At 59.1% G+C, this 57,671-nt stretch carries 46 protein-coding genes and 1 pseudogene (2 of these 47 cut by a window edge); 32 read left to right on the forward strand and 15 right to left on the reverse strand.

Features of this window, described 5'->3' with window-relative positions; genetic code table 11:
* Positions 1–1,032: the 5' portion of a type 2 isopentenyl-diphosphate Delta-isomerase gene (locus IPM39_21375; protein ID MBK8988587.1), read on the reverse strand. 60 nt of this gene lie to the left of the window's left edge; only the first 1,032 of its 1,092 coding nucleotides appear in the window; its start codon is at positions 1,030–1,032; its stop codon lies off the left edge, out of view.
* A 160-nt stretch (positions 1,033–1,192) separates the two neighbouring features.
* Here IPM39_21375 and IPM39_21380 point away from each other — a divergent pair, with 160 nt between their 5' ends.
* The 8 genes from IPM39_21380 to IPM39_21415 all read left to right on the forward strand — a co-directional run bounded on the left by IPM39_21380 (position 1,193) and on the right by IPM39_21415 (position 13,208).
* Positions 1,193–2,134: an SDR family oxidoreductase gene (locus IPM39_21380; GenBank protein ID MBK8988588.1), complete on the forward strand. Its 942-nt coding sequence runs from the start codon at positions 1,193–1,195 to the stop codon at positions 2,132–2,134.
* A 9-nt stretch (positions 2,135–2,143) separates the two neighbouring features.
* The gene (locus IPM39_21385; GenBank protein MBK8988589.1) at positions 2,144–3,703 is read left to right on the forward strand and encodes an O-antigen ligase family protein; all 1,560 of its coding nucleotides are present in this window, start codon (positions 2,144–2,146) and stop codon (positions 3,701–3,703) included.
* A 7-nt stretch (positions 3,704–3,710) separates the two neighbouring features.
* Entirely contained in the window at positions 3,711–4,175 is a 465-nt protein-coding gene (locus IPM39_21390) for a GtrA family protein (protein ID MBK8988590.1), read from the forward strand.
* Positions 4,175–5,350 (forward strand): glycosyltransferase family 4 protein, encoded by a 1,176-nt coding sequence (locus IPM39_21395; GenBank protein MBK8988591.1) that lies wholly within the window; start codon positions 4,175–4,177, stop codon positions 5,348–5,350. The genes IPM39_21390 and IPM39_21395 overlap by 1 nt, the downstream gene beginning before the upstream one ends.
* A 126-nt stretch (positions 5,351–5,476) precedes the next feature.
* A complete protein-coding gene (locus IPM39_21400) occupies positions 5,477–6,028 on the forward strand; it encodes a hypothetical protein (protein ID MBK8988592.1) in 552 nt (183 codons plus the stop codon).
* A 204-nt stretch (positions 6,029–6,232) separates the two neighbouring features.
* Entirely contained in the window at positions 6,233–10,438 is a 4,206-nt protein-coding gene (locus IPM39_21405) for an AAA family ATPase (protein ID MBK8988593.1), read from the forward strand.
* A gap of 34 nt (positions 10,439–10,472) precedes the next feature.
* Positions 10,473–11,777, forward strand: coding sequence for an AAA family ATPase (locus IPM39_21410; GenBank protein MBK8988594.1), 1,305 nt, complete (start codon positions 10,473–10,475; stop codon positions 11,775–11,777).
* Positions 11,778–11,891: 114 nt separating this feature from the next.
* Positions 11,892–13,208 carry a glycosyltransferase family 39 protein gene (locus IPM39_21415; protein ID MBK8988595.1) on the forward strand — a complete coding sequence of 439 codons (1,317 nt, stop codon included), beginning with the start codon at positions 11,892–11,894 and terminating at the stop codon, positions 13,206–13,208.
* 155 nt (positions 13,209–13,363) lie between these two features.
* On the opposite strand, the gene IPM39_21420 is transcribed toward IPM39_21415, so the two are convergent.
* Together IPM39_21420 and IPM39_21425 are read right to left on the reverse strand one after the other, a co-directional pair.
* Positions 13,364–14,230 (reverse strand): polyphosphate kinase 2 family protein, encoded by an 867-nt coding sequence (locus IPM39_21420; protein ID MBK8988596.1) that lies wholly within the window; start codon positions 14,228–14,230, stop codon positions 13,364–13,366.
* A 210-nt stretch (positions 14,231–14,440) separates the two neighbouring features.
* Entirely contained in the window at positions 14,441–15,214 is a 774-nt protein-coding gene (locus IPM39_21425; protein MBK8988597.1) for a hypothetical protein, read from the reverse strand.
* Between the two features lie 258 nt (positions 15,215–15,472).
* Here IPM39_21425 and IPM39_21430 point away from each other — a divergent pair, with 258 nt between their 5' ends.
* Positions 15,473–16,102 carry an MBL fold metallo-hydrolase gene (locus tag IPM39_21430; protein ID MBK8988598.1) on the forward strand — a complete coding sequence of 210 codons (630 nt, stop codon included), beginning with the start codon at positions 15,473–15,475 and terminating at the stop codon, positions 16,100–16,102.
* A 10-nt stretch (positions 16,103–16,112) separates the two neighbouring features.
* A complete protein-coding gene (locus IPM39_21435; protein ID MBK8988599.1) occupies positions 16,113–16,415 on the forward strand; it encodes a hypothetical protein in 303 nt (100 codons plus the stop codon).
* A 152-nt stretch (positions 16,416–16,567) separates the two neighbouring features.
* Here the strand turns inward: IPM39_21435 and IPM39_21440 are convergent, their stop codons facing one another.
* Positions 16,568–16,915 carry an FmdB family transcriptional regulator gene (locus tag IPM39_21440; GenBank protein ID MBK8988600.1) on the reverse strand — a complete coding sequence of 116 codons (348 nt, stop codon included), beginning with the start codon at positions 16,913–16,915 and terminating at the stop codon, positions 16,568–16,570.
* A 189-nt stretch (positions 16,916–17,104) separates the two neighbouring features.
* Between IPM39_21440 and IPM39_21445 the strand changes: the two genes are divergently transcribed.
* Complete coding sequence (locus tag IPM39_21445; protein ID MBK8988601.1) at positions 17,105–17,662, forward strand: PH domain-containing protein; 558 nt, start codon at positions 17,105–17,107, stop codon at positions 17,660–17,662.
* Between the two features lie 50 nt (positions 17,663–17,712).
* On the opposite strand, the gene IPM39_21450 is transcribed toward IPM39_21445, so the two are convergent.
* Positions 17,713–18,420, reverse strand: a complete 708-nt coding sequence (locus tag IPM39_21450; protein ID MBK8988602.1) for a 1-acyl-sn-glycerol-3-phosphate acyltransferase — start codon at positions 18,418–18,420, stop codon at positions 17,713–17,715.
* 164 nt (positions 18,421–18,584) lie between these two features.
* Here IPM39_21450 and IPM39_21455 point away from each other — a divergent pair, with 164 nt between their 5' ends.
* From IPM39_21455 to miaB, 12 genes are all read left to right on the forward strand, one after another.
* Positions 18,585–20,930, forward strand: coding sequence for a GAF domain-containing sensor histidine kinase (locus tag IPM39_21455; protein ID MBK8988603.1), 2,346 nt, complete (start codon positions 18,585–18,587; stop codon positions 20,928–20,930).
* A 47-nt stretch (positions 20,931–20,977) separates the two neighbouring features.
* On the forward strand, positions 20,978–21,898 hold the full coding sequence (locus IPM39_21460) for a hypothetical protein (GenBank protein ID MBK8988604.1): 921 nt from the start codon (positions 20,978–20,980) through the stop codon (positions 21,896–21,898).
* A 67-nt stretch (positions 21,899–21,965) separates the two neighbouring features.
* Entirely contained in the window at positions 21,966–23,537 is a 1,572-nt protein-coding gene (locus IPM39_21465) for a baseplate J/gp47 family protein (GenBank protein MBK8988605.1), read from the forward strand.
* A 55-nt stretch (positions 23,538–23,592) separates the two neighbouring features.
* Positions 23,593–24,072 carry a Holliday junction resolvase RuvX gene (gene ruvX, locus IPM39_21470; protein MBK8988606.1) on the forward strand — a complete coding sequence of 160 codons (480 nt, stop codon included), beginning with the start codon at positions 23,593–23,595 and terminating at the stop codon, positions 24,070–24,072.
* Entirely contained in the window at positions 24,044–25,294 is a 1,251-nt protein-coding gene (gene mltG / locus IPM39_21475) for an endolytic transglycosylase MltG (protein MBK8988607.1), read from the forward strand. Before ruvX ends, mltG begins: the two co-directional genes overlap by 29 nt.
* Positions 25,275–25,895: an ABC transporter substrate-binding protein gene (locus IPM39_21480; protein ID MBK8988608.1), complete on the forward strand. Its 621-nt coding sequence runs from the start codon at positions 25,275–25,277 to the stop codon at positions 25,893–25,895. Before mltG ends, IPM39_21480 begins: the two co-directional genes overlap by 20 nt.
* 107 nt (positions 25,896–26,002) lie before the next feature.
* A complete protein-coding gene (locus tag IPM39_21485) occupies positions 26,003–26,908 on the forward strand; it encodes a hypothetical protein (GenBank protein MBK8988609.1) in 906 nt (301 codons plus the stop codon).
* Positions 26,877–29,564 carry a tetratricopeptide repeat protein gene (locus IPM39_21490; protein ID MBK8988610.1) on the forward strand — a complete coding sequence of 896 codons (2,688 nt, stop codon included), beginning with the start codon at positions 26,877–26,879 and terminating at the stop codon, positions 29,562–29,564. Before IPM39_21485 ends, IPM39_21490 begins: the two co-directional genes overlap by 32 nt.
* 30 nt (positions 29,565–29,594) lie before the next feature.
* A complete protein-coding gene (locus IPM39_21495) occupies positions 29,595–30,545 on the forward strand; it encodes a hypothetical protein (GenBank protein MBK8988611.1) in 951 nt (316 codons plus the stop codon).
* A gap of 9 nt (positions 30,546–30,554) precedes the next feature.
* Entirely contained in the window at positions 30,555–33,152 is a 2,598-nt protein-coding gene (locus IPM39_21500; protein MBK8988612.1) for a hypothetical protein, read from the forward strand.
* Complete coding sequence (locus IPM39_21505) at positions 33,149–33,970, forward strand: methyltransferase domain-containing protein (GenBank protein MBK8988613.1); 822 nt, start codon at positions 33,149–33,151, stop codon at positions 33,968–33,970. The genes IPM39_21500 and IPM39_21505 overlap by 4 nt, the downstream gene beginning before the upstream one ends.
* A 167-nt stretch (positions 33,971–34,137) precedes the next feature.
* The gene (miaB, locus tag IPM39_21510; protein ID MBK8988614.1) at positions 34,138–35,532 is read left to right on the forward strand and encodes a tRNA (N6-isopentenyl adenosine(37)-C2)-methylthiotransferase MiaB; all 1,395 of its coding nucleotides are present in this window, start codon (positions 34,138–34,140) and stop codon (positions 35,530–35,532) included.
* Positions 35,533–35,555: 23 nt separating this feature from the next.
* Here miaB and IPM39_21515 read toward each other — a convergent pair whose 3' ends face one another.
* The 9 genes from IPM39_21515 to IPM39_21555 form a co-directional block, all read right to left on the reverse strand.
* A complete protein-coding gene (locus IPM39_21515; GenBank protein ID MBK8988615.1) occupies positions 35,556–36,686 on the reverse strand; it encodes a glycosyltransferase family 4 protein in 1,131 nt (376 codons plus the stop codon).
* A gap of 9 nt (positions 36,687–36,695) precedes the next feature.
* The gene (locus tag IPM39_21520) at positions 36,696–37,442 is read right to left on the reverse strand and encodes a class I SAM-dependent methyltransferase (GenBank protein MBK8988616.1); all 747 of its coding nucleotides are present in this window, start codon (positions 37,440–37,442) and stop codon (positions 36,696–36,698) included.
* On the reverse strand, positions 37,439–38,590 hold the full coding sequence (locus IPM39_21525; protein ID MBK8988617.1) for a glycosyltransferase family 4 protein: 1,152 nt from the start codon (positions 38,588–38,590) through the stop codon (positions 37,439–37,441). The genes IPM39_21520 and IPM39_21525 overlap by 4 nt, the downstream gene beginning before the upstream one ends.
* Positions 38,587–39,423 (reverse strand): glycosyltransferase, encoded by an 837-nt coding sequence (locus tag IPM39_21530; GenBank protein MBK8988618.1) that lies wholly within the window; start codon positions 39,421–39,423, stop codon positions 38,587–38,589. The genes IPM39_21525 and IPM39_21530 overlap by 4 nt, the downstream gene beginning before the upstream one ends.
* Positions 39,424–39,453: 30 nt before the next feature.
* Positions 39,454–40,338, reverse strand: a complete 885-nt coding sequence (locus tag IPM39_21535) for an alpha-1,2-fucosyltransferase (GenBank protein MBK8988619.1) — start codon at positions 40,336–40,338, stop codon at positions 39,454–39,456.
* A 3-nt stretch (positions 40,339–40,341) separates the two neighbouring features.
* Positions 40,342–41,115: a methyltransferase domain-containing protein gene (locus tag IPM39_21540; GenBank protein ID MBK8988620.1), complete on the reverse strand. Its 774-nt coding sequence runs from the start codon at positions 41,113–41,115 to the stop codon at positions 40,342–40,344.
* A gap of 76 nt (positions 41,116–41,191) precedes the next feature.
* The gene (locus tag IPM39_21545; GenBank protein ID MBK8988621.1) at positions 41,192–42,010 is read right to left on the reverse strand and encodes an FkbM family methyltransferase; all 819 of its coding nucleotides are present in this window, start codon (positions 42,008–42,010) and stop codon (positions 41,192–41,194) included.
* Positions 42,011–42,015: 5 nt separating this feature from the next.
* Positions 42,016–42,567, reverse strand: a complete 552-nt coding sequence (locus IPM39_21550; protein MBK8988622.1) for a DUF268 domain-containing protein — start codon at positions 42,565–42,567, stop codon at positions 42,016–42,018.
* Between the two features lie 224 nt (positions 42,568–42,791).
* The gene (locus IPM39_21555; protein MBK8988623.1) at positions 42,792–44,162 is read right to left on the reverse strand and encodes a lipopolysaccharide biosynthesis protein; all 1,371 of its coding nucleotides are present in this window, start codon (positions 44,160–44,162) and stop codon (positions 42,792–42,794) included.
* 108 nt (positions 44,163–44,270) lie between these two features.
* On the opposite strand from IPM39_21555, the gene IPM39_21560 reads away from it, so the two are divergent.
* The 4 genes from IPM39_21560 (at position 44,271) to IPM39_21575 (ending at position 52,144) form a co-directional block, all read left to right on the forward strand.
* Positions 44,271–45,368, forward strand: a complete 1,098-nt coding sequence (locus IPM39_21560) for a glycosyltransferase (protein MBK8988624.1) — start codon at positions 44,271–44,273, stop codon at positions 45,366–45,368.
* 120 nt (positions 45,369–45,488) lie between these two features.
* Positions 45,489–49,967: a peptidylprolyl isomerase gene (locus tag IPM39_21565; protein ID MBK8988625.1), complete on the forward strand. Its 4,479-nt coding sequence runs from the start codon at positions 45,489–45,491 to the stop codon at positions 49,965–49,967.
* A gap of 1 nt (position 49,968) precedes the next feature.
* A complete protein-coding gene (locus tag IPM39_21570; GenBank protein ID MBK8988626.1) occupies positions 49,969–50,970 on the forward strand; it encodes an undecaprenyl/decaprenyl-phosphate alpha-N-acetylglucosaminyl 1-phosphate transferase in 1,002 nt (333 codons plus the stop codon).
* Positions 50,924–52,144, forward strand: coding sequence for a M20/M25/M40 family metallo-hydrolase (locus IPM39_21575; protein ID MBK8988627.1), 1,221 nt, complete (start codon positions 50,924–50,926; stop codon positions 52,142–52,144). The genes IPM39_21570 and IPM39_21575 overlap by 47 nt, the downstream gene beginning before the upstream one ends.
* On the opposite strand, the gene IPM39_21580 is transcribed toward IPM39_21575, so the two are convergent.
* Positions 52,141–53,895 carry a hypothetical protein gene (locus IPM39_21580; GenBank protein MBK8988628.1) on the reverse strand — a complete coding sequence of 585 codons (1,755 nt, stop codon included), beginning with the start codon at positions 53,893–53,895 and terminating at the stop codon, positions 52,141–52,143. The two genes, IPM39_21575 and IPM39_21580, sit on opposite strands and share 4 nt — an antisense overlap.
* A 290-nt stretch (positions 53,896–54,185) precedes the next feature.
* Here IPM39_21580 and IPM39_21585 point away from each other — a divergent pair, with 290 nt between their 5' ends.
* From IPM39_21585 to IPM39_21605, 5 genes and pseudogenes are all read left to right on the forward strand, one after another.
* On the forward strand, positions 54,186–55,385 hold the full coding sequence (locus IPM39_21585) for an aminomethyl transferase family protein (protein MBK8988629.1): 1,200 nt from the start codon (positions 54,186–54,188) through the stop codon (positions 55,383–55,385).
* Positions 55,386–55,429: 44 nt separating this feature from the next.
* Entirely contained in the window at positions 55,430–55,582 is a 153-nt protein-coding gene (locus IPM39_21590; protein ID MBK8988630.1) for a nucleotidyltransferase substrate binding protein, read from the forward strand.
* Positions 55,579–55,914: pseudogene (locus tag IPM39_21595) on the forward strand (nucleotidyltransferase domain-containing protein). Before IPM39_21590 ends, IPM39_21595 begins: the two are co-directional and overlap by 4 nt.
* Positions 55,898–57,475: an NAD(P)/FAD-dependent oxidoreductase gene (locus tag IPM39_21600; protein MBK8988631.1), complete on the forward strand. Its 1,578-nt coding sequence runs from the start codon at positions 55,898–55,900 to the stop codon at positions 57,473–57,475. Before IPM39_21595 ends, IPM39_21600 begins: the two are co-directional and overlap by 17 nt.
* Before the next feature lie 101 nt (positions 57,476–57,576).
* On the forward strand, positions 57,577–57,671 hold the 5' portion of the coding sequence (locus tag IPM39_21605; protein ID MBK8988632.1) for a hypothetical protein. It continues 991 nt past the right edge of the window; the window shows 95 of its 1,086 coding nt (coding positions 1–95); it begins with the start codon at positions 57,577–57,579; its stop codon lies beyond the right edge, outside the window.

A 57,671-nucleotide genomic window follows, 5' to 3' on the forward strand; every position in this document is an offset into this window, starting at 1 on the left:
AAACATAGCGATTCGCAGCTCGTCGGTGATGGTGGCAGCCAGTTCGACAACGCCGTCCACGCCGTCCTTGCTGGCGGCGCGCAGGAAATCGCCAGCAAAGCCGACCAGGTTGGCTCCTAGAGCGATGCACTTGGCAGCGTCTATTCCATTGCGGATGCCGCCGCTGGCGAAGATTGGCAGGGCGGGGGCAGCGGCGCGGCAGTATTGGATGGAAACGGCCGTTGGAATTCCCCAATCAATAAACGCCCCAGCCACCCGCGCATGGCGCGCCGTCGGGGCGCGGTACATCTCTACCTGGCTCCAGGAGGTACCACCGGCGCCGGCCACGTCAATCGCGGCCACGCCGGCCGCCGCCAGTTGGCGCGCCGTCCCTTCAGCAAAACCCCAGCCCACCTCTTTGGCAATGACCGGCACGGGCAGGGCGCGACAAATCGCTTCAACTTTTGCCAGCAGCCCGGCGAAGTTGCCATCACCTTCCGGCTGCACCGCTTCCTGTAAGGCATTAAAGTGCAAAATCAGGGCATCGGCTTCAATCATGTCTACGGCGCGGCGGCATTGGTCCAGGCCGTAGCCATAATTTAACTGCACCGCGCCCAGATTGGCGAACAGCAGCACATCCGGCGCTACGTCGCGCACCCGATAGGTATCGGCCAGGGTGGGGTCTTCGATACCGGCGCGCTGTGAACCGAGGCCCATAGCAATGCCAACCGACTGCGCGGCGGCGGCCAGGGTGCGGTTGATCTGCCGCGCTTCGGCTGTGCCGCCGGTCATGGAAGAAATGAGCAGCGGCATAGACAGGCGTTTGCCAAAAATTTGGGTGGTGGTGTCCACCTCATCGAGGTTAAGTTCCGGCAGGGCTTGATGGAGAAAGAAGTAACTTTCCAGGCCGGTGGTCAGTTTGTTAAACTGGACGTTTTCCTCTAAGTTGATGCGGATGTGGTCGGCTTTGCGGCTTTCGTGACTTTCGTCAGGTGGGTTGTCAGATGTGAGCGGTTTACTGTGTGATTGCTGTATGTTGCTGGTCTTGTGCATAGAAGACTCCATTCTGTGAACTGAGGCAAAGTATACAACGTGGGGCAACTTGTGGCGAGTTTGCCGATTCCTGTACGATTTGCAGCCGTTATTCGCCACCCTGATAGCGCTGCGTTAAAATAGCTTGTCTGACGTTTAACGTCTAACCAAAGGAGGTTTTATGCGTGTATTAATTACGGGTGCGGCCGGTTTCTTAGGCTCACATTTGTGCGATCGTTTCATTAAAGAGGGGCATACCGTTGTCGGTATGGACAACCTGATTACGGGCAACATGGATAATATTGCCCATTTGTTTGGCAATGATCGCTTCTCGTTTATCAAGCATGACGTGAGCAATCATATTTATGTGCCTGGCGCTTTGGACGCGGTGCTGCACTTTGCTTCGCCCGCCAGCCCCAATGATTACCTGGCGCATCCCATCCCAACGTTGAAAGTGGGTTCGTTGGGGACGCACAACACGTTGGGGCTGGCCAAGGTGAAGGATGCCCGTTATTTGCTGGCTTCTACGTCAGAAGTATATGGCGACCCGCAGGTCAATCCGCAGCCGGAAACATATTGGGGCAACGTGAATCCCATCGGGCCGCGCGGCGTGTATGACGAGGCAAAACGCTTTGCCGAGGCGATGGTATTGGCCTACCAGCGGTATCATGGCCTGGAGACGCGCATTGTGCGCATTTTTAACACTTATGGCCCGCGGATGCGTTTGAATGACGGCCGTGTTGTGCCCAATTTCATCTACCAGGCGCTCAGCAACAAACCGCTGACGGTGTATGGCGATGGCAGCCAGACCCGCTCCTTCCAGTATTACACCGATCTGGTCGAAGGCATTTACCGCCTGCTGTTTTCGGCCGAATCGCTGCCGGTGAACATTGGCAATCCCACCGAAATGTCTATTCTGCAATTTGCCAAAGCGGTGCTGGAGGTTTCGGGCAGTCAGTCGGACATTTTGTTTGTCAGCCCCAAGGATGACCGCTTTACCGATGACCCGAAACTGCGCCAGCCGGACATCAGCAAGGCGCGGCGCGTGTTGGGCTGGGAGCCAAAGGTCGAACTGCGCGAAGGACTGCACGAGACGGTCGCCTATTTCCGGCCTCGTGTCTGAGATGATGTGATGGTAACGGCCGTTGGTTGCACCAAGACCAACGGCCGTTTTTCTTTCCCCATGAATGGCTTTTCCCCTCTGCCTTGGACAAGTGAACGGCGCTCATTGGTGTGGTACGCTGCCCTGGCGACGGCCGTTGGCTTGCTGTTGGCGCGGCTGCCGCTGCTGTGGGGCGCGGCGCTGGTGGGCGGCACGGCCGTTTTCCTGCTCACCCTCATCCAGCCCTTATTTGGGCTGGGGCTGGTCTTGCTGTTGGGGCCTTTTGGCGCGTTAGAGAGCGTACTCTTTGGCTGGGGGTTGGACAGCGGCCAGGCGCTGCTGCTGTTCACGCTGGCCGCCTGGCTGGCACGCGGTCTCTCGCGCCGCCGCGTTGTCATCCCCCATACCTTCCTTAATGTCCCGTTGGGGCTTTTTGTGCTGGTGATGGCCCTGACGCTGCTGGACGCGCCTTTGTTGACGGTGGGGCTGCGCGAGCTGGCAAAATGGGTGCAAATTGGCCTGTTGGTGCTGCTGGTGGTGGACCTGACGCAGGAGATGAGGGGGGGAGAGTACGGCCGTTACGCGCCCTGGCTGTTGGCCGGTATGCTGCTGTTATCCGGTGTGGCGCAGGCCATGATCGGTATTTGGCAGTTTGGGCTGCGCGGCGACGGGCCGGATCATTTTTTGGTGTTGGGGCGCTTTTTCCGGGCCGCCGGCACATTCGAGCAGCCCAACCCATATGGCGGTTTCATGAATTTGTCTGTGCTGTTGGCGACCGGCATCTTGTTGGCTCTGCTGACACGCGCCTGGGCGCATTGGCGGTGTCCCACCGACGGCGTGCGGCTCACGGCATACGCGATACGCATCTTCATCATCGGCGTCATAACGGCGCTCACCGGTTTGGCGGTATTGGTCTCCTGGAGTCGTGGCGCGTGGTTGGGATTGGCGGCGGGAACAGCCGTGCTGCTCTTCTGCTGGCCGCGGCAGCGACGTTGGGGCGTGGCCTTGCTGCTGGTGGGCGGCCTGCTCTTGTGGGCCGGGCTGCAATGGAACCTGATCCCGGCGGGCATTACCGACCGGCTCGTGGGCTTTGGCCAGGATTTGCAGCTTGGCGATGCGCGCGGCATAGACATCAACGACGCCAATTACGCCGTGCTAGAACGGCTGGCGCATTGGCAGGCGGCCCTGGACATGGCCCGCCAACAGGTGTGGTGGGGGGTTGGCTTTGGCAATTACGAACCGGCCTACGCCGACTACGCCCTCATTAATTGGCCCGACGCTTTGGGCCATGCCCATAATTATTATCTCAACCTGCTGGCCGAAACCGGGGTGATCGGGTTGTTGGCCTATCTCGCCTTATGGGCTGTTATTGTCTGGCAGACGTGGCGGCTTTTGCCGCAGCTGGCTGGCGTGGAGCGCGGGCTGGCTCTGGGCTTGTTGGCCGCCTGGACGGCGCTGGCGGTGCATCATCTGGTGGACAAGCTGTATGTGAACAATGTGTATGTTCATCTGGGCGTGATGCTGGGGTTGTTGGTTGTGCTGCGTGAAGCGGCAGAAAGTGAATCACAAAAATCAGTTGGTGAGGCATAGCACGTTCATGATCGCTCTGTTTGCCCGTATTGTCGCTAATTTTGGCATCAAACCCAAAGAGGCCGAGCGCTTCTTTAAGTTTTTGGTGGTGGGAACCATTGGCTTTGTCGTGGATTTTGGCACGCTGACGCTGCTTAAAGAGACGACAGGTCTGGCAACGGTGGTTGCCAATACAATTTCGTTTACGTTGGCGGTTATCAGCAATTTTACCCTGAACCGGTATTGGACTTACCCAGATTCGCGCACTAAGAGTATTATGTCGCAGATGGGCCAATTTATTACGGTCAGTGTTATTGGTCTGGCGATTAACAATGTCATTTTGGTATTGTTGGAACATGCCTTTGACCTGGTGTTGGCGCAGATGGCTGTGCCGCTGCCCGGTTATGTTCCGGGAAAAGTAATTGCCACCATCGTTGTGTTGTTTTGGAATTTCTTTGCCAACCGTTTTTGGACTTATGGTGACGTGGAGTAATGCGCATTGGCATTGACGTGACCTCGGCGTTGACGCAGGGTGGCGGGATTGGGCGTTATACGCGGGAATTGGTCCGGGCGCTGGTGGCGCTGGACGGCCGTTCCACCTATCACCTCTTCGCCGCCAGACAAACCGGACCAACGGCCGTGCCCCACCCCCTACCCACCGGCCCCCACATTCGCCGCCACACCGCGCCGCTGACTGAGCCGTGGCTCTACCGCCTCTGGTATCGCCTGCGGATTCCCGCGCCGGTGCAGTGGGTGACAGGCCCGTTGGATTTGTTCCACTCGCCCGATTTTGTCTTGCCGCCGGTCAGTGGCGGCATTCCCACCTTACTCACCGTTCACGATCTGTCGTTTGTTCATTACCCGGAAGTGTATCCGGCGGTGTTGGTCAACTACCTGAACCGGGTTGTGCCCTGGTCTATTGGCCGGGCGAGCCATATTTTGGCCGATTCGGCGGCGACAAAGGCGGATTTAATAGCTGTCTGGCAGGTCCCAGAGGCCAAAATTACGGTGTTGTACAGCGGCGTTCATGAGCAGTTTCAGCCGGTGACGGAACAAGAGGTGTTAACGGCCGTTACTGCCCATTATCAGCTAGACGACGCTCCTTACTTCTTGACGGTGGGTACGGTACAGCCGCGCAAGAATTACCAGATGCTCATCCGCGCTTTTGCGCCGGTGGCTGCCGAATGGCCCCATAACCTGGTGATTGCCGGTGGCAAGGGTTGGCTGTACGATGATATGCTGGCCGAAGTGGCGCGGCAAGGGTTAAACGGCCGTGTTCGATTCACCGGTTTTGTCGCCGACGAGGATTTACCGGCTTTGTACAGTGGCGCAACCCTCTTTTTGTTCCCCAGCCTGTATGAAGGCTTTGGCCTGCCCTTGTTGGAAGCCATGCAGTGCGGCGTGCCGGTGGTTACATCGGACGCTTCCTCTCTGCCGGAAGTGGTGGGGGGCAAGGGAAATGGGGAAACGGCCGTGCTGCTTTCCCCCCATGACTCATCGGCCTGGACCCAGGCCATGCAAACCCTGTTGGCTGATCCCGCCCGCCGCGCCCGGTTGGTGGCCGCGGGCTATCGGCAGGCGCGCCAATTTACCTGGCGCAAAGCCGCCGCGCAGCTCCTAAACCTATACCAGTCACTCGCTCATCAACCTTCAGAAAGAGCCTGGTAGTTACACCAATGACCAAAGTACGATATACCGCCCCCCGCCTCTCAGGTATCATACAACGACGAAAGGTTTGTATTCACAAAGTTCCTGGCAAAGACAGATTTCAACACATACACACTACACACCTAAATGCTAAACATTCAGACCATCGAAACAGTGGTTCTGCCCATTTGCAGCTTTTCACTCAGCGGACCCGACATAGAGCGCAGTGCACTGGCATTTATTGCTATTGGCGAGGGCCAGAACCGCAGCTATCTGCTGCAATGGAATGCACAGTGGGGGGTGTTCAACCTTATCGGCGGCAAAGTAGACAATGCGCGTGGTGATAGCAATTCATTTATGCGGGCCATTTGCCGCGAAATCGAAGAAGAAATGGGCCTAACCAGTCCCCATGACTGTTACATTGTCAAGGAATTGAAGCAAATCTACCTCCGCCAATTTTCGCAGCGCTACAAGATGTTGAAAAACTATCATTTTTGCGTGTTTGCCATAGATATTTTCCCCGAATTACCCCTGGATCGTAGACGACAATATACATTCGCTCGCTGGTTATCAACCGGTCGGGAAAACGTATACGTTTCCGCCGAAGAAATTTGTCAACTGCGCACCAAAGATAACCGGCCCATTTCCATGACAACCCGGTATATTTTGCAAATGTTGGACGAAATCCCCTGTAGGTGATTCATTTGCGCCGCCTGGCAGCTGCTTGCTGAATACAAGCGTCCCGTTATTTCCCCATTCTGGTACAAAATTCCTACCACTGGCAATTCCTAATTTTCGCATATTCGTGCATACTATGTGGATACGTTATGTTATTCACAACGCAAACCTTTTTACCGTAGTACTTACAACTAGATAACAAGCCCGAACAAGGAGTGAACCCTTATGTCGGCTGGTGGAACGACAAATTTACTGCATGGCGTGATGAAGCTGAAAACCGTCTGTGTGGGGGGGCACTTTGCCCAGGCGCAGGCGTCCATCCAATCGGACCAGTTTCCAGGCAACGTGCTGCGCCACACCAACGATTTCCGTTTTTTTATAGCCAATTCCTTTGAAAAAGCGCTGCGGGTTGTTGTGCAAGACCAGGATATAGACCTGGTTTTTGTGGACGCTGACTTTGATCCGCTGCCGGAAATTACCATGCTGATCACCCAGATTCGGGAGGTGCGCGCCCGGCTGCCGGTGATTGTTTTTACCAGCGCCCCCGACGACCGGATGCGCTATCTGATGCGTGAAGGGGCGGCCTGGCATTTTGCCAAACAATCACCCAGGTTGGAGCAGTTGAACGAGCAGATTCAGCAGCATGTTTTTTCGCCGGTGGTCTGGCCGGATATTTTTGACCGGTATGCCAACGATGCCGTTAAGCCGCGTATTGAACCGGGGCTGAGTCATTCTGATCTGGTGGCGTTGAATGACAACCCGGAGGAACGCTACATTATCAAGCGCTTGTTCGCCAGCAGCGATGTGGTGCAGATTTTTCGGATGGATGAGGGGTTTAGTGGTTCGCGTATTTATCGGGTGAAACCGGCCAATGAACTGCGGCGCATCCTTAAAATTGATGTGGCCGACAGGCTGGAGATGATTCAAGAAAAGCAAGATACGCTGATCCAACCGCGCCTGAATCAGCGGTTGGGGCAGATTCAGGGCAAGATGGTGCGCGGGCAGCATCTTGCGGGCGCCTGTTACGCTCTGGCCGGTTCGCGGCGCGACGCGATGACGCTGACTCAATTTTTGCAGGACCAAAACTGGCTGCGCAAAGAGTTGATTGATGGGCTGCTGGAACAACTTCAGACCAGTCTGGAGCAGTTATATGTGGGCAGCAGTGACGTGGAGCTGCGCTATTGGGCGCCGTTGTATTCGCGGGTGCTGCCGCCGCACCTGACGCTGGCGGATGCGATGCTGGTAGAGCATGACGGCCGTCATACCGCAGAAATGACGCTCGCCGCCTCAGAACTCAACACACTCTCCTCTGTGCCGGGCAGCGCTAAATTGCAGACCATCCACCAGGCCGTCCGCGGCGGCGAAGAACCGTGGATGACGTTGTGCGGCTTTGAAGTGGCCGAGATAGACACCGCGCATGGGGTGGTGTATTTGCACGACGATTTGCTGGCGAAGTACCCGGCATCGCCATTGCTCAAGAGCAAAAATCATCCGATTGTGCGCTTCAAGGTTGCCTTTTCGGAATCGGAATGGGGCGTATTGACTCATCCGCTGATCCGCCGGGGCAAGCGGATTTGCGTTCGCGGCCGGGTGGTGGCTACCCAGGAGACGATTTTGGCGCGCAACATTGCGGCGATTACGGAACGGCCGTACAACTTTCAATCCGACAGCTTCGACCTGGCTGGCGGCCAATTTATTGCGCCCGTCACCAACGTGCGCTGCCTGTTGTGGGAAATCGGCCGGGAGGACATGATCATGCCCATTCCGCAGATTTCGCCGGTGGTGCATGGCGACCTGAATACCACCAATGTGTTGGTAGAATCTGGCGAAACGGATGTTTCCGTCTGGCTGATTGACTTTTCCGACGCCCGGCCCGGCCATATCTATTTTGACCTGGCTAAGTTGGAAGTTGAATTTCGCACCCACGTTTTGTTCCGTCTGTATAAAGCTATGGTGGACGAAGGTCTGTGGGATACGGAGACAGCGTTTAAGTTCTCTCTGCTGGTAGAGGATGTTCTCTGGCGGGGCACAGATGGCGACTTTGGCGAATTTGTCAGCGATTTGCGTGAGTATCGGCCGCTGTGGTATGACACCTTGTACGCGCAGTTTCCCCTTTATTCAGAGAACCTGTTTTACTTTTTGTTCTCGCTGCGCCAGATGGCCAAAGCGCATAGTCCTGAGCGTTTTAAGTATCATTATCCCGTTGCGGTTTTTTTTCAGAGTATGGCCGCCCTCAAATTTGCGGAATTGGAGAATGAACCCTGGTATCCCTGGGCCAAACGCCTGGCGCTGTGCGCCGGTCTGGTGGCCGGTAAACAGGCGGTGCGGGGGATTCAACGGCCGTTAGAAGTCAATCGCATCCTCAACGCCCTACGCACCCGCAGCGCCTTTGCCCTCGTCACCATTGGCAGCGGTGAGGACCAGAAGTATTTGCTGCAATGGAATGCCAACTGGGATATGTTCAACCTGGTGGGCGGCCGTATGGACAACACGCAGGGCGACCGCGACTCCTTTGCTCGTACTATCCAACGCAAACTACAGGAAGAATTAGGGCTGCAAAGTCCGCGTGATTACCGGATTGTCTGGGAGTATAAACCGCTGTACCAACGCCAGTTTTCGCAGCGTGATTTTGTGTTTAAAGATTATGAATTTCACGTGTTCAAAATTGAGTTTTTGCCCCGGCATCCGCTGACGCGCGAGGAATATGATTGGCTGGCGCAGCGGCTTTCGCCGGAACGGGAGAATGTGTTGGTGTCCCGCGCCGAGATAGAACGGCTGCGCACATTGTCTGACCGGCAAATCTCGGCCACGACGCGCATGATTTTGTACGAGTTGGGCGAAATCAAGGCTGAAGAGCGCGACATACCGTTGTCGTTGGAGTTTAAGCTGGCAAACGGCCGTGTCGTCGTCACTCGTGGTCGGGCGCAGCTTGTGGGGCAGTTGGGCAACCCCCGGTTTGCCGATATCGTCGAAAACGTCGCCCTGGAAGTGCTGCCTTCTCCCACTTACGAAACCGAAAAAGATTCGGCCGTGCTGCCCATCGGAACCATTAACCCAGGGCAAGATGTGCCTATCACCATCTGGCTGCGCCCCCGCGAGAAAGAGGCGCAGGTGCGGCTGCGCGCCACCTATTACGACGCCCGCGGCCACGAACACCGGCAAATCCTGGAAAGCCGGGTCCAATTCGAGTCTCAAGTGCGTTCCGCTTTTCACGTAGACAATCCTTACGTGGTTGGCAAACCACTCACCCCCGCCTCAGAAGCATTGTACATGGGGCGTGAAGACGTCTTTCGCTGGATCGAAGAAAATCTGATCGGCAAAACGCAACCGCACACTCTGATCCTCTACGGGCAGCGGCGCATGGGCAAAACTTCCACACTCTATCAATTGGTCGGTGGTCATCGCGGCCAGAACATCCGCGAATATCCCGGTTATCCGATTTTTCCTGTCTACATTGATCTACAACGGCTGGCCGGCTGTGAGACAACCGAGTTTTTCGACCGACTCAGCCGCGACATTGCCCGCAACCTGGGCCAACGGCAGATCAACGTTGCGCCGCCAGCGGCCTGGTCGTCCAATGCCTCGATCTATCGCGAATTTGATGATTTTCTGGACAAAGTGGAGGCCAGCCTGCCGGAAAATGGATTGCTGGTCTTGGTGATAGACGAGTTGGAGCAGTTGCAGGTGGGCATAGAACGAGGCCAACTGCATCAGGATATACTGCCTTACCTGCGCTCGTTGATGCAGCACCGCGCCCGCATGACCTTTATTCTGGTGGGCACAAACCAGTTGGTTGAGGAGTATTGGAGCATCATTTTTCATGTGGGCATCAGCCGGGAGATTGTGCCGTTAACCCGCGACGAGACAGAGCGCCTCATTCGTGACCCGGTTTCACCGATGATTCAATATGACGACCTGGCGATTGACCGCATCTGGTTGGCGGCGCGCGGCCATCCTTATTTTAGCCAGCTTATTTGCCACCGGCTGATCAGCGCCACGAACCTGACCGGTGACCGCAGTAAGTTGATTTCTATCGCCGATGTGCGCGAGACGTTTAACCGTATTATTGAGGAAGATGACAGCCACCTGCTGCACTTGTGGAGCGAGTCTTCGCGGGACGAGCAGTTGGTTCTGGCGGCTTTGTCTGGCGGCTCGGATCAGGCAGAGGAATCTATTTCCCGGCCAGAAATTATCTCCCGGCTGCGCGACACGAATTTTGCCGACGAGGAGTTGAACCAGGCCTTGAAGCGATTGGAGCAGCGACGGTTGGTGGTGCGCCAGCCGGTGGAACGGGAGCTGCAAACGCGGCTGCCGCGCCCCGGCGGCTGGCAGCCGACGCTGATCAGCAAAGATTATACCTATTCGGTGTCGTTTGATTTGCTGCGTGGCTGGATTGTGAGTAAACGGCCGTTAGGCTCGCTGTTAGACTGATTTCCATGTTTTGTCATCCCAGAGGGAGCTGCGTATGTTAACCTACATTGTCGGCCATCCGATTAAACGGTCGGAAGATTTTTACGGCCGTAACCGCCAAACCGCCCGTTTTTTTGAAATCGTCGCCGGAACGCAGGCCCAATCGCTCAGCGTTTTGGGAGTGCGCCGCGCCGGCAAAACCTCTTTCCTGCAATACGTCTCCCATTGGGAAATCATGGGGCGCTATGTGCCCAATCCACGCGACTACGTGATGGTCTTCATAGACATGTCTTTTTGCAAGACGCCGGCCAATTTTTATGCCCGCTTGCTAAACAAGCTCAACCAGTCGCTTAGCGGTACAAAACCGCTGAATTTCTGGCAGCCAACAGCCGACGAAGTTACCCTGTACGACATTGAAGCCCTGTTGTGCCAATACCCGCACCGGCGCATCATCTTGCTGTTGGACGAATTTGACCATATTCGCACCGGCGCGTTTAACGAGGATTTCCTGGCCGAACTGCGGGCGATGACCGGGATGTTGGAGTATGAATTGGCCTGCGTCACCGCCTCTTATTGGAACTTGTATCAATTAGGCCAACACATCGGCCTGCCGCCAACATCGCCGTTCTATAACATTTTTTATCCCACGCCCCTCTACCTGCCCGGCCTGGAATTGGCCGATGTGGAACTGCTCATTCGTCAACCGGCGGCGCAGACGGGGTTGTTGTACGCCGACGCCGAAATTGCCGACATCCATGCTCTGGCCGGTTCGCTGCCGTTTTTTATCCAGGCGGCGGCTGCTAGATGGTACGAGACCAGGTTGTATGGCCTGCCGCCCACGTTCAATGAGTTGCTGCCCCAATTGGTGACTTCCCTGGCGCCCTATTGCGACCAATGGTGGCGCGATTTGTCCCGCAGCGAGCGGATGTTTTTGCATAACCTGGCGATGCGCACGGCCGTTAGCGATTCCCACCACCATTCCTATGAGCGCAATACCGCCCGCCAGCGGCTGCACGCTTATGGCCTGATTGTGCCCGGTCGGGATGGCTGGGCAGTGAATGGCGCGGTCTTTGCCGAGTGGATACGCCAGTTTGGCGACATGGAAGACAATGGGGTGGTGGAGGAAACGGCCGTTTCCCCGGCCATCAACCTGACCCAACTGCGTCACTTACTCAACGACCACTTTAACCACGACGAACTGCGCACCCTCTGTTTTGACCTGAATCTGGATTACGAAGCGCTGCCTGGCGAAAGCAAAGGCGGTAAAGTGCGCGAACTGCTGGCCTACATGCAGCGCCGTGAACAAGGGCTTGAGCGTCTGATTACGGCCGTTCGCCGCGAGCGTGGGCAGATCGTGTAGAGCCGTAAGCCGTAGAGCCGTAAGCCGTAGGCCGTAAGCCGTAGGCCGAACAGGGCTTACGGAACCCTCGCCTGTCCCGCAAAATCAGCTATGATCCCCGGTATGCGTCGAGCAATGCGTCAACATGCAGCGGTAGGCATCATTCTGCTCTTCTATCTGGTGGTGGGGGCGCTGTACGCCTTGAACACCCCAAATTGGCAGGCCCCTGACGAACCGGCCCATTACAACGTTGTGCGGCAGTTGGCAAACGGCCGTCTGCCCATCATCCAACCTGGCGACTACGACCAGGCACTCATTGGGCAGGTCCTCTCCGCCAAACCCCCCTTTCCGCCGGAAATTTCCCTGGAACCCATGTCTTATGAAGATTGGCAGCCGCCGCTCTATTACCTGCTCCAGACGCCTGTTTTTATGCTCTCCGGCGGCTCGTTAATGGCGCTGCGGCTGGTATCGCTGCTCCTGGGCGCGGGCGTGGTGCTGCTGGCCTATGGCCTGGCCTGGCGGCTGTTTGCCGGGCAAACCTGGCTGGCGTTGACGACGGCCGTTTTTGTCGCATTTCTGCCGCAGCACCTGGCGATGATGGCGTCTGTCAACAACGACGCCCTGGCGGAACTGCTGATCGCCGCCATTTTGTTTGTCCTGGTAGGTTGGGTAGAGAACGAGAAACCGGCAGCGGCGAACGAGGAACAAAGGACGCTGCTGACGTTGGGGCTGTTGCTGGGTCTGGGGTATCTGACAAAGGGCACGGTGTATCCGCTGACGGCCGTTGTCGGGTTGACGCTGTTGAGGCGTTATTGGGGGCGCTGGGGCGCACTGCTGCGCGCCGGGCTGTGGCTGGCTGCGCCGGCCGGGTTGTTGGGGCTGCTCTGGTGGGTGCGCAATGTGGCCGTTTATGGCGGGCTGGATGTATTAGGCAAAGCGGCCCATGACGCGGTTGTTGTCGGCCAGCCGCGCACGGCCGAATGGGTTGCCAGCATGGGTCGCCCGGCTGTGGTCCGCGCCTTCATTGCCACGACCTTCAACAGCTTTTGGGGCCAGTTTGGCTGGATGGCTGCGCCGTTGGACGGCCGTCTCTACCGGCTGTTGTGGCTGTTTACGGCCGTGTGGAGCGTGGGGCTGGCGCTGGCTCTGTGGCGTTGGTGGGACAAAAAACGGCCGTCAGCGACGGCCGTACTCATCCTATTCGGTACATTTCTATTGTCCCTGGCCGTGCATGTGGTCTACAACTTCACCTTTGTGCAGCACCAGGGACGTTACCTCTTTCCGGCGCTGCTGCCCATTGGTGTGGGCGTGAGTGTGGGGTTGGCGGTCTGGTTACGGCCGTTCATCCGCCGCTGGCCGCCGCTGCGGTTTGCCCTGCCCCTGGGCCTGGGCCTGGCAATGCTTGCCCTCTCCCTGTTTGCCCTGTTTCGTGTCGTCATCCCCTACTTGTAACGCTTCTCTGAGCTTCCCTGTAGTAAACCCCTCTCCCTTTGGGAGAGAGAGCCGGTTCCCTCCCCCGCTGGGGGAGGGCTGGGGAAGGGACAACCGCAGAATTCATCAGAGACCCCTTGTAACAAACATCATTCAGGTACCCGCGCGCCGACCCATTATGCCTCGCTGAGCAGCGCCTGCCGCGCCTGCTGCAAATTCGCCTGCTGCGCTTCGCTCAGCGTCGGATAGGCCAGATTTAACGATTCCAATTTGCTGACAATCACATCGGCGATGGCCGCCCGTGTAAACCACTTATGGTCGGCCGGGATGATGTGCCAGGGCGCCCATTCCGTGCTGGTATGGCTAAAACAATCCTCATAAGCCGCCTGGTAAGCATCCCAATGGCCTCGCTCTTTGGTATCGGCCGTCGAAAACTTCCAATTCTTCTCCGGTGTTTCGATCCGCGACAGAAAGCGTTTTTTCTGCTCTTCTTTAGACAGGTGCAAGAAAAATTTCAGGATGATGATGCCGTTACGCACCAGGTATTTCTCAAAATGATTGATGTCTTCAAAGCGATTTTGCCACACGTCTGGCCCCCGGCGCGAGGGCGGCAGCTTCTGCCCGTCCAGGATGGCCGGATGGACGCGCACCACCAGAACCTCCTCGTAATAAGAGCGGTTAAAGATGCCGAAACGGCCGCGTTCTGGCAGACGAATCATGCAGCGCCAGAGGAAATCGTGGTCCAGCTCTTCGTCGGATGGTTTTTTGAAGCTGAACACCTGGCAGCCCTGAGGATTCACGCCAGACATGACGTGTTTGATCGCCCCATCTTTCCCGGCCGCGTCTGGCGCTTGCAAGATGATGAGCAGGGAGTAATTGTCCTGTGCGTAAAACACATCTTGCAGCGACTGAAGTCGTTTTAGGTCGTCGGCTAACTGCTTTTCAGCTTCCTTTTTGTGGCTGAAGTGGCCGGTGAAGCCGGAGTCATGGTCGGCCAGGCGAATGGCCTGACCTGGGGGAGCGATAAATGTGTTTGGGTCCATCAGGCGAGTCTCCTTTTATCTGATGCGCAGCCGCGGCTGCTAACCGTGTCCCAGCGGCGCGATTTGCCAACATCTTACTTGACAAGGTGACAAGGTAACATCTGACAAGGTGACAAAAATGCCAGATGATGACCTTTGCAAATGTATTGTTACTATAACGACTGCGTTTGGCTTGCGCAAGCTCGCTGCCCTCCGCCCATGATTGTTGCCTTATGTCTCCGGCGTGCGGCTGTGGATGGTGAGGTTTTGCACTTCCAGCCATTGGGTGGTGGGCACAGGCAGCACGCCCCAACGGAAACGGCCGTCATTCGTCGCCACCATGTATTGATTGTCCAGCCAACAGACAAAACCCAACGGGCCGCGAGGGCTGTGGTCGGATTGCAGCATGGTTTGCCCATCCACCCTAAACTGGCAGCCAGACGGCCGCCAGACCAATTCGTAGTGATGCCACGCCGTCAGGGCGACAGGCACGGGGGCGAAACTGATGCCCAGGCGGCGGCGCGTGGCCGGCCAGAGCCGTTTTTGCAGCGCCGGCAACCGGTTTAGCAGGGGGATGATGGGGGCCAGGGGAATCAGTGAAACGGCCGTGCCCTGGCCCGCGTCCAGAGTGGCTGCAAACCAACCGCGCCCGGGTCCGGCGGCAGCCAGGGGCAGGTCTGATGGCGCGGAGGCAAAAAAGAACCAGGTGGCCTGTGGCAGCGCCGGCCAGCGCACCGTCGGATCGCCAAAGGGGGCGTTCCAAAAGCCAAAGCCGCCCGTACCCACCAATTGGTCTGCTTCATGCGAAAACCGGGCATGGACGGACAACACTACACCTGGCCGCCAGCGATAATGGGAACGGCCGTGTCCCGTCGCCAGACCATAATCGTCAAACTGCGCATCGGCGTAGCCAGACTGCACCGGTGGCAGCCAACACGTCGTTGTCGGACCCCACGTTACACATCCGCCATGCAGTTCGAGCAGTCTAAAATCAGCCAGGTTCATCCGTCCTCTCGTTTTGGAAAGTCAACTTTGCGCAAAAAGCTGGCCTTCTTGCCAGAACTATCGTCGGCCAGCGGCAATCCCAATGTTGGTAGGGGCGAGACAGGCGGCAGCCGAGATGTTGGCGAATGGCCGAGACGTTGGCCCGCCTGTCCCGCCCCTACGAGAAGGTTCATCATTGGAATTGCTGGTCGGCCAGTTCGCGCCTGCTTATTGTCTGGGAATGGAGTATAATTGCGCCCACCAAGGAGAAGCATTTTTATGGAAATTACGTGGTACGGACTTAGCTGCTTTCGCATTGCCGATAGAAAACACGCAACGGTCATCACTGACCCCTATGATTCAAGCCTGGGGCTGCCCACACTGAAAATAAAAGGCGATGTTATCACAGTCAGCCATGACGCCAAAGGGCATAATAACCCGGAAGTCATTGGCGGCTATCAACATGTGCTGACGGGTCCTGGCGAGTATGAAATTGGCAACGTATTTATCACCGGCATTGCCCTGCCCGGCGAGACCAAATCCAGCCAAAACGTGATTTACGTGTTTGATTTTGACGGGCTGACAGTTGCCCATCTGGGCGATATGCAAAAAGTGCCCTCACAGACGCAAATCGAAGCGCTGGAAGAAGTGCGGGTGCTGCTTTTGCCCGTTGGCGGAGGCAAAAGCCTGAACGCGGCCCAGGCTTCTGAGCTGGTATCTATGTTGGAGCCGAATATCGTGGTCCCCATGCACTACCAGATACCCAATCTAACGATTGAGTTGGATGGCGTAGAACGTTTCTTGAAGGAAATGGGCGTTACGGAACCGAAAGAGGAAAGCGTCCTCAAAATTTCGGCGACTTCGCTGCCCGAAGAGACAGAAATTATCTTGCTGACGCCCCGATCATAGTTGGATGCTTATGATGACTAAACTTTTAATGCGCTGGAATATCCGTCCAGAAACCGAATCGGAATATTACGAATTTTTGGTTCATGAATTTATGCCGGGCATGAACAAACTAGGCATTGATGAAATTCAGGTGTGGTACACCACGTATGGCACTTGTGAACAGAAGTTAGCCAGCGGTATCGCCCCATCGGCGGACAAGATGAAAGTCGCGCTGCGCAGCACCGCCTGGAAGGAACTGCATGACAAACTGCAAACTTATGTGACCGATTTTAATCTGAAAATCGTATCTGCTAATCGTGGGTTTCAGATTTAGGGGTAGTCATGTGGCGGGCAACTTGGCAGCGCCAAAGAGGACTACGCCTGACCATGTTATCTGGTTAATGGCCCCTATTGTAACCAAAAAGCCTGTCCATCTGGGGCAGGCTTTTTTATCCTAATGGGCGATGGCAGGTTGATCGGTTGTGGCTAGACGGCCGTTGCTGGCGCTTTTTCTGGCTTTGTTTCTTTGGCGCTGCTGCTTTCGCCTGACTTGCTTTCACTGCTTTCCCGGTTTTCACCACCACTGCTGCTGTCCGCTGCCGCACTTTTTTCCGCTTTATCAGCCTTAGAGCCGGCCGTCAGGCTGGCGTTCTGGCCGGACCGGTTATCGGTGACGTAAAAACCTTTACCCTTAAACACAACACCAACAGTATTCACAACCCGCCGTATCTCTCCCTGGCACACAGGGCAGGCAGACAGCGGTTCATCCGTCATCCGCTGGCGAACTTCAAACTCATGGTCACACTCTTTGCAGCGATACATGTAAATCGGCATCTTACAATCCACACAGTCATGATTGATTTGCTAATCGTTTTGTCGAAAGTTGATTGTAACGGTCAGCCTATATTTTGACAACCCAACAACCGTGCATTATGCTATCACTGTTTTGTAAATTTTAGATAAACGCGCAGTCTATTGGCGGGGTCTGTTGACCCCATCATCACAAAAAAAGGAAGGCGAATCATGTCTATTCTGGAAACACATGCCAAAGTCAAAGCCCAAATATGGCAGGCCATTGACAATTCAGACATTGACGTAAGCGGGATTAACGCCGCAACGTTGTCCGCGCTGGTGGATTTAGCTGCGGGGTCGGCTTTGTCGGCGTTGGATGAAGAGATGAATTTGGAGCTGCAAAAAGAGGAGAAACCGGCGGTGGATACGGCCGTTGTCCCCGATGTATTAAGCGACGACAAGGAAGACATTCTCTGGGAAGGCCGTCCCTTCTTGTCTATCTCGCTTCATTACATCATCACCGATGAACGGATTCGTATCACTTCTGGCGTGTTGGGCAGAGCGCGGGAAAACATTGAACTGGTGCGCATTCAAGACGTGGATTACAAACAAACCATGTCTGAACGCATGATCAACATCGGCGATATTTCCATTCGCAGCCATGACCCCAGCCACCCATACGCCGAACTCAAGAATATTAAAGACCCAGAAGCCGTTTATGAGATTCTGCGCCGCGCCGTGCTGCACGCGCGCAAACGACATGGCTTTACCTATCGGGAAGAGATGTAAAAAAGCACCGGAGCGTCTGTTTCACTGGAAAACAGACGCTCCGGCTTTGTTTAGACGGCCGTTTCCGCTTCACAATGCGGCCAGGCGTCTTCCCCGGCCAACATTGCGGCCAGCGCCGGGCTGTCGGCATAATAACCACGATACGCCTCCGGCAGCAAAGCGGCAATGTGAATCATAATAAAATGGGTGGAAGCAGGCAGTTCCCTGGCCCGCACCCGCTGCCCGTTTGTCGGCAAAGTAAAGGGTTCACCAATGCGCACCTCCAACGTGGTGGAGCGGAGCTGCTTGAAGTTGCCAAACACGCGATCACAATTCACCAGACCAACCGGTAAAATCGGCACGCCGCAGCGGCTGGCTAAAAATGCCGCGCCATCTTTGGCGGCCATCAATTCCCCGGAAAAACTGCGCGTGCCTTCTGGAGCCAGGCCAAACACTGTGCCAGACTCAATCGCCGCCATCGCCAGACGCAGCGATTCCCGATCCGCCTCACCACGATTGATATAAATGGCGCCCAACCAGGCCATAATCGGCCCAAAAACAGGATGGGATCGCCATTTTTCCACGGCGAAGAAGCGCCACTTTTGCACCGGAAACGTCATCAGCAGCACCGGCGTGTCTACCACGCTGGTATGGTTGAGGACAACCATATAGGCTCCCCCAGCCGGAATGTTTTCCCGCCCGGTCACTTGAATGCGCGTCAGCAAAAGCAGACGCACCCCTTGCATGACCAGGCGCACAAGGCGATAACGAAAAAGCATGAAGTTCCTTCTCTACTCTATCTCTATTTCTATCTCTCCCCCAAATGCAGGCTGAGTATAGCGGATTTTTTGTTGGCCTACCATGCGCCACTTCCGCCGGGCATAGCCACCGGCTGATCACACTGGCGCAAAAACATGTTAAACTCTGGCCTGTGAGGAAGCCGATGCCGTTACCGGATGTTTTTACCCGCCACCTCTGGCTGCAACGTTTGGCGGAATGGCTTGTGCTGTTCCTGGTTCTGATTGGGGTGATCTGGGCCGCGACCCAAAGCCAGCAAGCGCCGCAGTTAGTGCTGCTCGGCTTGTTGACGGTGATTGCCCTTAACTTTAGCCTGCCGGTGGAACGCGGCTCGGCCGGACTTGTCCCGGTGGTGGTGATGAGCAGTTTGTTGATGGTGGGGTTGGAAACGGCCGTTACCCTGCTCATCATCAGCGTCATCCTGGCTGAAATTGCCCGCCCTCTGTGGAACCCATTGTGGGAATATGTGGACGTGGCTCGCCCATCCTGGACGCAGCGTTTTGGCGTGGGGCTGGTCCACCTCATCAGTCTGGTAGTGGCCGGCCTGGCCTTCGCCCGCCTGGGCGGCGTTGTGCCGTTGACCCTTGAATTTGTCGAAGAACTAGACCTGAATCGGCTGACACTGTTGGCGTTGGCCTATGGCGCCACTTATCTAGGGCTGACATGGCTGCTGTGGCTGCTGCTAAAACGGCCGTGGGCGCGCTTTTTCCAGGACCATGCCCTAACGATTGTCACCTTTGGTTTTTTGGCCCAGCCTTTTGCCTGGTTGGGCAGCATCACTTTTGTGCGCGATGGCCTGCCGACGTTTGTGATTTTTGCCATTGGCGTCAGCGTTTTCAGCGTTCTGGTGTGGTTGTCGTGGCAGCGGCGCTTCATTATGGAGCGGCGACTGGCCCAATTTGCTGCCCTGAACCAATCCGGCGCTTCCCTGCGCGAGACGCTGGATCTGCCCGACGTGCTGGCCCGCACCTATGCGTTGGTCTGTGAGTTAACGCCGGTAGATGATTTTGCCATCGTCTTGCGCGATGAGGCCGGGCGGTGGCAGCGGCCGTTTGCCAGCCAACCGGCACATCAGCCCGCAGAGCCTTACCAGCCGGACGACTTTACGCGCTGGGTGTTAGACAACGGCCGTGTCCTGGACCTGGACCAGCGCAATATGTCCTTCGCTGCCCGCCACCAACTGACGCCACCCCGTCCCACACCTGTCGCCTGGTTGGGCATTCCGCTCACCTCCGCCAATCAGGTGAACGGCATGATGATGCTGCAACGCCTGCCACCCAGCCCTACCTTCAACCAATGGAACCGCGAACTGCTGCTGACCATCGCTGGGCAGGCCAGCGCCGCCATCCAAAACGCCCGCCTTTACAGCGAAACCTTGCGCCTTTACAACCTGACAGATGAAGCGCTGGCGCAGCGCGTGAAGCAGTTGCAGGCGTTGCTCGACTCCATTCAGGAAGGGGTGCTGATGATTGACACCACCGGGGCCATCGTCCTGATCAATCTCATTGCCGCCGGACTGCTCAATCGCCCGGCCCACTTCTTATACCGCCAGCAGTTGGAGGCGGCCACCGACGCCGCGCCGTTGGGCTTCACCGCCGGGGAACTGGCCGACCTGGTGCGGCGCATTCGCTCTGGCGACCTGCCAGACGCCCGCTGGACTATCTTCGACAGCGCCGATCAACGCTTTTTTACACGCCAGGAAGCGCCGGTGGTGGCCGCCGATGGGTTGGCGCTCGGTTGGCTGATGCTGTTTCGTGATGTGACCGAAGAGCAAAAGTTAGCCGAACGGCGTACCGACCTCACGCGCATGATCGTACACGACCTGCGCAACCCGCTGACCACCGTTGTCAGCACCATCAACCTGCTGGAAACACAACCAGTCCACGAGCAGCGCACCTTGTTGGACACGGCGCGCCACGGCTGCCTGGACATGCTGGACATGGTGGATTCGCTGATGGACATCAACCGTCTGGAGGCAGGGCAGCCGGTGGCCGAGGTGGAAGCGATGCGTCTGCCGCCGTTGGTGGAACAGGTGGTACGGCGCGTCACGCCGTTGGCTCAGCAGCGCGGCATCCGCCTGACGTTTGATCCGCCGCCGCCTGATTTGCCGGCCGTCTGGGCCGACGAGGAGCTGCTGCGGCGGGTCCTCATCAACCTGCTGGACAATGCGCTGAAGTTTACGCCGGCCGGAGGGCAGGTGAACGGCCGTTTGCAGGCAGAAGTCTCCGCCGATGGTGTGGCTGAACCGGGCGTGCGCTGCCTTATTGCCGATACCGGCCCCGGCATCCCGGCCGATTTTCACCAACGGGTGTTTGATCGCTTTACGCGCACCAATCAGGATGGCGCGCCGGTGCGGGGAACCGGCCTGGGGCTGACGTTTTGTAAACTGGCGATTGAGGCGCAGAACGGCCGTATCTGGGTTGAAGACGCGCCCGGCGGCGGCAGCCTGTTTGTCTTTACCTTGCCAGGCATTCCAGACTTCAATTTGTAATGCACAGCAGCAGAATGCTAAAATAATTGGCAGGAGGAAATCGTGCCATGAAATTTCATGTAGTGTTCTGGTTGTTGTTGATTTGCACCCTGGCCGCCTGTGCCTCAGCCGCTCAGGATGCGCCAACGCCGCCGCCGTTGGCGCAGGTGACGGACACGGCCGTATCACCCACCCCAACCACCTCTTCACCCACCGCTGCGCCAGCCGAGGCGACCACAGCGCCAACGGCTTCGGTCAGCCCTACGCCTGGGGTTGCGGCCAGCGCCACCAGCACAGCAGCAGCAGCGGCGACGGCCGCGCCCAGCGCTACCCCCAGCCCAACGGCAACGGCAACGGCAACGGCCGCACCCCAACCCAGCCCAACGCCACGTCCGACGGCCGTGCCCTTGTCTGATCTACCCAATTTTGCCGGACAGGAGTTGCTGGTGAACGGCCGTATCATCGCCACCGCCAGTTTTAGCCATGGCTTTAAATTCACGCTGGACGACGGGACCGGCCGGGCAACCCTGCTGCTGTGGCACAACGTCTACGACGACGCCTGGGACGCCCCCAGGTTAAACGTGGGGTCCGTTGTGCGCGCCACCGGCCTGGTGGAACAGCACGAAGGCGAGTGGCAAATCGTGCCCGATTTTGGCGGTGATGTGAAAGTGACCACCGCCGGCGGCCCATTTGCTCCGGTGCGGCCCATCGGCGAATTGGGCCAACATGTCGGCGAACTGGCCCAGATCAGCGGCGCAATTATCCGCCTGGAGAGTACCAGCAGCAGCGTCAAGCTGTTTGTGGCCGACGAATCGGGCGAAATTGTGGTGCTGATCTGGCGTAACGTGCTGGAGCGTATTGCCAACAATGTCGCCCTGGGTGAAGCGGGAACACGTGTCCAGGTTAACGGCCGTGTCGAAATGTACCGCAGCAATCTGCAGTTGGTCCCGGCGCTGCCATACGATGTGCTGGTGCAGCCCAATGGATGAAGTTCGGCACGTGATTGCGGCAGACGGCCAGAAAAATGGTAAGATACTGGGCAAGGAATGACCGCAGATGCTTAAACAGACGGACCTCACAATCATCTCCCTCGATTCCGACGACGACATTACCTCTATCTGCGACCGGCTGGATTGGGCCGGGGAAGAGCGGATGGTACTGGCGCTGCCGGAGGACGGCGGGGTGCTGCGTGAAGGGCTGGACCTGGTGCGCCTGCGCCGCCACGCCGACCGGCGGCGCATCGAAGTAGGATTGATCACGGCCGTTCCCAGCATCACCCGCCAGGCCAAAGCGCTGGGCCTGCCTGTGTTCGTTTCCATCGAGGCGGCACAGCGCAGCCGCCGCGGCTGGTGGCGCGGCCGCCGCCGGGCAGAAGTGGTCGGGCTGCCCACAGTCGGCGGCGTCACGGCCGCCGATTTGCGTCCGGCGCAAATGGACGCGGGCGACCGGCGCGAAGCGCGTCGCCGCCTGGCGCCCCTGAGCAGCCCACGCCTGTGGATTTTTCGCTATGCGGCGATCTTGTTGTTCTTCATCGTCCTGGCTGTGTTGGTTGTGGCCGCCTCTTACGCCGTACCGGGGGCAACCGTGACGCTGCGACCCCAAGTCATTCCCATTCGCATCACCCAACAAATCGTGGCCGACCCGGCGCTGGAAGCTGTGGATTACGGCCGTTCCGCCGTGCCCGCCCGCATTTTGTCTACCAACCAGGTGTGGCAGGCTGACGCCGCCACCAGCGGCGTGGCCGAAGTGCCCAGCGCCTCGGCCAGAGGCAAAGTGGTGTTTGTCAACCGGCTGGAACAGGATGTGGTTGTGCCGGCTGGCACGCGGGTGCGCACTTCGGCCGGCAGCAATGTCGTCTTTCAGACCCTGGCCGAGGTGGTTGTGCCCGGCGTGGAAGGGGGTACAGCCGAAGTAGACGTGGTCGCCATTGAGCCGGGGCCGCAGGGCAACGTGGCCGTCAATCTGGTTAATACCGTAGAGGGTGCGCTGGCGGTGCAGTTGGAAGTGCGCAATCTGGCGGCCATTGAGGGCGGCGGCGTGCGCGAAGAAAAGGCGGTGGCTCCCGCCGATCAGGAACGGCTGCGGGCGCAAGTGCTGCAATTTTTACAGGTCGTCTCGGCGACAGAAATGGAGGCGCAGACGACGCCCTTTGAATTTCTGGCGCGCGATTCGGTGCGGGTGGCCAATGTGGGCAGCGAGACCTACTCCCATTTTCCCGGCGAGCGAGCCGACCGGCTGGCGCTGGAGGTGCGGGCGGATGTGGTGGGCACGGCCGTTAACGCCAATGCCGCCTCTGGGATTGTGTATGAGGCTTTGGCCGCCGCCGTGCCCGAAGGCTATGTCCTGGTCCCCGACAGCATCCGTTACACCCGCGGCAATGTGCTGGCGGTAGATGATACCGGCCGTGTCACCTTTGAGCTGACCGGCGAGGTCCTGGCGGCGGCCGAACTGGACCTGACGGCCGTGTTATCGGCGATTTCCGGCCAGCCGCCAGACCTGGCAATTGCCTATTTGTATGAACAACTACCGCTGCGCGCCGTGCCCGAAGTAAGGGTCTGGCCCAATTGGTTCAACCGTCTGCCCTACGTACCCAATCGCATCCAGACACAGATCAGGCCGGCTGAATAAGAAGCGTAGGGTGATCGCACAGGTCTAAACGGCCGTTTTATGCCATCCTTACCCCATGACGCAAGACGAAAGACCCCTGAACTCTGACCCATTTGCCATTAAAGGGCGCGTGCTGGCCCTGGACCTGGGCGAAAAGCGCATCGGTGTGGCCGTCAGCGACGCCACCCGCACCATCGCCACCGCCCTGGGTGTGATTCAGCGCACCTCGCGGGCGGCCGATTTTGCCCTCATCGGCCGTTATTTGGCCGAGCAGCGGGCTAATTTGCTGGTGGTCGGGCTGCCGATGATGTTGGATGGCACTGAGGGCGAAAAAGCGGCCTGGGTGCGCGATTACGCCGCCGATTTAGGCCAGCATCTGAACGTGCCCATCGTTTTCACCGACGAAGCCTTCACCACTGTCCAGGCGGAAAACAGCTTGCGCGTTCGCGGCCAAACCGGGCGCAAAATCCGCCGCAACGTGGATGCTGTCGCTGCCACCCTTATTCTACAAACCTATCTTGACCTTCATGCCCATCACTCATCAACGGAGGTCTAAAATCCGCAAGCCAAAATCCGAAATCCGCACTCATAAAGAGCCGTATTCACAAAAACCTGGCCCGTTTGCCCTGCTGCTGCGGGTGGTGTTGTTGTTTGTGGTGGTGGTGGGCTGCGCAACGGCCGTGTTTGTCCTCTACGGCCAGTGGCGCGGCGTTGCCTCTGGCGGGGTGCGCCTGGAGGGCGGCAATCCTAACCTCAGCCTGAGCGAACGGTTGTACCTGCAAACCTATCTGTCGCTCAACGCCGAGGGTTTGCAAGCCTCGGCCGGCAGTGCCGTGAACCCGGTCAATTTCACCATCGCGTCGGGCGAAACGGCCGCTGCCATCGCCAACAATCTGGCTGCCGCCAATCTGCTCACCGACCCGACCCTGTTCATCAACTATGCCCGGTTTTATGGCCTGGACTCACGGCTGGCGGCCGGCGAATTTACCCTGCCGCCGCAGCTGACCGTGCCTGAATTGGCCGTTGCTCTGACGGAAGCGATGGGCCGCGACATCGAACTGCGCTTCATCGAAGGGCTGCGCGCCGAAGAAATGGCGAACTATCTGGCCGTGACACGCCCGGCGCAGATTGACCCGGACGAATTTTTGGCGATTGTACGCCGCGAACGGCCGTTCGACCTCTCCCGCTACCCCTTCCTGGCCGGTTTGCCCGCTGCTGTCAGCCTGGAGGGATTCCTCTTCCCCGACACCTATCGCGTGCCGCTGGACGCCGACGCCGCCTATCTGATCAACCTGATGTTGTCTACCTTTGGCGAGCGTGTGACCCCGGCGATGCGCCAGGCGTATGGCGCGCAGGGTTTGTCTATGTTGCAGGCGGTTACGCTGGCTTCGATTGTGCAGCGCGAGGCGGTGCTGGCCGAGGAACGGCCGTTAATCGCTGGCGTTTTCCTCAATCGCTTAGCCATCAACATGACCCTCAGCGCCGATCCGACTGTGCAGTATGCCCTGGGCTATCAACCGACCAGCCAGACCTGGTGGAAAGTGCCCCTTTTCTTCAGTGACCTGGAGGTAGATTCACCCTACAACACCTACCTGTATCCCGGCCTGCCGCCAGGACCCATCGCCAATCCCAGCCTCGGTTCGCTGCAAGCGGTTGCCAATCCGACCCCCAGCGGCTTTTATTTTTTTGTCGTAGACTGCCAGTCGGACACCTTCGGCAAGCACGTTTTTTCAATCACCTTCGAGGAGCATCTGGCCCATGCGCAAAAATGCCAATGATGGCGCGGGTGGCCGATGGCCGCTGGCCGGCAGACGCGCCGCGCGCGGCTTGCTGCTCGTCGTTCTGCTGCTGGTGGTGGGCTGCGCCAGCGTGGACCCGGTGGTGAAAATTGGGCTGGTCGGCCCGTTTGAAGGGCAGAACCGGGCGATTGGCTATGACGTGATCTACAGCGCCCGGCTGGCCGTGCGCGAAATCAACGCGGCCGGTGGCATTGGCGGATCCCGCGTCGCCCTGGTTGCCCTGGACGACAGCGGCGACCCTGACCTGGCGGCGCAGGTGGCCGAATCGTTGGTCTTAGACCCGCAGGTGTTGGCGGTGATTGGGCATTGGGATGAGGCGACAACGGCCGCTGCCGCCCCCATTTACGCCGCTGCCGGGCTGCCTTTTCTGCCCGGCGGCGCCGCCACCGACCCGGCCTTGCTCTCGGCCGATTTTCGCGCCGCTTATGAAGCCGTCACCCCGTTCGACGAGACGCCTGGCCCCTACGCCGGCCCGGCCTATGCCGCCTTCCAACGGCTGTGGCGGGCATTAGCAGATAGTAAAGAAAGGCGCGGAATCCTCGACCGCACGGCCGTGTCTGAGGCATTATCTACACCGTAACCAATTGTCAGTATCCAGTATTCAGTAACGACCTCTCACTGAACACTGACCACTGAACACTGAATACTGAACACTGAACACTGAATACTTCTCCTGACGGATAACGCATGACAACGAATCAACTCCTTCGACGAATTTTGGGCTTTGTACTCATTGGCATCGGCCTCAGTGGGATGGTCATTGGCGTGATTGGGGCGCGGGTCGGCCGCAGCACGCTGGATGGGTTGTCGGCCGGCGTCGCCGGCGGCTTAACCCTGGCGATAGACAGCCTGGAAACCATCGCCGACTCCCTGGTCCTGGCGCAGCAAACCATCGCCGACGTAAACACCGGGTTGCAGACCGTGCAAACCACCTCGGCCCATGTCGCCGACTCGCTGCAAGATTCCCAACCCCTGCTGGCGAATGTCGCCACCATTGCCGGGCAAGACTTGCCGCGCAGCGTGGAAACTCTTCAGGCAGCCATCCCCAACGCCGCTCAGGCCGCCGGAGCCATTGACCTGACCCTGACCACCCTGAACCGCTTTAAGATAGACACCTCCATTTTGGGCTTTCCTATTCAGTATGACTTGGGCATCAATTACAACCCGATTGTGCCCTTTGACGCGGCGGTGCTGGAGATTGGCAGCAGCCTGGATGACCTGCCCGACCGTTTGCGCAGCCTGGAGGCATCTTTAGAGGACACGGCCGTTAATCTGGAAACCATCACCAACGACATGCGCACCCTCTCCACCGACCTGGGGGTGATCAACAGCCGCCTGGGCGACTTTGATCCCCTTATCCGTGAATACATCCGCCTGGTCACCACCACCAACGACAGCTTGCGCCTGCTGCGCGGGCAGATCGGCCAGCAGGTAGAGAGCGCCAAAGCGGTCATCACCGTGGCCATGGTCTGGCTGTTCATTTCCCAGGCCGTGCCTCTTTACCTGGGGGTTGAACTGCTGACCGGTGGGCAGATGGTTCGGGAGCGCAAAGAAACAACGTATGATGAACAATTGCCAACGCATGAGGAATGACACAAGGTTCGCTCTGGAGACTCTGAGGGTCGGCAAAACGCTCAGGGTCTTGCCGCTGGTGCTGGCGGCTTTGCTTTTGCTGGCTGCCTGTTCTCAGGAAGCAGCGCCGCCGGAACCGCTTGTTTTTGCTCCCACCGCCACCCTGCCGCCCACGCCAACCCTGGCCAGCGGCGCGTTGGGCAGCATCCCCACGCCGCCGGTAACGCCGTTGGCGAGCAGTTCGGGTGGATCGGGCGGGGATACGGCCGTCGCTGCCAACACGGCCAATACCAGCAGCGCCACAATTCCCCCACCAGCCGACCCGGTTGGTCCTACACCTGTGCCCGCCCAACGCCTGGAGCTTGGGCAGCAAGCCCTGCAGGTGGCCGACTATGCCGCCGCCGCCGCCCAATTTGCCGCCAGTCTGGCCGCCGCCGATGCGCTGACGCCGGCGCAGCGGCAGGAGGCGCAGTACAACCTGGCCGTCGCCCACCTGCAAGACGGCCGTTACGCCGAAGCCATCACCGCCTTCAACCAGCTTTTAGCTGACGCGACGGCCGCAGCCTTTCCCACCGCCCATTTTATGTTGGGGCAGGCGTATCAGGCGCAGGGCCAGTACGCCCAGGCTGTCACAGCCTACCAGACCTATCTGGACGCCAACAGCGACACGGCCGCTTACGTTGCTCCCATCATCGCCGACAATTATCTGGCTCTGGGCGACCGGGCGGCGGCGCTGGCGGCTTATGAAACGGCCGTACAAGCTCCCGCCCATCGCCTGACGGCCGTTGCCAACCGCCTGAAGCTGGCCGAATTTTACCTGGCCGACGCCAACTACCCGGCGGCCATCGCCCAATACGACGCCGCCCGCGACCAGGCCCAAACCGAAGCCACCAAAGGGCAGATGACTTATCTGGCGGGCAGCGCCGAGCTGCTGACCGGTAACAGCGAAGCCGCCTACCAGCGCTTTCTCAGCGGCGTCAGCGACTATCCCGGCGCGTATGAAAGTTACCAGGGCCTCGTCGCGCTGGTGAACGCCGGTGTGCCGGTAGACAGCTTCCAGCGCGGGCTGGTGAACCTGAACGCGCAGTCTTACCAACCGGCGGTGAATGCGTTTACGGCCGTTATTGCCAACAACCCGGAAAGCTACCGCCCCGACACCCACCTCTACCTGGCGCGCGCTTACGAGGGGATTGGCGACCTGGCGGCGGCGCTGGTGGAACTGGACAAATTGGCTGCCGCCGATGGACCGCTGGCGGCCATTGAACGCGCCAAAATGCTGGCGCGGGCCGGCGACCGGCCGGGGGCGTTGGCCGCTTACCAATCCTACCTGGAACAATATCCCGCCGGGGCGGATGCGCCGTCGGCGGCCTGGCAAACGGCCGTGCTGCTGCGCCGCGCCGGGGATATTCCGGCGGCTGTCACGGCCTACACCAACATGACCCGCGCTTATCCCGGCCACGCCGACGCCCCGGAAGCGCTGTTTGAGGCCGCCTGGCTGGCCTATGGCCTGGGCGATGGGGCCGCCGCCGTCGCCCTCTGGCAGCAGGCGGCCAACGCCTACCCATTTGCCGAATTTGGCAACGAAAGTATGCTGTGGCTGCTGCGGGTTTTGCCGGAAATGATAGCCGCCGAGGCGAGCGAGGGACGGGCGACGGCCGTCATCTTACCCACGCCAGAACCGGGCGCCGTGCCCACAGTCACCCCACCGTCGCCGCCGGTCACCAGCACCGTCAGCTATCGCCAGTTGTATGAAGATGTCCGCGGCCGGGCGGCCGCGTCTACCCTGTCCAGCTATGGGGCCATCCGCGCCCACGATATGGCGACCGAAGCGCCACCATTTGCCCGGCCGGCGGCGCTGGTCATTCCACCGGCCGATTCCACTGCCCAGAATGAGGCCGAAGCCTGGCTGCGCGGTTACCTGGGTCTGGAACCAGATGCGCCGGTACGCACCCTGGCCCCGGAGCTGGCCTATGATCAACGCCTGATCACCGGTGAAAAGCTGTGGCGCATGGGCCTGTTGGAATCGGCTAAACGGGAATTGGAAGCGCTGCGCCAGGAAGCGGCCGGCAATCCATTGTGGAGCTACCAGTTGGCCCTTTATTTCCGCGATTTAGGGCTGTATCGCTCTTCCATTCTGGCGGCTACATCGGTTTTGGCCCAGGCCAACATCTCCGTTTTCGACGCGCCCCGGTTTATTGGGCGGCTCTCATACCCGGTCTATTACGCCGACCAGATTTTGGCCCTGGCCGATTCCTATGGTTACGATCCGCTGCTGCAATTTGCCCTGATCCGCCAGGAAAGCCTGTATGAGAGCTTTGCCCGCTCTGGCGCGGCCGCCCAGGGATTGAGCCAGGTTATTCCAGACACCGGCGCCTACATCGCCCAGCGGCTGAATTGGCCCAATTTTGTCAATGAAGACCTGTACAAACCGCATGTGGGGCTGGCTTTTGGCGCCTATTACCTGGACCAACAGTTAGACGCCTTCGACGGTCATGCCCACGCCGCTCTGTCTGCCTACAATGCCGGGCCGGGCAATGCTGCGCGTTGGTATGCCACCGCCGGCGGTGATATAGACGTATTTAAGGAGACTGTTGATTTTGCCGAGACGCGGTTGTACATCGAACGGATTTACGTTGGGCAGGCGATTTATCGCTTTTTGTATGGCATAAGGTCTTGAATGACGCGGCGGGGACCAAGGTAAAACGAGATGTCGAAGAACTTCCAGTGGACGACGGACGAAGAGACCGGGTGGGTAGATACGCGGCCACAACCTCCGCTGCCACCAGCGCCGCGCCGCCGTTGGGCGCGGGTGTGGCTGCTGCTGTTGGTGCTGGGCATTGTGGGGTGGGTGCTGCTGCAGCAGGCGAATCGGCAGGTAACGGCCGTTACCGCCAATGTCGAAGCCGAAATCCTCTCCAGCCAGACATTGCTGGCGCAGGCGGAAAGCCGGGCCGATGTCGAATTGTTTACCACACTTTTGTCCGGGCGGGATACGAAGTGGGCGGTGGCCCAACAAACTTTGTTCCAACAAGATTTGCTGTGGGACCGGTCCTCATTTGGCCTGAGTTTGCTGCCGACGGCCCCGGAAGTCGTTTCGGTGACGGTATCGGCCGATTTGCAGTCGGCGGAGATGGGGGTGGAGCGGCAGTATGCGCCGCTGTTGGCTGATGGGCAGACGGCCGTTATCGGCTCGGCTGTCAGTCTGGTTCATCCATTAACCTTTCGCCGCGGCGAAACGCGCTGGCTGCTGGCCCCGCCATCGGCCGAATTTTGGGGTACCTGGCAGCAGGCTGAAAGCTATTATGTTACGCTGGTTTACCCGGCGCGTGATGAAGCCATAGCCTTGCGGCTGGTGCAGGCGATGGATTCCGAAATCAAACAGTTGTGTCGCTTTGAACCGGCGGCCGTGTGTCCGTCTGGCTGGCAGTTGGTCGTGCGGTTGGATACGGACCCGTCTAGTCTGGCGGCCGCGGCCGACGCCCAACACTTGTTCATGACTAACCCCATCTTTGCCCTGCCAGCTCCTTCCCTGGTGGGTCTGCCAGTGGACGAGGCGAGCTATCAGGTTTTGATCCAGGCTTACGTCGGCCAGGTTTTGAACCGGGCCATTGTGGAAGTGGTTGCCACTGGTGGCCGCCCCCTGCATACAGGCGGATGAGGCGGAACCATGAGCCAGTTTGATTGGCGCACAGAGGATGACGCTGTCTGGCGTGAACCGCCGCCGCTCCCTGCGCCTTCGCCAAAGCCGGGCAAACGGCCGTGGCCCATCCTTATCTTCATCCTGGCGGCGTTGTTGTTGGCCGGCTGGGTAGTCTACCGGCAGGTGCGCCAGCAGATCGAATCGGCGACGACGGCCGTGCAAGAAGACATCCTCTCTACCCACAACCTGGTGCAAACGGCCGTGTACCGGCAAGACCTGGAATTGTTTCTTTCCCAGCTTTCCGGCCGCGACCCCGCGTGGACAGCCGCGCAGGAGGCTGTTTGGCGCGGCGGTATGATGGCCGACCGCGATTTTTGGGGCTGGCAGCTGCCAGCCCAACCGCCGCTGCTGTTGACTCTGGCCGACCTGTCGGTCGAGCCAGGCCAGATTTTCCTGGCGCTGTCGCCTGACCTGAATGCGGCCGAACTGCAATACCCCCAAGAGTATGTCATCACCACCCCGGCAGGACTGACGACAACGGTGGCGCTGGCGCAAACGGCCGTTTACCGTCGCGGCAGCCAGCGCTGGTTATTGTCGCCGCCAGATGACGATTTTTGGGGTGGTTGGGTAACGAGTGAAGGCGACATGCTCAAACTGATTTATCCCGACCGGGACGCCGTGGTTGCCGAGCAGTTAGCCACCGATTTGGAAACCATGCTGCATGAATTGTGCCGCACGTACAGCGCTCTGAAATGCCCGAACGATCTCCAGGTTTCGCTGCGGCTGGATTCCGATGCCAGCAGCCTGTTGACGGCGGCCGACCGGACTGACCTGTTGGCCGCCGGTTTGGCGCTAAGTTTGCCGGCGCCCACCTTGTTGGGCGTGCCCCAAGATCAGGCCGGCTATGAGGCGTTGTATCGGGCCTATGGCGGGCAGGTGGCAACGGCCGTCATTGCCCATCTCACCGGTTATCAATGCTGCCACCACGGCCCCTTCTTCCAGGTTTTCAACGATTACATTCTCAGCCATATAGACCTGCGCCCCTGGCCCGTTACCGTCGAAGAGTACGCCAACGTCTTGCGCCACAATCTAACCTTCGAAGATTTGCAGGAGTACTGGGACAATCACGATTGGCGCGGTTGGCAGCCCGAAGAATCCAGGCATTTGTACACTGCGGCCGATTTTCTGCTGCAAATCCACCCCAATGTGGATCCCGTCGCCTGGCTGCAAAACTTGGAGCCAGCGCGCGGCCTGTCCAGTTGGCTGCGCCGCGCTTTTGGCGACAGCAGTTACTTTGCCTCCGACGCCTTGATGTTGAGCAGTCTGAATGAAGAGTGGTGGCAGTTTGCTTACACCCAAACGTTGTTGGCGCAGCAGCAGGCCCCTTTGCCCATCCCTTTTCCTGACCAAGACCTACAGCTTTTGTGTCTGCCCAACCGCAGTTACGACGAAAACAGCAACTCCATTTTGTGGCGCTACGATCTACCAGACGGCATGTGGACGGAGGTATTGACCCGCACCAGGTACAACCTGATTGTGCCTTTCTTGGACGATTCTGGTTGGCTGCTGCAAAGTTTTCCTTACAGCAGTGAGGAAGCGCTGCATACCGAAGTCTGGCGTGATGGGCGGTTCTCGGCCCTGCCGTCTAACGGTTTACTGTTTCTTTCGCTGGGACAAACAGACCCAACCGGCCGCTATCTGGTCATTTATTCCGGCCTGGAGAACGACGAAACCATTCCGGCGCTGATTGATCTACAGCACTGTGACGACCAGGTGTGTGATCTGTTGGCAATTGTGGGTTCCCCAATCTGGTCGCCGGACGCGCAGCACACATTGGTTGCTGAGGCTGATTTGTTCCAAAGAAGCGTTTATGTCCTCGGCAGCGAGAGCATTTTTTTTGACTTCAACGTGCCGGAGCCGGTTGCGTTATATCTGGGCGACCGGCAGGCCCAGGTAATTGCTGAGGCGGCTGTAGGCGCGGGCTATTCCCCTTTCTGGCTGGACACGACAACATTTGGCTATGTACGCCCAGCTGCCGAAGGGTCTGGCAGTGAAGTCGTTCTGGGCCAGATAGACGGCCGTGACCAGCGCGTCGCCCTCACTCTGGATAATTTTCTTCAACTTGTCCCTGATGATATTTTTGCGCCGGCGGCCATTCTCCACGTCCTCACGCACCCGTCCCACCCAGATTTGTTGTTTGTGGTGGCGACGGATGCTCTGGGGCGGCGAACCTATCTATTTTCTTACGATGTGGCCGCTGAGTCTGCCGCGCTGCGCTTTGAGTTTGGCGGGCAGCCTTATTTTGACATTGGGTTTTCGCCCGACGGCCGTTGGCTTTCCCTGGCAACCACCAGCGATGCCAACAACGATTTCGATGGGGATACACGCACCCTGGCTTTGTACGAAATCGCCACCGGCCAGACGCAAACCTATACGTCACAAATCGCTCTGCTTTTCCTCTCGCCCCGCTCTGATTGGTCGGCCGACGGCCGTTGGATTACCTTCCCGGTGAATGAGCGGCTGGCAGGGCTGGTAGCCCCAGAATACGGCTACCAATGGGTGTTTGCCCACGAGCGGGGTTATTGTGTGACGCAGCACTGGATCAACAAGAAAACCGGGCCATGAGCAAGGAACAGGTGCAGACATTTTTTGGCGCGAACGCCGTGGCTTACGTTACCAGCCAGGTTCACGCGCGCGGCGACAGCCTGAATCGGGTCGTGGAGCAGGCGCAGCCGCAGCCGGATTGGCAGGTTTTAGACATCGCAGCCGGGGCCGGCCACATGGCTTTTGCTCTGGCCCCGCAGGTGCAGCGGGTGGTGGCTGTGGACATTACGCCGCAGATGTTGCAGCAAACGGCCGTTGGCGCACAGCAGCGCAATCTGGACAACATCACCACCGTGCTGGCCGACGCTGAAACGCTGCCGTTTCCCCCGGCCAGCTTCCACCTGGTCACCTGCCGCATCGCCGCCCACCACTTCCCCGATGTGGGGCGCTTTGTGGCCGAAGCGGTGCGGCTGCTGACGCCCGGCGGTCGGCTGGTGGTGGTAGACAACGTTGTGCCCGGCAGCCATCTACGTGGCAAAAAGGCCGACTTGCAGCGACAGGCTGGCCGCTACGTGAATGCGTTCGAGAAACTGCGCGATCCCAGTCACGGCCGCTGCCTGAGCCTGAACGAATGGTTGGAGCAGTATCGCCGCGCCGGGTTAGCTCTGGAGTATCAGGCAGCGCTGCGCAAGGAAATGGATTTCGACAATTGGACCAACCGGATGCACGTCGCGCCCGATACCCGGCTGCGCCTCCAGGTGATGCTGCGGCAAGCGCCAACGGCCGTTGCCGACTTCTTGACGCCCCTCCAGACCGGCGATAGAATCACTTTTTACTTAACCGAAGCAATTTTAATCGGCAGATTGGGGACCGGAGATGCCAGGTCAGGGTCAACCTGAGCTTAAATCTTTGATCACCAATCTTTTTGTTTGTTGGCTAACCAACCAACCAACCAACCAGCCAACGTCTAATACCCGTATTCGGTATTCCGTATTCCGTCAGGCGCTAACTTTGTCGAACACCAACGGAAAACGGTATACGGACTTTGGTTTACGGCTACTAACCTATGAACAAAACCTACCACTTTTGGATCACCGGCTGCCAGATGAATTACGCCGACGCCCGGCGCGTGGCGACCGAATTGGAGAAAATCGGCTATCGGGCCACGCCGCGGCTGGAAGAGGCCGATGTCGTCGTGCTGGAGACCTGCACCGTGCGCCAGCAGTCCGAAGACAAAGCGTACAACAAACTGGTTAACCTACGGCCGCTCAAAGAGCAAAAACCAGATATGACCATCGCCGTCATGGGCTGCATCGTGGGCGTGCGCGGCAACGATGCGCTGGAAAAGCGGTTCCCTTTTGTAGATGTTTTCATGGAACCGAGTACCGATGGCGCGCCTCTGGTGGCCCATCTGCGTCAGGGCGACGACCTGGCTTTTGAACAGGCCAGCGACGCCCAGCGCCACGCCTGGCAAGATGGCGAAGTCATCCTGCCCCCTGACCAACGCGGCCAGCTGGTTGCTGCGCCGGTGTCCGTGGTCTATGGTTGCTCCCATGCCTGTTCCTTTTGCATTATCCCGCAGCAGCGCGGCATCGAGCGCAGCCGTCCGGTGGGCGAAATTGCCGCCGAGGTGCGTTCGTTGGTGGCTCAGGGCGTGAAGGAAGTGATGCTGCTGGGGCAAATTGTAGACCGCTACGGCTACGACGTGGCCGACGGCCCTGATCTGGCCGATTTGTTGCGGGTGATCAACGACATAGACGGCCTGGCGCGCATTCGCTTTCTGACCAGCCATCCCAGTTATATGACCGACAAAATTTTGCACGCCGTGGCCGATCTGCCCAAAGTGATGCCGCAGATCGAGGCGCCTATCCAGGCTGGCGACGATGATGTGCTGCGGGCAATGAAACGGGGCTATACCGCCGACGATTATCGCCGCCTGATCGGCCGCATTCGCCGCATTGTGCCCGACGTGGCAATTCACAATGATGTGATCGTCGGTTTTCCCGGTGAAACCGACGCCCAATTCCAAAAGACCTACGATATTTTGCGCGAGTTGGAGCTGGACAAAGTGCATCTGGCCCGTTACAGCCCGCGCCCCGGCACAGTCAGCGCCCGGCGCATGGTAGATGACGTTTCTGAAGATGAGAAGCGCCGTCGTTTTCATTTGATTGAAGAGCTGCAAAAAGAGATCGCCGACAAGAAGATGGCCCGTTGGTTGGGCGAAACGGTGGAAGTTCTGGTGGAAGATCGGCCAAAAGAGCGCTGGCGCGGCCGCACGCCGCAGAGCAAACTGGTCTTTTTTGATGACCCGCGTGACCTGAAGGGTAAGTTGGTTCAGGTGCGCATCCAACATACCGGCCCCTGGAGTTTGTCTGGGGTGGCGGTGGATCGGCCGGTGGTTGAACGGGTAACGGCCGTTCCCGATATGTTCTCTGGCATCCCACTGCCGTTGGTGGGCTGATGGGGTGAGCGGCGGGACAGTGTTCAGTGTTCAGTGTTCAGGTGGCGGTAGAGGGACAAGGTGGCGGCGGCCGTTTTTTGCCAGGAGAATTGTTTTGCTTGCGTTAAGCCGAGCGCCTGGTGGCGTTGGCGGGCTGTTTTGTCGGTGAGCAGGTGGTGGAGAACGGCCGTTATCTCGGCCACGTTCGCCGGATCAAAATAGGCGGCTGCTGCCCCGCCCACCTCTGGCAGACTGGAAGCGTTGGCGCAGGCGACGGCCGTGCCGCAAGCCATTGCTTCAATCACCGGCAGCCCAAACCCTTCGTATTGACTGGGAAAGACAAACAACCCGGCCCCGCTGTATAACCCCGGCAAATCCCCTTCGGCTACCGGCCCCAGAAACGTGATATGCGCTGTGAGATCGAGGCGCACGGCCGTTTCTTTCGCCTCCGGGTAGCGCCCATCCCATGCCCCGGCAATGACCAACTGCGGCGCGGCGGTTAGCTGTGCGGCTAACTCCTTCCAGGCCGTAATCAGACTAACCAGATTCTTGTGCGGTTTGTTGATGCCCAGGTAAAGCACGTAGCCGGGCGGCAGGTTGTACCTGGCGCGAACGCGCTCGATTTCTGTTGGCGATTGGGGTTGGAAATGAGGGTCGGCGGCCAGGGGCACGACCGTTATCTTCTCCGGCGGGATGGGGTATAGGGCCAGCGCGTCTTGCCGCGTAAATTCAGAAATGGCGACGATGTGGTCGGCCGTTCGCAGCGCCAACCTGGTGAGCAGACTGGTGAGGAGCCGGGCGCGAAGCGAGACGTACTGCGGGTAGCGCTGGGGGATCAGGTCGTAGAAGGTCAGCAGGGTGGGCGCGCCGGGGCGATAGGGCATGAGGTAATAAGGGCTGTGGTAAACGTCGGCCTGGATTTGGCGCAGCAGTTTAGGAATTTGCCGCTGCTGCGCCGGCGCGAAGGGGGAAACGGCCGTATCCACCCACTGCACCTGTTCTGACGACGGGGGAAGCTGCCAGCGCGACGGCCGTGACGGGTCGCGCAGCAAAATCAGGCGTTCGTCGGTGGCCAGCAGGGCCGACAGCGCCTGGGCCAGGTTGCAGACATAGCGGCCGATGCCGGGGAAGTGGTCGGTAGCCGCGCGGGCGTCGAAGACATAGGTGCGCATCATGGGCCGACATCAGGGCTGGGGTTTTTGCGCCACCAGTTCTAAAGAGTGACACAGCCAATTGACCACCGGGATTTTGACTAAGTGTTGTTCGACGGCCGTAAACCGGGCTTCGTGGCGGTTGTACATTTGCCGCGCGCGCACCGGCAAGCCGGTGAGATTCTTAGGGAAAAAGTTGTGCCGCCGGGCGACCAGCACCCTGAACCCGGCCTGCTGCAACATTTGCCGGGTGCGACCAAGAGTGTAACGCCGGTCATGATACCACAGCCCGCGCATCCGGTTGATAAATTCTGTGTAGGCGTAGACCTGGGGTAGTTGATAGATAAACAGGCAGCCGCCCGGTTGGAGTACGCGAAAAATCTCGGCCAGCGCGGCCTGGTCGTCGGGCACATGTTCCAAAACGCCACAAGAGAGCAGCCCGGTAAACGACGCTTCCGGCCAGGGCAGTTCAGTGGGGTGGTTGGCCCGTACAAAGGACACGTCGGGCAAAATAAAGCGGGGGTCGCGCTTGTCGTCTACGTCGTAGCTGGTGATGTCCAACCCGCGCCGGTGCAGCAGCCAGCTCATCTGGCCGCGCCCGGATCCCCAATCGAGTACACTGCCCGCCGGAATATACTGCTTCACTTCATCGGCGAAGCGCAGATAGTTCTGGCTGGTGGCTTTGCTGCTGAGGTGGGTGTTCACGGCCGTTGCCGGGTCTTCAAACAGAATGTCCAATTCAGCCGCCGGCGGCTGGTCATTGGCGAGAGGCGTGGTCATGGTTGATCTCCTTGCAGGACGGCAAGATAAATCGCCGTCGTTTTTTGTATTTGTTGGGGCACTGAAAACGCTGCCGCCAACCGTTCTCGGCCCGCCAGGCCCATACTTTGTTGGGCGGTAGGATTGGCGAGTAAGGTGTGAATGGCATCTGCCAGGGCGGCGGCATCGTTGGGCGGCGTCAGAATACCGGTACGGCCGTCTTGCACAATTTCCAGCGCACCGCCAACGGCCGCAGCGACGACCGGCAGCGCGTAAGCCATCGCTTCCAGCAAAACAGTGGGCAGGCCCTCCGGCTGGACAGCATTATACACCACCACAGCAGCCGCCTGATAAAACCGGCCGACATCCGGGCGCGGCCCAACCGCGTGCAGGCGGCTGCCCAACGACGCGCCGGCAATGGCCTGTGTCAACTGCTCCAGATAGATATGATCGGCCGCTTCGCCGTCGTCTGGGCCGCCCACCAGGACAAAATGAGCATCGGGGTGGTGGCTGGCGGCGATTTCAGCGGCGGCGATGAACAGGTGCGGCGCTTTGCCGGCTATCAATCGCCCTACATTAAGCACCAGGGGCGCGTCTGGCGGAATGCCCAACTCGGCGCGAATGGAAGGCGCGTTATCTGGCGCAGCGGCCAGATTGAGGCCGTTGGGGATGATGGTTATTTTGTTTGTCAGGCCGCAGGGGGCATACAAATCCGCCAGCCAGCCGGAGACGGCGATGGTCTGGCGGGGGATGGGGGCCAGCCAGCGTACCAGCCGAGGCGGGAAGGTATTGTCGTGCAGGGTCCAGACGACGGGGGTGCGCGTGAGCCACCCAGCCAGGCTGCCGACGATGTGGGCGCGTACGGTGTTGGTGTGGACGAGGGTGATGGCGTGTTGGCGGATAAGGCGGGTAACGGCCGTCACGCTCCGGGCCAGGTTCAACGGCAGCCGCCAGCCAGCTTGGTTCAGCGTGTCGAAGGGCACGGGCAAGATGGGCACGTCACTGCCCGCCAACCGCTGCGCCAACGGTGAATCCGGGGCGGTCGCCACGAATGGTTGGAACTGCCGCCGGTCCAGGTGTTGCAGCAGCGTCACTAGCACAGCCTCCGCGCCTCCCCAAATGGGGGCGTGGTCCAGGTAAAGGATGGGAGCCGGCGACTGGACCATCAATCCTGGCCTCCAGGCGAAGATAGCTGGCGTGGGAAGATGTGGGTGGCGACATAGAGTCGAACAGCGCTGTAGAGCCGAACAGCCAGGAGTTTGCAGCCGTTGAGCAGCAGGATTTGGTAATAAATGGGGTAGCCCAATCGGATCATGGCCGCCCGGCTGGCGCGCAAGTGCAGCGCCAATCGTTTTAGTTCAGTTTTGAAATTGTTGGATAGATTCTGCGGATGGTGATGGCGTGTTTGCAGCACTTCGGCAAGGTTGGCTACTTGCCCAGACGCCGCCAGACGCGACCATAATTCGTAATCCTGCACGTAATAGAAGGCTTCGTTATAACCACCAACGGCCGTTAACGCTGCTCGCCGCATCATCGCCGAAGAGTGGCAAATTGGGTTCTCCATCAACATCGCCCGCCGGATGTCGGCGTTGGTGGTGGGGGGGAAGACGTCTATGGACCGATTGCGCAGCGTGTCTACGTGACGGTAGGCTGTGCCCAGCAGCACGACCTCTGGGTGAGCGTCCAGATAGGCCACCTGGGCGGCGAAACGGCCGGGCCAGGCAACGTCATCGGCGTCCATACGGGCGATGTAACGGCCGGTGGCCAGGGCGATGCCTCGATTGAGCGAGCGTGTCAGGCCGATGTTTTCCTGGTGGCTGATGCGCAGCCGGGGGTCGGTGAATTGGGACAGGAGGACGGCCGTTTCATCCGTGGAGCCATCGTTGATGATGATGAATTCAAAGTCGGTGAAGGTTTGGGCGAGGATGCTGTCTACAGCTTGTTGTAGATAGGCCGCGCCGTTGTAGACGCTCATCAGGACGGAAAGGGCAGGTGGTTGCATGAGTAACTCAGTTGCGCCGTGATTGGTGACCTAAATTTTGATCCAGGTTTCGGGGATGATGTCGGCGTTGTCTCGATGAGGATTACGGTACCATTTTTGCGGCGCATAAACCTGTTTTTGCGGATCGGGATTCAACCAGGCTCCCCACCAGCTAAAGGAACTGTTGGCGATGATGTGATGCTGGCAAAGACTCATCAGCCATAATTCAGTGGCATCCTGAAGGCGGCCATCTTCCCGGCTGACGACAATAACTGGGTGCGGCAGGCGCAGGTTTTCTTTGGCCCAGACAGGGTCGTCGGAGAAAATGAAGAAAGACGGCCGTTCTACCTTTTGGCTGATGTGGGCGACGCAAGCGTGGTAGTATTCCAGGCCGCATGTACCGTGCTGCCGGTTGGTATGCGCGTCGCTGACATAATCGCCCCGGCGGATGTGAATGCTGACGGCTTGGGTATCAGCTATGTACGCGGCAATCTCCTGGCTGTATGGATCAGGCGTGCTTTTTAGGGTGAACTCGCGCCGAATGAGTGGTTCGATGTTCTGGAAGTATTGTTCGCTTTGCCAATAACCATCCAGGTAAGTGTCTCCCGTTTCTGTCCATAACCGTCTGTTTACCGGCATAACATGGCTTTCGTGCAGGATAGTCCAACGGTAAAAGAGCTTGAAATTTTGCCGGACGCGGAAGAAAAGTTTAACGAGTTTGTTTTTGCTTTTGCCTCTGATTTGGGTCAATTCGGCGGCCGCAGCGAATGTTTCCTGGATGGCGAACGGGGACAGGCTGTAACTGCGTAGTTGCTGGCTGTCGTAATACGAGATGTCGAGTTTGAGGGTTGTTTGCAGGCGGTGAGCCATTTGCCGCGCGGCTGCATATTGAAACATCTGGTTGCCGAGTCCTCCGGCGAGGCGTACGATGATCATGGGCTACTGTTTTTTTGCTTTGATGTGTAAACCAAAAGAGAGCAATTGTTCGGCGCCCTGGCTGCGTTTGGCCGGTTTTTCTAGCCAGGCAAGGAGAAGGCCGAGGATGAAGCGAAGATGGAGGGGAACGGCCGTGTCTGCATACTCTTTGCTTGCCCAGGGCAGACGTCGTAGTTCCTGGGCGAGGAATTCAAAATAATTGCCATTCCACTGCATGTCTTCAATGGTGTACCCCATCGTTTCCAGCCAATACTCATAGAAATAACGGCTGTAACCGGTTTGGAAGAAGTAAGGGGCATAATGGGTAAGCGAGGCAAAGGGCGCAGTGACGATCAAGACGCCGCCGGGGCGTAAAACCCGGGTTAGTTCTCGTAAGGCGCTAATCGGGTCCGGCACATGTTCTAGAACCTCTATGCACATAACGGCATCAAAGGAAGCCTCTTCTACGGGAATATCGGTGATGTCGCTGACGATATCCAGCCGGGTCTGGTCCCATGTGCCAGTTTGCAAACCTATTCCGTCGCCTTCTCCGGTGTATTGAGCGAAATCCTGGCTGACGTAGTGAAGATGACTGCACAGGTTTTTGTAACGCAGTTCGCCAGCGCCGGCGTCGAGGATGCGCTGGCCGGCGGGTATGGCTTGCAAAGTTTTTTCCAGCCATGCCTCGCGGGTTTGCCGGTTGCGCGTGCCCACGATGCCGTTGTCGCCGGTTAGCAAGCGATATAAGCGGTGGCTGCCGGATTGATTTTCCTTTGTACGAGTTATTTTCTGGTTCATTGTTTTTAGGTACGACCTGATTGTGTGGTCTATGGAAGATTTTGCCTGGAGCAACAGCCGTGTCCGAACCCTGTTTCTAATTCTGAACAAAAAGATAATTAGGCCCGCCAAAATCGCGTGTGCCTGAATCTAGCCAGCGCTGCACATCACCGGGCGTCACTGCTCGCTGCGCTGCGTCGGCCGTCACCGCCTGATAGCCATGCCGCCAGAAAAGGGCAAAGGTTTCGGCAAACTGCCGGTTCAGGCCGCCGGGATGGTGTTCGTGGAAGGCGATTTCCACCAGCCAGGTGGGCGGCGGCGTTTGCGCCAGGGTTTGGTCGGCGCTTTGCAGCAGATCGTATTCTACCCCTTCCACGTCAATTTTAATCAGCAGCCGCTGCCCGGCAAAACGGCCGCCCAGCACAATATCCAACGTGGAGAGGGGAATGGTCTGGCGCAGCGTGGCCGGCGCGCCCGCCCAGCCGCTGACCAACGACGCGCCGGTGCCGCTGCCATACAAAACGGCCGTGCCCGGGCGCCGCGCCAAGCCACAAGGAATGACCTCCACGTCGTCCCAGCCGTTGGCCTGGAGATTGGCGTACAGATAATCCAGGTTGCTTGCCAGCGGTTCGATGGCGACCGTTTGTTTGCCGGCGGCCCGCGCCAGGCAGGCGTAAAAGCCGATGTTGGCCCCCACGTCTACAAAGACGGCGATGTCGGGCAGCAATTTTTGCACAACGGCCGTTTCCTCCGGCTCGAAGTGGCCGCTTTGCATGGCGGCATGGCCCATCAGGGAAAAGCCAAAGGGAGTGGGCGACGGCCGCTGCCGCTGCAACGTGGCCCAATGGCGATATGAGCGCAGGCTGAGGGCCAGCGCCGGATTGCGTTCAACCAGAGATTTCAGGAAACGTCGCACGATGGTTATCCTTGTGAGTGGTGTGGCGCGGCAGCCTTGCGGAACCAGAACAGGCCGCAGGCATAGTTGCTGTGCGCCAGCGCCGCCGGATTGATGGCTTCGGCGAAACGGCCGTGATCATCCACGCCGCAAAATTCCACCAGTTCCAAATCGGCAAAGTAGGCGCAAATGGTCTGGGGGTCGTGGATGCGGTGGGCGTTGAATTGCAGCCGGGGGCGGCCCACCGGCAGGGCGAAGTAAAGATTGCCGCCTGGAGCCAGGACGCGGGCCAGTTCCCGCGCCGCCTTTTGCGTGCCCAGGGGGTCCAACGGGTCGCCGTAGCGCCCCAGGCCGATGTGTTCGGCGACATGCAGGCAGGAGAGGGAGGTCAGCGAGTTGTCGGCGAAGGGCAGGGCCAGGATGCTGCCGCCTAGCGACGAGAGGCCGCTGAGGCTGACGTGCAGCGGCCGATAATCTACAAACAGCACCGGCACAACGGCCGCCAGCAAATTGGCGAACAGCACCTGTGAGGCCACGTCTACGTGCCGGGCGGGCTGGTTGGCCGTGACGCGGCGCATGGCCCAGGCGTTGACGTAGAAATAATGGGGGTCGAAGGTGGAAACGGCCGTTTTGTCATGCAGTTGGGGGTAGGCGTCGCCGAGACGCAGTGGCTCGGCCTGGGGCAGCCGCCGGTAGGCGCGCCAATCGCGCCAGAACCAGCGATAACCGCGCAGCCCATTCAGCGTGTGGATGGGGTCAAACACAGGCCGCAGCCATTTGTAGAACCGGTTGAGAAAGCGCTTCACAATACCTGATTTTCCGTTCCGAACTGGGTTTCCGGGCTGCCTGTCTCTCGGCCATTGTGGCGGACCAGCGCCAGAATCCAGATAATGTAAACAACGCCGGAAACGACCCCGGCAAAGATCACCCCTGGCAGGCCATAAAAATGGGCGGCGGCAAAATTGAGGCTGGTGGCACAAACGGCCGTGCCAATCTTTGGCGCAATAAGCCGTTTTGTATTCGCCTCGCTCAACAGGCTGATGGTAGCTACCTGCCCGGTGGCAAACAGGCCGCCGCCCAGGATAATCCAGGGCAGCAGCCAGGAAATAGCACGGTATTCCGCGGCGACCAAGACGTTAAAGATGGGGCCATGCAGGAAATAGGCCAATCCCGTGCCCAAAACAGTCACGGCCAGCGCTGCGGCCGTCAGCCATTGGTTCACCTGTGTCGTGGTCTTCATGCGCGACGCATCGGTGGCGTCGCCTGCTTTTTGGAAAAGAATCGGCGTGATCAACTGCGTGACCAGGGTTGTAACCAGGGTGATGGGATAGTAACCCAGGCGGTACAGAACAGCAAAATAGCCTACGCTGCTGGTGGAGGCGCTGATCTGCAACGCCCAGCGGTCGGAGGACATTTGCACCCAGGTAAACACGCCCCAACCGGAGATGGGCAGCGCATAGTCGCGTAGTTTGCGCCGCCAGCCATACACCGCTAGGGCGGTTGGCTGGTTTTGCATCCCCGGCAGCGTCAGGACCTTGCGCCGGAAAAAGTAGGTTTGGGAAGGAAGCACCAGGAAGGCGGCCGCCGCGTAACCCAGCATGGCGTTGCCGCTGGTGGGGCCAAGACGAATGACGGCCAACAAGACCAGGGCTACTTGCAGCCACTGCCCCAAGGCCGCGTGCCAGGCCACGATCTTGCGCTGGCGCAGCGCGTTTTGCATCCCGTTGAGAATCTGGTTGTAGCCGGTGAAGAGGGCGTAGACCATGGCGGACACCAGGAAAAAGGCCCAATTTGTCCGGCCAAACAGCGCCAGACCACTGCTGATAACGGCCGTTGCCAACACCGTCCACAGGCTCACCTGGCCGATCAGGCTCCACAAGGCGCGCAGATAAGCGGCCGTACTCTGGTCTTCTTCCGCCGGCGATAAAAATCGTAAGGCGGCCCCGGCCAGCGGCCCCAAAATGATCTGGTTCACCAGGGTGGCGATGGTCATAATTAAGGCGATCTCGCCAAAGGTGGTGGGCGAAAGAACGTCTGTGAGCCAGCGCAGCCCAATCAGCCCACCAAGGATGGCGGCTCCCTGGCCTACCAGAATCCACGAAAACTCTTTGCCTAAACGAGAGAAGATGGAGAATTTAAACCATTGAGGCGGATACGTTTTACGGTCGGTCATGCAAATCAACTCGCTCTTTTTATCGTAAAGAGTGGGCGGATGCTACCACAGGCGACCCCTAAATGCTAGAATGGAGGCGTTACGCAAGCAATCAACAACAGGGCATCCATGAAAATCATTCACGTCTATAAGGATTACCACCCCGTCCGGGGCGGCATTGAAAACCACATCCGAACCCTGGCTGAAGCGCAAGCGGCGGCCGGCCATCAAGTGACCGTTCTGGTGACCAACCCCGGCGGCGAAAAGCCGGATGTGCTGCTGAACGGCGTGCGCGTGGTGCGGGCGGCGCGGCTGGCAACGGCCGCTTCCACCCCGCTGAGCCTTACCTTTCCTCGCCTGCTGCGCCGCCTGGAGGCCGACATCGTGCATTTGCAGTTTCCCTACCCGTTGGGGGAACTGAGCCAGTGGTTGGTGGGGGGGGAACGGCCGTTCATCATTTCCTACCAGAGCGACGTGGTGAAACAGCAAACCATCCTGCGCCTGTACGAGCCGCTGCTGCGCCGCGTGCTGCGCCAGGCCAGCCGCATTCTCGCCAGCAGCCCCAACTACATCGCCACATCCCCCTACCTCAGCCCGCTGGCCGACCGCTGTACCGTCGTGCCGTTGGGCATTGATCCGACCCCGTTTTTGCACGCCGAACCGCTGCCCTTGCCACCGTCCGACCTGCCGACGCTGCTGTTTGTCGGCCGCCATCGTTATTACAAAGGCGTAGACACGCTGATCCGCGCCATGCCAGACGTGGCCGCCCGGCTGCTGGTGGCCGGGGATGGCCCCATGCGGGCGACCTGGGAAGCGCTGGCCGCGGAGTTGAACGTGACCGACCGGGTGCAATTCCTGGGTGACATCAGCGACGCCGATTTGCCCCGCCTTTACGCGGCGGCCGACGTGTTTGTGCTGCCTTCCAACGTGCGCGCCGAGGCGTTTGGCCTGGTTTTGCTGGAGGCGATGGCTGCCGGGCTGCCGTGCATCACCACCGAGGTGGGCACGGGTACGTCGTTTGTGGTGCAGGATGGGCTTACCGGGTTGGTTGTACCACCTAAAGATGAACGGGCATTGGCAACGGCCGTCGCCCACCTCCTGGACAACCCTGCCCTACGTCGGGAAATGGGCGCAAACGGCCGTGCCCGCCTCCTGGCCGAATTCACCACTGCCACTATGGTCGCCCGCGTGGAGGCCATTTACCGGGAAATTGTCAATAGTCAATAGCCTTATGGTCAATTGTCAATTGGCTATTGACCATTGACAATTGTCCCCTCGTTTGCCCCCCTTTTACCGATAGGATAACATTCTCTCCCGTACAAAATCGTCCAAAGGATTCGTGGTGGTATGAATTCAAAACTTTCCCAATGGTGCGAAGGTCTCATCGAGGCCGGTTGGATAGCCGCTGTGATTGCGGTTCCGCTGTTCTTCAATATCCACTCTGATCGTGTTTTTGAACCGGATAAATTGACGCTGCTGCGCTCGATTGCCGTGCTGATGTCGGTGGCCTGGCTGGTGCGCTTCATAGACCGGCAGGATTGGCGGCAGGTGCAGGCGTGGCTGCGGCCGAAGGCAGAAATGGCCGTATGGCGCATCCCCTTCGCCCTGCCCATCTTCTTGTTGGTTGTTGCTTACCTCATCTCCACCCTGTTCTCCGTCTCACCCAGCGTCAGCCTGGCCGGTTCTTATCAACGGCTGCAAGGAACCTACACGACGTTCGCCTATATCGTCATTTTTGCGCTGATTGCCAGCACCATGCGCAGCCGGCAGCAGTTGAACCGCCTGGTCACCTTTGCCATCATCACCAGTATCCCGGTGGCTTTTTACGGCTTTTTGCAGCACTTTGACTATGATCCCCTGCCCTGGGGCGGCGAAACGACAGAGCGTGTTGCCGGGCACATGGGCAACGCCATCTTCATCGCCGCCTACCTGATCATGGTCTTTCCACTCACCCTGGCGCGCATCATCGCCGCCTTTAACAGCATCCTGAATGACGAGGCACTTTCTTCAGCCGATGTAATCCGGGCTTCGATTTACATTTTTGTCCTGTTCCTGCAATTGTTCGCCATCATTTGGTCTGGCAGCCGCGGCCCCTGGTTGGGGCTGGGGGTGGGATTGTTTGCCTTTGTGCTGATTCTGTTGGTGGCTTTACGCAACGCGGTGGAAGATCACGGCCGTTTCCGGGCGGTAGAGGCAGTGAAGGCCGCCGGACTGGTGTTGGGCGGCGCGTTGGCTGCCTACCTGCTGGGTTCCCTGCTGGTTGGCGCGGTGGCCGGGACCGGCCGCTTCGCTTCTCTCGCCGGCGGCATGACCTCCTTTGTTGCCTTTCTCGTCGCCCTGGCCGTGCCCGGCTTGCTGATTTTTGTCATGATGGCGGCGCGGCGCGGCTGGCGCTGGTTGTGGCTGAGCTGGATTGTGCTGGCCCTGTCTGTTTCTGCCTGGGTGGTGGTTTTCAACCTACCGACAGAAGTCACCGAACCGCTGGCGGAAACGCCGCTGGTGGGCGGCGCGTTAGACACGCTGGATTCCTGGCGCGAACTGCCGCGCATTGGCCGCCTGGGCCGCCTGTTGGAAGCTGATGATGGCACAGGGCGGGTGCGTACTCTCATATGGGAAGGCGCGCTGAAACTGTTTTTGCCGCACGAACCATTGGCCTTCCCCGATGGTAAGGTGGATACATGGAATGTTTTACGGCCGTTCATTGGCTATGGCCCGGAATCCATGTATGTCGCCTATAACCGCTTTTATCCTCCCGAACTTGCCAGCCTGGAAGCGCGCAACGCCTCGCCAGACCGTTCGCACAACGAAACGTTCGATGCGCTGGTCATCACCGGATTGTTGGGGTTTGCCGTCTGGCAGTTTATCTATCTGAGCGTCTTTTATTATGGTTTTCGCTGGCTCGGCGTGCTGCGGACCAAACTAGAACGCAATTTGCTTATTGGCTTGTGGTTGGGCATGGGCGCGTTGTCGGCCGTTTTGTTCACTGTCTGGCAGTCACCGGCCTGGCTGGGGGTAGCCTTCCCCTTTGGCAGCATTGCCGGGTTGGTGGTGTATCTGGTGTATTACGCCTTTTTTGCCCCCGTGCCCGAAGAACAGACCGATCCATTTGCGCCCGACCGCCTGCTGTTGGCCGGTTTGTTGGCGGCCGTTTTGGCCCATTATGTCGAAGTCCACTTTGGCATTGCCATTGCCGCTACCCGGCTGCACTTTTTTGCCTACGTCGGGTTGATGTTGGTGGTGGGATATGTGCTGCCATTGGTCCAGGAAACGGCCGTCTCTGCGCCATCCCTCGCGCCCACCCGTTCCCGCAAACGGCGCGCCGTCATCCGCCCGGAAAGCGGCGACCTGTGGGGTCCGGTCGTTTTGTCGGCGTTGATGCTCATGTTGATGTTGGGCATCCTCGGCTTCGAGTTCACCACGTTTACGCCTACGCCCGGCGTTACCTACAGCGACGCAGCTGATTTACCGGTCTCCGAAATTTTTCACCAATCCTTTTTTGTTGATCCCGGCGAAGATTTTGCCGATTCGCCTTATGTGTTTGCCATGTTGGTACTCACCTGGGCGTTGGGCACAGCTCTGGTTGTCGCCGAATTGGTTAAATCGGGCGAACTGCAATTCCCGGAAGACGAGCCGCCGCTGCCAGACGGCCGTTCCCGCATCGTCGGTGCGGCGTTTTTGGCGATTGGCCTGGTCAGCCTGGGGCTGCGTTTTGGCTTACCAACGCCGGCAGACGCCGGCCCAACCTGGTTTTTAGGCCGCCTGCTGCTGTTGTTGTGGGCGGTCCTTTGTATGTGGGCGGCGGCCCGGCTGCTGTTTAATCTCAGCCAGGCCCGTCTGGTGGCCGGGCTGGTGGCTCTGGCCGGGCTGCTGTTTACCCTGCCGCTGTTGGCCGCCGGCAATGGGTTGTGGGGCTTGGGCACGGCCGTTGTTGCCGGTGGCTTGTTGTGGTTCGTCTGGTCCAATGGCTGGCGCACCTCACTTGTACCAGTTGGCGTTCTCGCCCTGATTTCCTTTGGCGGCGCCCTCGTATACACCTATATCCAGGCTGCGCTGCTGCAAGCCAGCCTGTTTGCCCGGCCGACGCAAGCCCTGGACACCGCTGACAAGCTGCTAGAGTTTCGTGTCAGCGAGGCCAGCCAATCCAGCACGTTTCTCACCCTGTTCTACCTGTTTGTGATTGTTATTTTGCTGGCGTCGGCCTTTGCCCTGTCCAGCCAGCGCATGGCCCAAAGCAAAACGGCCGGCTCGGCCGTCGGTTTCGCCAGCCTGGCGGCGCTGCTGTTGGTCGGGCTATTTCTGGTCAGCGTTACCAATATGCGCATCATTCAGGCGGATATGGTCTATAAGCGGGGCAAACCCTTCGACCAACAGGCGTCCCAACAGCGCGATTTGCAGACCTGGGATGTGGCTATCGCTATTTATGAGCGGGCGATTGAGATGGCCCCGCGTGAAGATTTTTACTATCTTTTCCTGGGGCGCGCCCTGCTGGAGCGCTCCACGCTGACCGAAGATGTGGTTGAAAAGGAGACGTTTTTGGACCAGGCGGCGGCCCGGCTGCGGCGGGCGCAAGACATTAATCCGCTCAACACCGACCATACGGCCAACCTGGCGCGCCTGAATACGCGCTGGACCGAATTGACCCAGGATGCCGCCAAACGGGCCGGCCATCTGGCCGATGCCGAAACCTATTACCGGGAAGCAATGGCGCTTAGCCCACAAAATTCGGTGATTCGTAATGAGTACGCTCGCCTGGTGTTGGGGCTGCAAAATGATTGCGATAGGGCGCTGGCTGTTTATGATGAGGCTGTGGCCATAGACCCGTATTACGACGCCAACTTCTTTGGCCGGTCCGATACGTTGGTCTCTTGCGCGGCCGAACTGCCAGAGGCAGAACGACTGGTGTATTATGATCGCGCCCTGGCCGACATCCAATCTGGTCTGGCGTTGAGTCCCAGGAGCCTGCAAGCCTGGCTGCGGGCGGCCCAGTTGAACCAGGAATTGGGTGATTCGGCCGCGGCAATCGCCGCCTATGAGGAAGTGCGCAGTCTGAACACCGGCGGTGCGGTCCCGGTCTGGCAGGTGGATTATGTGCTGGCGACTCTGAACCGGGATGCCGGCAATACAGAGCAGGCGATTGCCGCCGCGCAGCGGGCGTTAACCACCGCTCCGGCCGAATCTACAGCGCAGGTGCAGGCGCTGCTGCAAGAGTTAACCGGCCAGCCGGTTACGCTGCCAGAATCACCGCCGCCGCCGGAACCGACCTCGCTGGAGGGGGAACGGCCGTTGGCCCAACTCTCCCCCGCCGCGCGCAACAATGTCTTCGATGCGCCGCCGCCGCTGACCATTGATGGCAACGGCCGTTACGAAGCTATCATCACCACCGCCAAAGGGGAAATGCGCCTGCGCCTCTTCGCCGATGTCGCCCCATTGGCTGTCAATAACTTCATTTTTCTCGCCAACCAGGGCTTTTATGATGGCACAACCTTCCACCGGGTGTTGGAAGGGTTCATGGCTCAGGGCGGCGACCCCACCGGCACGGGCGGCGGCGGTCCCGGCTACCAATTCGTCAACGAAACCAGCGACGGCCTCGGCTTCGACCGCCCCGGGATGTTGGCGATGGCCAACGCCGGACCAGACACCAACGGCAGTCAGTTTTTCATTACTTTTGCGCCGGCCGGCTGGCTGGATGACGGCTACACCATTTTTGGCGAGCTGCTGGCCGGTGAAGATGTGCTCAATTCACTCACGCGGCGCGATCCGCAAGCCAACCCGACGCAGCCGGGCGACCTGATTCAGCGGATTGACATTATCGAAGGCGAGCAGTAGCGTGCAAGCGGTTCTGGTGATATTTGTGATTGCCCTGGCGGTAACGGCCGTTAGCATCCCCTGGGTGCGTAAAGCGGCCATTGGCCTCGGTTTTGTAGACGCCCCGGCGCAGCGCAAATTGCACACCGACCCCATTCCCTTAATGGGCGGCGTCGCCATCTTTGGTGGGGCGATGATTGCGGTGTTGGCCTTTGCCAACGGCCTGGCCAGTTCAGTGATCGGCGTCGCCCTGGCGCTTAGTCTGGTCGCCCTGGTTGGTCTGGTAGACGACCGCATTGGGCTGCCGGCCTGGGCCAAGTTAGGCGCGCAGTTCCTGGCTTTTCTGGTCCTGGCTTACTTCGGCATCCGCGTGCAGCTTCCCATCCCCGATGCGCTCAATTACCTGCTCACCTTCTTGTGGCTGGCGGGCATCAGCAACGCCATCAATTTCCTGGATAACATGGATGGTCTGAGCGCCGGCGTCAGCGCGGTGGCGGCGTCGTTTATGCTGCTGCTCGGCCTGCAGAACAATCAATTCCTGGTATCGGCGCTGGCGGCGGCTATTTTGGGGTCTTGTCTGGGATTTCTGCGCTACAACTTTAAACCGGCGCAGATTTTTATGGGGGATGCGGGTTCTCTGTTTTTGGGCTTTTCGCTGGCGATTTTAGGGCTGCAACTGCGCTTTCCTGGCAACGTCAGTTTTGTCACCTGGATGGTCCCGGTATTTATCTTGGGTCTGCCTATTTTTGATACGACGCTGGTGGTGATTTCGCGCATTCGGCGTGGCGTTAGCCCTAACACGGCTGGGAAAGATCACACCAGCCACCGGCTGGTGAATAGGGGCTACAGCCAACGCGAAGCTGTTTTGCTGCTGTACCTCATCACCGGGGCATTTGGCATGATTGGTCTCTTTGTCACCAAGGCCACCGTGGCCGAAGGGTATCTCATCGCTGCCGTAGCCGCGGTGGTGGCCCTGTATGCCATCTACCGGTTGGAGAAAGAGGGCGCGGCTGAACGGCCGTGATCCCTACATGGAAGGGGAAATGATGGACTGGGACGCCCTTTTAGCGGATTGTGTGCGCTTTGCCCAACGATTGGTGCAGACGCCGAGTATGCCCTTTGCCGAACGGCCGTTAGCCGAATTGGCTGCCGCCGAACTACGCGCCCTGGGCTGCGACGAAGTGTGGCTGGATGCGATGGGCAACGTCAACGGCCGTCTTTACGGCCAGGACCGCAGCTTGCCGGCGTTGGTCCTCAACAGCCACACCGACCACGTAGACCCCGGCGACCTGGCCCTGTGGCCCACGCCGCCATTCGCCGCCGAGATTGTAGACGGCCGTATCGTCGGCCGCGGCGCGGCGGATATTAAAGGACCGCTGGCAGTGCAGGTGTACGCCCTGGCCGGACTCATTCGTCATGGCGAACGCCCGCGCCGCGATGTCGTGTTTAGCGGCGTGGTGCAGGAGGAAATTGGCGGCGCGGGGGCCAGATTCTGGGTGGAAAACCTGGATTATCCGGTGGCCCTGGTGGTCCTGGGCGAACCTTCCAACAATGACATTGCCGTGGGGCATCGGGGGATTTTGCAGATGTGGCTGCGGCTGCACGGCCGTTCCGTCCATGCCAGCGTGCCGGAAAAAGGGTGTAATCCCAACTACAAATTAGCCGATTTTTTGCAAGCCTTGCAGGCGCACAAAGACGAACTGGGACGTCATCCTCTGTTAGGCCCCACCACTGTCGCCCCCACCATCGTGGAGGTAGATACCAAGAGCGGCAACGTCACTCCCGCCTGGGCGCGTGTGCTGCTGGATTTTCGCACGGCCGCCGAAAGCGCCAACAGCCTGCAAGCCTTCATCCACGCTCTGGTCGGCGATTGGCCCCACGACATCAGCAGCGCTTGGGACGCGCCCGACACGCCGCTGCCCGACTCCGACGAGACGATTTACGGCTTCTACACCCCGCCAGACAGCGCTGTGGTCACACGGGCCAAAGCGGCCATTGATGCCGGCATGGGGCGGTCGGCCGATTTGTTTAGCTACCAGTTTGCTACCGACGGCCGTCACTTTGCCCCCTATGGCATCCCCATCATCGGTTATTCGCCGGCCGAAGAAGCGCAGGCGCACGTAGCCGGAGAAAGCATCAGCATCGCCAAAATGGACAAGGCGCTGCGCGGGTATGTGGCGCTGCTGCGTCGTTTTTAGATGAGGAAAAGCTGTCTGGCGGTCTGGGCGATGACGCCGGCCGGATGGTCATGCAGCTGCGTGATGCTTGTGGCAGCCAGGGTGGAGGGCAGCGGCCGTCCGCCGCTTGCTCCTAACCCCATGAATGGATACAAACCGGGTTGATACATCTCTTCCACGCCGCTGATATGCTGTTCCACCCGGCCGTGATGGTTTAGCAGTGTCAGGTCAGTGAACAGCGTGCCGCGCCGACTGCCCTTGCGCCAGAAGGCGATGGAAGATGGGCCAAAGGTGACGGCCGTCTCCCGCACACTTTCCCCCGCTGCCAGGGCCGGCAGAGCTACATCGTAAACGGCCGTGTCGTGCCACACAAAGCAGCGCTGTTCGGCGAAGACACGATGATAGCCGGCCAGCGTGGGGCCATACGGCGAGGCCCAAAACTGCGTCTGCCGCCGGTGGGCGGTGGCGATGGCTTCCTCCACGTACAGACCGCGCTGCATCGCCCCGCGCATGATCCAATTCCCGGCGATGCGGTAAAGGTGGCGGGGTGTGGCAGCGAACACGGCCGTTTCGCCAAACAGTTCCGTCGCCAACATCTGCATCTTGCGCGGCTGCCCACCGCCGATGTCCAACAGCAATAGCTGCTGGCTGTCCGGCGGGTTTACCGCCAGACCATCGCCAAACAAAGCAAAGCGACAGCCGGCGCGCCCGTTAAACAGGGCGGTTTCCCGCAGGATGCCACCGATGCCCAACTCCACCAGCCGGAACTGCTCGCCGTCATGTACGACTGCCCGTAAACGGCCGTTATCCATCACCCGCACCGCCTCAATAGAACCAGGCGTGGTCAGCAGGCAGGCGGCGGTGGCTGTTGTCTGGTCGGGTACGGCCGTCAAAACGGGTAATACGTCTATCTGATTATTCGTATAGCCATTAAGAAGCGCAACCGGAAATGACCCACGCTGGCCGCGTTCAAACACGTCACGCACATGTTGGCGCAGGGCGGGCGAGAGGGACGCCGGTGGTACGGCCGCTGCGGGATAGACCACAGCGGGGTGCAAAATGCTCACACCGGCCTGGGCACGGGCGGCCAGCGTTTTGTGCTGCGGGTGGACGCCGCCATAAGGATGCACGCCGAGCAAGCTGCGCACCAACAAGACAAAAAACGCATACCAGTCGGTGGCCTGGGAGAAATACGGCCGTTGGCCGAAGTCAGCCACGCCATAAAGCTGGGGGTCGAGGAACAGCTCCATCGCCACCGGGCAGGGGAAGGGGCTGATCTGGTAGCTGTCCACGTCCAACCAGGCCGGCAGGCCGGAGAGACGCGCCCCTGGCGTGAGGAATATATTCTGGTCGTTGAGGTCGCCAACGATGACGCCAAGCCGGTGTAGGGCGCTGAGGGTGGCGTGGATTCGTTGGAACAGCGCCAGGACGTCGGCAGTGGTGATGCCCTGCTGGTGGCGAAAATGGAGGTTGGACAGCTTTTTGATGGGCGCGCTGCCGACTGGCAGCCGGGCCATCTGAAAGCCGATCACCAGCCCGCGTTGGTCGGTTGCCAGGGCTGAGGGGCCAAGCACACCGGGCGGCAGGCGTTGGCTGAGGCCGCTGTTTAGCAGGTGGCGTAGTTTGGCGGCGTGGGCGGGTCGGGGCTGGTGGTAGAGTTTTACGGCCGTCTCCCCCAGACCAAACACCATGCCCTCGCCGCCCGACTGAATCACCTGCGTGGCATCCAGGGTAATGGTTTGTTGATTGATGATGATGGTTTGTTGGGTCATGGTTTGTTGCGCCAGGGCTGTTCTTGGTTAGTTAAGTGTATTTATAACACTAAATAATAGTGTAATAAAAACACAATGTCAACTTCCAGTTGCCTGTCCGCCAATAAGTGGTACGATTTTGGGGCGAAGAAGTTGGCTGCGTTGATCGCTTGTTAGCCAAGACCAACCGCCATAGTGGAAGTATTCAGGAGCCAGTATTCAGTTTTCACTGTGTGTTTTTCAGAGGCAATGCCGACTGGAAACTGGTCACTGAATACCTATCACTGCTACCAGTGAACCATCTACGAGGAGTGTTTATGCCACAACCGACTCCCTTTCACGGCCGTGCAGCGGCTGTATGCGAAAGTCATGAATGGCGTACCTGGGCCGGCTACCTGGCGGCGGCCGTTTATGAACCCTCCCATGAGCGCGAGTATTACGCCATCCGCAACAGCGCCGCCCTGATCGACGTGTCGCCGCTGTTCAAGTACGAAATCAGCGGCCCGGACGCCGCCCGGCTGGTGGACCGCATCATCACCCGTGACGTGAGCAAATGCCGCGTGGGGCAGGTATTGTACACCCCCTGGTGCAACGAAGATGGCAGCGTGATAGACGATGGCACGGTCCATCGTCTGGCCGAAAACCATTTCCGCATAACTGCCGCCGATCCGAATCTACGTTGGTTTCAGGATGTGGGCTACGGCCTGGACGCCCGCGTGGTGGACGTGTCGGCCGATCTGGCCGCCCTGTCCCTGCAAGGCCCTAGCAGCCGCGCCATCCTCAAAGAGCTGATCCACGACATCAACTTCGATAAACTGCCCTTCTTCCGCTTCGCGCAGGGCACGCTCGATGAGTACCCTGTCACCGTCTCGCGTACCGGCTACACCGGCGACCTGGGCTACGAACTCTGGCTGCGCCCAGGAGACGCTGAGCCGATTTGGGACCGCCTGATGGAGACCGGGGTGCGTTACGGCGCGCTGCCCGTCGGCATGGTGGCCCTGGACATCGCCCGCATTGAAGCCGGGCTGCTGCTGATCGAAGTGGACTACATCTCCGTCCAATACGCCGTCAGCGAGGCGCAAAAATCGTCGCCCTATGAGTTGGGGCTGGGCTGGGCGGTGGACCTGGGCAAGGGGAATTTTATCGGCCGCAAGGCGCTGCGGGCGGAGCAGGCGCGCGGATCCAAATGGGCCTTTGTCGGGCTGCACATTGATTGGACCGACCTGGAGCGATTGTTTGCGCGGGAGAATTTACCGCCGAAAGTGGCGGGGCGGGCTTCGCGCACGGCCGTTCCCCTCTACCAAAACAATCGCCAGCAGATCGGCCAGGCCACCAGCCAGACCTTCTCGCCCATCCTCAAGCAGTACATCGCCATCGGCACGGTGCTGACGGAATATGCCACGCCGGGCACGGCCGTGCAAATGGAGGTGACGGTGGAATATGGCCGCGAACGGGTGCAGGCAACGGTGGTGAAGACGCCGTTTTATGAGCCAGCGTGGAAAAGAGATTAGAGATTGGAGACTGGAGATTGGAGACTGAAAACGGGGAGGCGTGGATGGAGATGATTATTAGTCGTAATTTAACGTCGCATACGTTTAATGAAAGCACGGCCGTTAAAATCGCCACCGCCATCCGCAGCACCTATTTTGCCGAGTTCATCACCTTCCAACGCAAAATGAACCGTATTAAACAGGAAGAACAGACGTGACATTTGGTTTGAAGCTGTCCGTTATCCAACAAATTAGCACTGTCCTGGCCCGGCCCGGTATCCCCAGGTAAAAAGCGATCCTGTATGGTTCGCGTGCGAAAGGCAGCGCCAAACGGGGTTCAGACATTGACTTGACGTTGGTAGGCAAACAAGATTTAACCCTCAAGATTTTGTATCAGATTATTGCTGAGATTGACGATCTGTACTTGCCCTACACCAATGACTTGTCTATTCACAGCCAGATCAGTGACGCCGACTTGTTGGATCACATCAGGCGTGTCGGCATAACATTTTACGAAAAACAAGAACAACCACATGAAACAACAATATGATGCCATCATCATCGGCGGCGGGCACAATGGGCTGATCACGGCCGCCTACCTGGCCAAAGCAGGCAAAAAAGTGCTGGTGCTGGAAAAGCGCTACCTGGTCGGCGGGGCCAGCGTCAGCGAAGAAATCTACCCCGGCTTCAAATACACCGTCTTCTCCTACGTCGTCAGCCTGCTGCGGCCGGACATCGTGCGCGATTTGCAGCTTGCCCGGCACGGCCTGACCATCCTGCCGCTGGAGAGCACCCTCACGCCGCTGGCCAACGGCGACTACCTCTACCGCGATGGCGACCATTACCGCAGCCTGCGCGACATCGCCCGCCACTCGGAACGAGACGCCGGGGCGTATGACGATTACGGCCGTTCCATGTACTTCATGGCCAAAGCGGTCAAATATATCCTCAGCATGGTCCCGCCCGACCCCACTTCGCGCAATCCCGCCGATTGGCTCAGCCTGCTGGACATGGCCCGCCACTTTCTGGGCCTGGGCGAAGAGCAGCTTTACCTGCTGGCCAAACTGATGACCATGAGCGCCGCCGACTTTCTCGACCAATGGTTCGAGTCCGACCCGCTCAAGGGCACGATGTCGGCCAGCGGCATTATCGGGACCTACCTGGGGCCGCGCTCGCCGGGCACGGCCTACGTCCTGCTGCACCATTACATGGGCGAGATTGATGGCGCTTTTCGCGCCTGGGGCTTCGCCAAGGGCGGCACAGGCGGCGTCGCCGACGCTATAGCCCGCGCTGCACAGGCGTGGGGCGCGGAGATTCGCTGCAACGCCCCGGTCGCTCAGGTCATTGTCAAGAACAATCGAGCCATCGGCGTCGCCTTGGAAAACGGCGACGAAATCTACGCTGACGCCGTCGCCTCCAGCCTGGACCCCAAACTGACCTTCCTCAAACTGGTAGACCCGAAGCAGCTGCCAACCGATCTGGTCGCATCCATCCACAAATTCAACACACGCGGCTCATCCGGCAAAGTCAATCTGGCCCTGGATGTCCTGCCCGACCTGACCTGTATGCCCGGCCCCGGCCGCCACCTGGCCGGGGCGATCTCCATCAGCCCCAGCATAGATTACATCGAGCGGGCGTATGATGAGGCGAAATATGGCGAGTTTAGTCAACGGCCGTACATAGACTGCATCCTCCCCTCCGTCATAGACCCGGGCATGGCCCCACCCGGCAAACACGTCATGTCCTGCTTTGTGCAATATGCCCCCTACGACCTTAACGGCGGTTGGAACGATGCCAGGCGCGAAGCGTTCGGCGATGCGGTAATTGACACCCTAAGCCAATACATGCCCAACCTGAAGAACATCATCCTCCACCGGCAAGTGCTGACGCCGCTGGACATCGAGGAGATGATCGGGCTGTCGCAGGGCAACATCTTCCAGGGGGAATTGAGCCTATCGCAGTTATTTTTCTTACGGCCGGCGGCCGGCTGGGCCAAATACCGCACGCCCATCAAAGGGTACTGGCAGTGCGGCTCCGGCACGCACCCTGGCGGCGGCATTATGGGCGCGCCAGGACAGTTGGCGGCGCTGGAAATGTTAAAAGATGGCTGACACACTGCGCCAGCAGTGTGCAGACAACCGTTTGGCGCTATAATCTCTATCCCGGTTATTTGGGGTAACCTGACCTACAAAAATATAGGAGAAAGACAGCTATGAATAAACATGATGTGCAACTGCTGCAACAATTCCGTGGCTACCCGGCCATCAGCATCTTGCTGCCAACGCACCGCACCTCCCCGGACAATCG

Origin of the sequence: Candidatus Leptovillus gracilis, assembly GCA_016716065.1 — a bacterium.
GTDB classification, from domain to species: domain Bacteria; phylum Chloroflexota; class Anaerolineae; order Promineifilales; family Promineifilaceae; genus Leptovillus; species Leptovillus gracilis.

Coding starts and splice junctions, on each gene's coding strand:
- miaB (MBK8988614.1), top strand. CDS start 34,138: ATGAACAAAACCTACCACTTTTGGATCACCGGCTGCCAGATGAATTAC.
- IPM39_21540 (MBK8988620.1), bottom strand. CDS start 41,115: ATGAACCAGAAAATAACTCGTACAAAGGAAAATCAATCCGGCAGCCAC.
- IPM39_21400 (MBK8988592.1), top strand. CDS start 5,477: ATGCTAAACATTCAGACCATCGAAACAGTGGTTCTGCCCATTTGCAGC.
- IPM39_21530 (MBK8988618.1), bottom strand. CDS start 39,423: ATGCAACCACCTGCCCTTTCCGTCCTGATGAGCGTCTACAACGGCGCG.
- IPM39_21405 (MBK8988593.1), top strand. CDS start 6,233: ATGTCGGCTGGTGGAACGACAAATTTACTGCATGGCGTGATGAAGCTG.
- IPM39_21445 (MBK8988601.1), top strand. CDS start 17,105: ATGTCTATTCTGGAAACACATGCCAAAGTCAAAGCCCAAATATGGCAG.
- IPM39_21455 (MBK8988603.1), top strand. CDS start 18,585: ATGCCGTTACCGGATGTTTTTACCCGCCACCTCTGGCTGCAACGTTTG.
- IPM39_21420 (MBK8988596.1), bottom strand. CDS start 14,230: ATGGACCCAAACACATTTATCGCTCCCCCAGGTCAGGCCATTCGCCTG.
- IPM39_21495 (MBK8988611.1), top strand. CDS start 29,595: ATGTCGAAGAACTTCCAGTGGACGACGGACGAAGAGACCGGGTGGGTA.
- IPM39_21600 (MBK8988631.1), top strand. CDS start 55,898: ATGAAACAACAATATGATGCCATCATCATCGGCGGCGGGCACAATGGG.
- IPM39_21580 (MBK8988628.1), bottom strand. CDS start 53,895: ATGACCCAACAAACCATCATCATCAATCAACAAACCATTACCCTGGAT.
- IPM39_21535 (MBK8988619.1), bottom strand. CDS start 40,338: ATGATCATCGTACGCCTCGCCGGAGGACTCGGCAACCAGATGTTTCAA.
- IPM39_21565 (MBK8988625.1), top strand. CDS start 45,489: ATGAATTCAAAACTTTCCCAATGGTGCGAAGGTCTCATCGAGGCCGGT.
- IPM39_21500 (MBK8988612.1), top strand. CDS start 30,555: ATGAGCCAGTTTGATTGGCGCACAGAGGATGACGCTGTCTGGCGTGAA.
- IPM39_21380 (MBK8988588.1), top strand. CDS start 1,193: ATGCGTGTATTAATTACGGGTGCGGCCGGTTTCTTAGGCTCACATTTG.
- IPM39_21385 (MBK8988589.1), top strand. CDS start 2,144: ATGGTAACGGCCGTTGGTTGCACCAAGACCAACGGCCGTTTTTCTTTC.
- IPM39_21430 (MBK8988598.1), top strand. CDS start 15,473: ATGGAAATTACGTGGTACGGACTTAGCTGCTTTCGCATTGCCGATAGA.
- IPM39_21550 (MBK8988622.1), bottom strand. CDS start 42,567: ATGCGCCGCGTCACGGCCAACCAGCCCGCCCGGCACGTAGACGTGGCC.
- mltG (MBK8988607.1), top strand. CDS start 24,044: ATGCCCATCACTCATCAACGGAGGTCTAAAATCCGCAAGCCAAAATCC.
- IPM39_21590 (MBK8988630.1), top strand. CDS start 55,430: ATGGAGATGATTATTAGTCGTAATTTAACGTCGCATACGTTTAATGAA.
- IPM39_21460 (MBK8988604.1), top strand. CDS start 20,978: ATGAAATTTCATGTAGTGTTCTGGTTGTTGTTGATTTGCACCCTGGCC.
- IPM39_21520 (MBK8988616.1), bottom strand. CDS start 37,442: ATGACCACGCCTCTCGCCAATGACCAGCCGCCGGCGGCTGAATTGGAC.
- IPM39_21440 (MBK8988600.1), bottom strand. CDS start 16,915: ATGCCGATTTACATGTATCGCTGCAAAGAGTGTGACCATGAGTTTGAA.
- IPM39_21575 (MBK8988627.1), top strand. CDS start 50,924: ATGCCATCTACCGGTTGGAGAAAGAGGGCGCGGCTGAACGGCCGTGAT.
- IPM39_21415 (MBK8988595.1), top strand. CDS start 11,892: ATGCGTCAACATGCAGCGGTAGGCATCATTCTGCTCTTCTATCTGGTG.
- IPM39_21515 (MBK8988615.1), bottom strand. CDS start 36,686: ATGATGCGCACCTATGTCTTCGACGCCCGCGCGGCTACCGACCACTTC.
- IPM39_21410 (MBK8988594.1), top strand. CDS start 10,473: ATGTTAACCTACATTGTCGGCCATCCGATTAAACGGTCGGAAGATTTT.
- IPM39_21560 (MBK8988624.1), top strand. CDS start 44,271: ATGAAAATCATTCACGTCTATAAGGATTACCACCCCGTCCGGGGCGGC.
- IPM39_21435 (MBK8988599.1), top strand. CDS start 16,113: ATGATGACTAAACTTTTAATGCGCTGGAATATCCGTCCAGAAACCGAA.
- IPM39_21465 (MBK8988605.1), top strand. CDS start 21,966: ATGCTTAAACAGACGGACCTCACAATCATCTCCCTCGATTCCGACGAC.
- IPM39_21425 (MBK8988597.1), bottom strand. CDS start 15,214: ATGAACCTGGCTGATTTTAGACTGCTCGAACTGCATGGCGGATGTGTA.
- IPM39_21505 (MBK8988613.1), top strand. CDS start 33,149: ATGAGCAAGGAACAGGTGCAGACATTTTTTGGCGCGAACGCCGTGGCT.
- IPM39_21450 (MBK8988602.1), bottom strand. CDS start 18,420: ATGCTTTTTCGTTATCGCCTTGTGCGCCTGGTCATGCAAGGGGTGCGT.
- IPM39_21390 (MBK8988590.1), top strand. CDS start 3,711: ATGATCGCTCTGTTTGCCCGTATTGTCGCTAATTTTGGCATCAAACCC.
- IPM39_21490 (MBK8988610.1), top strand. CDS start 26,877: ATGATGAACAATTGCCAACGCATGAGGAATGACACAAGGTTCGCTCTG.
- IPM39_21485 (MBK8988609.1), top strand. CDS start 26,003: ATGACAACGAATCAACTCCTTCGACGAATTTTGGGCTTTGTACTCATT.
- IPM39_21395 (MBK8988591.1), top strand. CDS start 4,175: ATGCGCATTGGCATTGACGTGACCTCGGCGTTGACGCAGGGTGGCGGG.
- IPM39_21555 (MBK8988623.1), bottom strand. CDS start 44,162: ATGACCGACCGTAAAACGTATCCGCCTCAATGGTTTAAATTCTCCATC.
- ruvX (MBK8988606.1), top strand. CDS start 23,593: ATGACGCAAGACGAAAGACCCCTGAACTCTGACCCATTTGCCATTAAA.
- IPM39_21480 (MBK8988608.1), top strand. CDS start 25,275: ATGCGCAAAAATGCCAATGATGGCGCGGGTGGCCGATGGCCGCTGGCC.